This is a genomic window from Kitasatospora saccharophila, from assembly GCF_039529925.1.
GTDB classification, from domain to species: Bacteria; Actinomycetota; Actinomycetes; order Streptomycetales; family Streptomycetaceae; genus Kitasatospora; species Kitasatospora saccharophila.
The window spans coordinates 1-57,477 of the sequence record NZ_BAAANS010000022.1 but is presented as its reverse complement, the minus strand read 5'-3'; the positions used below and the strand labels follow the sequence as shown (position 1 = coordinate 57,477).

The window sequence follows — 57,477 nt, the reverse complement described above, 5'->3', positions numbered from 1 at the left end:
TGGTGGCCGCGCCCCCGTCGGGCACCCGGAGCAGGACGGGCTTGAGGTGCAGGCCGGGCTGGAAGGACCCGAACCCGACGGGGGAGGCGGGCACGACGGTCGGCACGGCAGACGGCGCCACCACCGTTCCGGCGAAGAAGGCGTAGGACCAGTCCGCCGGGCCCCGATCGGCACCCACCCCGCTGGCCACCGCCCGCAGCATCCAGCCCGGGCCGTCGCAGCCGAACACCGAGAAGGACGTCCAGGCCGGGCGGCCGGTGGTGAGGACCTCCCCGAGCACTTCGCAGCGCGGCTCCGCTCCGTACGGCCCGGCGCACTCGCGGGCCTCCCCGCCCATGTCGAGCACATTCGCCGCGAACCCCTGCCGGACCTCCGCCCAGGCGTCGCTCCGCTGGGCGTGCCACGCCTGGAGTCGCAGGGCCCGGGGGCTCCGGGCCACCGTGACCGACACCACCTGGTCGGAGTTCCGGGGGACGCCGACCCGGACCTCCTCGCCGGGCAGCAGCGGGACCAGCAGCCCGCCGAGGTCGGCGAGCTCCGTCCGCGGCCGACCGCCCTCCCGCACGTCCCACGGCCCGGCGTCGATCCCCCGGCGTCCGCCCTGAGCCCCGTCGAGCCCCAACTCGGCCTCCTCTAGCCGCCGTTCCGGTACGCGGCGACCACCGTGCTCAGCAGGCCCGGGAAGCGCTCCTCCAGGTCGACCGCGCGCAGCGTGGTCAGCCGGCGGTTGGCCTCCTCGCGCTGGCGGATCACGCCCGCCTCGCGCAGCACCTTGAAGTGGTGGCTGAGGGTGGACGGCGCGACGTCCACCGGGAAGGTGCCGCAGGCCCGTTCGGGCTCGTCGCTGAGCGTCCGGACGATGGTCATCCGGGTCGGGTCGGACAGCGCGTGCAGCACGTCCAGCAGGTCGATGTCGGCGGTGTCGGGGTGCTGCACCTCGCGGCGGCGGGCGGACCGGGGCACGGGACGCCTCCTTCCAGGGATGTTCGACAGATCTCGAAGATGCGTGGTATCAATTTCGACGTTCGTAGAACATCGTAGAGGCAGACGCCCCAGGGGGGAACCATGCGCGCACTCGTCATGACCGAAGCCGGCGGCTCCGAGCACAGCCACGTCCTCGACGTCGAGGCCCCCGAGCCCGGCCCCGGCCAGGTCAGCATCCGGGTCACCCACGCCGGGCTCAACTTCGTCGACGTGATGGCCCGCCGCGGCGACGGCGGCTACGGCGCCGCCTGGCCGCACCACCCCGGCAAGGAGGTCGCCGGCACCGTCCTCGCCCTCGGCGAGGGCGTCACCCACCTCGCCGTCGGCACCCCCGTGGTCGCCGCCACCCGGGCCGGCGGCCTCGCCGAGATCGCCGTCGCCGACGCCGTCCTCACCGTCCCCGTCCCCGCCGGCGTCCCGCTGGAGGCCGCCGCCACCGTCCCCCTCGGCCTCGCCACCGCCCTGCTGCTGCTCACCGACGCCGGACGCCTCGCCCCCGGCGAGAGCGTCCTCGTCCACTCCGCCGGCGGCGGCATCGGCACCGCCGTCGCCCGCCTGCTCCCCCACCTCGGCGGCGGCCGCCTGCTCGGCACCGTCGGACGCCCCGAGAAGGCCGCCGCCGCGCTGCGCCACGGCTACCACGCGGTGCACGCCCGCGGCACCGACCCCGCCGACCTCGCCGCCCGCCTGCGCGCGGCCAACGACGGACGCGACATCGACCTCGTCCTCGACCCGCTCGGCACCGCCGCCGTCGACCTCGACCTCGACCTGCTCGCCCCCGGCGGCCGCATCGTCCTCTTCGGCAACGCGGGCGGCGGCACCCCCGACCCCCTCCCGGCCTACCCCCGGCTGCTCGCCGCCAACGCCACCCTCACCGCCTTCAGCCACAACGGCCTGCTCACCCGCGCCCCCGCGAAGGTCGCCGACGCCATCCGCCGCACCCTCGACCTGCTCGCCACCGGCACCCTCGACACCCCGGTGACCGTCCTCCCCGGCCTCACCGCCGTCCCGGCCGCCCACGACCTGCTCGCCAGCGGCCGGGGCGAGGGCAAGTACGTCGTCGCCGTCTGAGTGGGACGAGAACGGCGGAGCGCGAAATCGGGGGCTCGGGGAACGGCGAGCCCGTGGCTGCTGCGGGTTCACTGCCGTTGCGCGCGTCTGCTTCTGGTTCTTGTCACTACACGCAGCAGCACAGACTCGCCGTTCCCCGAGCCCCCGAATGTGCGCCCTCCGCCGAAAGGCTCAGGTCGCCGCGATGACCGTCACCAGCGCGACCAGCCCCGCCACCGTCGGCGCGATGATCCACCAGCACCAGGTGGTGGTGAGCTCGCCGCCCGCCGAGGGCTTGTGCGCGTTGCGCTCGGCCTGCTCCTGGAGCGCGCCCACCACCGCGTCGGACCAGGCCCGGGTGGGGTCGAGCTCGTCCGGGCGCGGGGTGCGCGCGGCCTTGCCGGGGCGGGCGGGGCCGCGCAGCGCGGGATCGCCCTCGGCGACGGCGCGGGTCGCCCGGCGGGTGGCCTTCTTGCGCTGGCGGATCGACACCGGGATCGCCCAGACCTGGAACTTGCGTCCGTCGGCGAAGAGTTCGACCGAGTACCCGGCCTTGAGGCCCTCGACGGTGGACCAGGGCGCGACGACGGTCCGCAGCGGGTTGCGGACGATCAGCCGCCGGTCGTTGGCGCGCACCACGGGCCGCAGGGTGTAGGCGATCACCGGGAAGGCGAAGACCGGCGCGGCGGCGAGGGCGACCCACGGGGTGGCGCCGGTGCCGGTCACCACGGCGTCGATGATCAGCCAGGCGGCGACGGCGAGCATCATGACGCCCGCGATGACGCTGGGGACGGAGCGGTAGACGCGGTCGGCGTACACGGGCTCGTCGGCGGCGGAACCCTGGTGGGGTGTCCGGTCGGATTCGGTCATGCCGTCGATTCTGCCCCAGGGCCCGGGCCGTCCCCAATGGTGACCCGGGCACGGGACGGTCACGAACGGCGCCGCCGTCAGTCGGTGCGCCGTCGCAGCGTCGCGGCGCCGAGGGCGAGCGCGAGCAGCGCGCTCCCGGCCACCACGGCGAGGTCGGCGAGGACCCGTCCGCTCACCCCGCCCTCCGCGGTGATCCGCCCCATCGCGTCGACGGCGTACGAGAGCGGCAGCACGTCGGAGAGCAGCCGCAGCGCCGTCGCCATGTCCTCGCGCGGCACGAACAGCCCGCAGAGCAGGAGTTGGGGCAGCAGGACGGCGGGCAGGAACTGGACGGCCTGGAACTCGGTGGCGGCGAACGCGGAGACCAGCAGGCCCAGCGCCATGCCGAGCAGCCCGTCGGCGACCGCGACGGCGAACAGCGCCCAGGTCGGCCCGGCGACGTCGAGGCCGAGCACGCCGAGGGTGAGCGCGGAGGCCAGCGCGGCCTGGAGCAGGGCGACGGCGCCGAAGGCGAGCGCGTAGCCGAGCAGCAGGTCGAGCTTGCCGAGCGGCATGGTGAGCAGCCGCTCCAGGGTGCCGCCGGTGCGTTCGCGCAGCATCGCGACCGAGGTGACCAGGAACATCACCAGCAGCGGGAAGACGCCGAGCAGTTCGGGGCCGATCCGGTCGAAGGTGGCGGGCTGCGCGTCGTACATGTAGCGCAGCAGCACCAGCAGCAGGCAGGGCACGAACAGCAGCATCGCCACGGTGCGCGGGTCGTGCCGCAGTTGGGCCAGGACCCGGGCGGCGGTGGCGAGGGTGCGGCGGGTGGCGGCGTTCACCGGGCGGCCTCCGGTTCGGTGCGGACGAGGGTGAGGAAGGCGTTCTCCACGTCGGGCGCGCCGGTGGCGGCGAGCAGCGCGGCGGGGGTGTCGTGGGCGAGCAGCCGGCCCTCGCGCATCAGGACCAGCCGGTCGCAGCGGGTGGCCTCGTCCATGACGTGGCTGGAGACCAGCAGGGTGGTGCCGGCGCCGGCGAGTTCCCGGAACAGCTGCCAGAGCTCCTGCCGCAGCACGGGGTCGAGGCCGACGGTGGGTTCGTCCAGGACCAGCAGTTCGGGGTGTCCGAGCAGGGCGGCGGCGAGCGAGACGCGGGCCCGCTGGCCGCCGGAGAGCCGGGCGGCGGGGGTGCGCCGGTGGGCGTCCAGACCGACCAGGGAGGTCACCCGCGCGGGGTCGCCGGGCGGGGCACCGAGCACGGCGGCGAAGTAGTCGAGGTTCTCGCCGACCGTCAGGTCCCCGTACACGGACGGCGCCTGGGTGACGTAGCCGACCCGGTCCCGCAGGGCGGCGGCCCCGGCCGGGTGCCCCAGCACGGTGACGCGGCCGGCCGCGGTCCGCTGCACCCCGACGACGCTGCGCAGCAGGGTGGTCTTGCCGCACCCGCTGGGCCCGAGCAGCCCGGTGACGCTGCCCCGCTCCACGACGAGGTCGAGCCCGGGCAGCACGGTGGCACCGCCGCGCCGCACCACCAGCTCCTCGACCCGGATCGCGGGACCGCCGGAAGAATTCATCATGCGATGAGTTTCCGCCGCGCGCCGCTCCCCGTCAAGGACCGGGAACCGTCGGCAGCCAGGCACGCACCACCAGGGGCTCGGGGAACGGCGAGGCCGTGCTGTGCATGGGCCCCGCCAGGGGCCCGGGGAACGGCGGGTCGATGCTGCTGACGGCCGGAGCCCATCGGAGGTCCGTGCTGCTGCGTGTAGTAAACGGAACCCGAAGCAGACGCGCGCCACGGCAGTGAACCGCCCGCAGCCACGGCCTCGCCGTTCCCCGAGCCCCTGGTGGTGCTCTCGTGAGCCCCTGATGTCGCTTCTCCCCGCCCCCCGATAAGCCGTGCGGCCCGGACACCCCGGTTCGGTACGATTGGCGTCGGCCGGACGGCAGCCGAAACGCCCCGCACCGGCCCCTCTGAAACCCGCCCGCGGCCGCCTCTCGGCGTGCCCGCCGGAGAGCATGGGAGTCCCCCAGGATGACTCGGCAGTTGATCACCAGCGCGCTTCCCTACATCAACGGGATCAAGCACCTGGGCAACATGGTCGGGTCGATGCTCCCGGCGGACGTCTACTCCCGGTACCTGCGCCAGCGCGGCCACGAGGTGCTGTACATCTGCGCGACCGACGAGCACGGCACGCCCGCCGAGCTGGCCGCCCAGGAGGCGGGGCTGCCGGTGGCCGAGTTCTGCGCCCGGGCGCACGACCAGCAGAAGGCGATCTACGAGGGCTTCCAGCTCTCCTTCGACTACTTCGGCCGCTCGTCCTCGCCGCAGAACCGCGAGATCACCCAGGAGATCGCCCGCGAGCTGCACGCCAACGGCTTCATCGAGGAGCGGGCGATCCGCCAGGTCTACTCGATCGCCGACGGCCGCTTCCTGCCGGACCGCTACATCGTCGGCACCTGCCCGTACTGCGGCTACGACAAGGCCCGCGGCGACCAGTGCGAGAACTGCACCCGCGTCCTCGACCCCACCGACCTGCTGGAGCCGCGCTCGGCGATCAGCGGCAGCTCGGAGCTGGAGGTGCGCGAGACCAAGCACCTCTTCCTGCTCCAGTCGAAGCTGACCGACGAGGTCGAGTCCTGGATCGCCGCCAACGGCGACAGCTGGCCGGTGCTGGCCTCCTCGATCGCCCGCAAGTGGCTGACCGAGGGCCTGCAGGACCGCGCGATCACCCGTGACCTGGAGTGGGGCGTCCCGGTGCCGGCCGACACCTGGCCGGAGCTGGCCGCCGAGGGCAAGGTGTTCTACGTCTGGTTCGACGCCCCGATCGAGTACATCGGTGCCACCAAGGAGTGGGCGGACGCCACCGGCGGCGACTGGCGCTCCTGGTGGTACGAGGCGGACGACACCGTCCGGTACACCGAGTTCATGGCGAAGGACAACGTCCCGTTCCACACCGTGATGTTCCCGGCCACCATCCTCGGCTCGCGCAAGCCGTGGAAGAAGGTCGACTACGTCAAGGCGTTCAACTGGCTGACGTACTACGGCGGGAAGTTCTCCACCAGCCAGAAGCTGGGCATCTTCACCGACGTCGCGCTGGAGCTGCTGCCCGCCGACTACTGGCGCTACTACCTGATGGCGAACGCCCCGGAGTCCGACGACTCCAGCTTCACCTGGGACCTGTTCGCGGCCACCGTCAACAAGGACCTCGCCGACACCCTGGGCAACTTCGTCAACCGGGTGCTCTCCTTCAGCCGCAAGCGCTTCGGCGACGAGGTCCCGGCGGGCGCGCCGAACGGCGAGGCGGAGCAGCAGCTCGGCAGCCAGATCGCCGAACTGCTCGCCGAGTACGAGTCCCAGCTGGACGCGCTGAACTTCCGCAAGGCCGCGCAGGCGCTGCGCGCGCTGTGGTCGGCGGGCAACGCGTACCTGGACGTCACCGCGCCGTGGACCGAGATCAAGACCGACCCGGAGGCGGCCGCGCGCACCCTGCGCACCGCGATCAACCTGATCCACCTCTACGCGGTGGTCTCCGAGCCCTTCATCCCGGCCGCGGCCAAGGCGATCCGGGGGGCCTTCGCCCTCGACGGCGACACCCGCACCTGGGTGTCGGCCGAGGAGGCCCGCGCGCTCGCGCTCGTCCCGGCCGGCACCGGCTTCACCGTCCCGCCGGTGCTGTTCGCCAAGATCACCGACGAGGACCTGGCCGCCTGGACCGAGCGCTTCGGCGGCGGCCAGGTCTGACCCGGTCGCTCAGCCCGTCAGGTACCCCTGGACGGTGCGGCCCAGCATCGGGGCCAGCACCTCCGGGGGTGCCGAGGCGAGCGGCTCGACCGCGATCACGTAGCGGGCCATCGCCAGCCCGACGATCTGCGACATCACCAGTTCGACCCGCAACTCGGGCTGCTCGACGTCCAGTTGCTCGGCCGCCCGGGCGACCAGCTCGGTCACCATGAAGCCGCGCATCAGCGCCGCCACCTCCTCGCTGGCGGCGGCCGTCCGCACCAGCGCCAGCAGCCGGTCGCGGACCTCCGGCCGCTCCCACAGTTCCAGCACGAAGCCGGCCACCCGCTCGCCGACCGTCGCCGGGTCGCCCGCGAACACGGTCTCCACCACCGTCCGCGGGTCCAGCGGGAACTCCAGCGCCGCCATGAACAGCCGGTCCTTGGTGCCGAAGTAGTGGTGCAGCAGCGCCGCGTCCACCCCCGCGCCCCGGGCGATCGCCCGCATGCTGGCCTTCTGGTAGCCGTGCGCCGCGAACTCCGCCCGGGCCGCCGCCAGCACCGCCCCCCGGGTGTCCCCGCCCCCGGGCCGCCGCCCGCGCGCCTTCGTTCCGCCGCTCATCCCTCCATTGTCCCCGGACCGGGATCACGGAAGCCGCGGGAACGGCGGGGCCAGCGGGAACGATGGGGACGGCGAAGGCGGCGGGAACGGCGGGGACGGCGGCGGCGCATTTCGGTCAGGACTCGAAACCGCCCCGCCCTACCGGCTTCCTACGCGCGTAGATATGCTGCTCTGGTGACTATGTCCACTCTTGCAGCCAACGCCCCCGGCGCCGCGGGCGGCGGCCTCTCGGACGTCGCGGCGTCCGGGGCCACCTTGCGCCGTTTCCTGCACGGCCTGCCCGGGGTCGATCAGGTCGGTCTGGAGTCGCGGGCCGCGACCCTCGGCACGCGGTCGATCAAGACCACTGCCAAGGCCTTCGCCATCGACCTCGCCATCTCGATGATCGACCTGACCACGCTGGAGGGCGCGGACACGGTCGGCAAGGTCCGCTCGCTGTGCGCGAAGGGCCTGAACCCGGACCCGTCGGACCGCTCCGCCCCGCAGGTCGCGGCGATCTGCGTGTACCCGGACATGGTGGCCACGGCGAAGGAGGCGCTGCGCGGCAGCGGCGTCCAGGTCGCCTCGGTGGCCACCGCCTTCCCGTCCGGCCGGGCGGGCCTGCCGGTCAAGCTGGCGGACACCGCGGAGGCGGTCGCCGCGGGCGCGGACGAGATCGACATGGTGATCGACCGGGGCGCGTTCCTCTCCGGCCGCTACCTGGAGGTGTTCGAGACGATCGGGGCCGTCAAGGCGGCCTGCGCGCGTCCCGACGGCAGCTCGGCCCACCTCAAGGTGATCTTCGAGACCGGTGAGCTGCAGACGTACGACAACGTCCGCCGGGCGTCCTGGCTGGCGATGATCGCGGGGGCGGACTTCATCAAGACCTCCACCGGCAAGGTCGCGGTGAACGCGACCCCGCCGGTGACGCTGCTGATGCTGGAGGCGGTGCGGGACTTCCGCGCGGCGACCGGCACCCAGGTCGGCGTGAAGCCGGCCGGCGGCATCCGCACCACCAAGGACGCGATGAAGTACCTGGTGATGGTGAACGAGACGCTGGGCGACGACTGGCTCAGCCCGCACTGGTTCCGGTTCGGCGCCTCCAGCCTGCTGAACGACCTGCTGATGCAGCGCCAGAAGCTGAGCACCGGACGGTACTCCGGTCCCGACTACGTGACGGTGGACTGAGGACGATGGCCAAGAGCAAGAAGACCGAGACCGGGACCGAGCGGCCCGCCCGCGGGGGCGGCCTGTTCGCGTACGCCCCGGCGCCCGAGTCCCCCGCCGCCGCGGGCGAGATCGCCACCGGCTACGGCCACTTCATCGGCGGCGAGTTCGTCGACTCCTCCGGTTCGGAGGCGCTGAAGACCGTCAACCCGGCGACCGAGCAGGTGCTCGCCGAGTTCGCGCAGGGCACCGAGGAGGACGTGGACCGCGCGGTGCGGGCGGCCCGCCGGGCGTTCGCCGACTGGTCGGCGCTGCCGGGCAGCGAGCGCGCCAAGTACCTGTTCCGGATCGCCCGGATCGTCCAGGAGCGCAGCCGCGAGCTGGCCGTGCTGGAGTCGATCGACAACGGCAAGCCGATCCGCGAGACCCGCGACGTCGACCTGCCGCTGGTCGCCGCGCACTTCTTCTACTACGCGGGCTGGGCCGACAAGCTGGACTACGCGGGCTACGGGCCGAACCCGCGCCCGCTGGGCGTGGCCGCGCAGGTCATCCCGTGGAACTTCCCGCTGCTGATGCTGGCCTGGAAGATCGCCCCGGCGCTGGCCACCGGCAACACCGTGGTGCTGAAGCCCGCCGAGACCACCCCGCTGACCGCGCTGCGCTTCGCCGAGATCTGCCGCCAGGCGGGCCTGCCGAAGGGCGTGGTGAACATCGTCACCGGCGACGGCCGCACCGGTGCCGCGCTGACCTCGCACCCGGACGTCAACAAGGTCGCCTTCACCGGCTCCACCCCGGTCGGCCGGGCGATCGCCAAGCAGCTGGCCGGCACCCGCACCAAGCTCTCGCTGGAGCTCGGCGGCAAGGCCGCGAACATCGTGTTCGACGACGCGCCGCTGGACCAGGCGGTCGAGGGCATCGTCAACGGCATCTTCTTCAACCAGGGCCACGTGTGCTGCGCGGGCAGCCGCCTGCTGGTGCAGGAGTCGGTGCAGGACGAGCTGCTGGACGCGCTCAAGCGCCGGATGGGCACCCTGCGGGTCGGCGACCCGCTGGACAAGAACACCGACGTCGGCGCGATCAACTCGGCCGCCCAGCTGGCCCGGATCACCGAGCTGGCGGAGGCGGGCGAGCGGGAGGGCGCCGAGCGCTGGGCCCCGGACTGCGAACTCCCGGGCGCGGGCTACTGGTTCCGCCCGACCCTGTTCACCGGCGTCTCGCAGGCGCACCGGATCGCCCGCGAGGAGATCTTCGGCCCGGTGCTGTCCGTGCTGACCTTCCGCACCCCCGCCGAGGCGGTGGAGAAGGCCAACAACACCCCGTACGGCCTGTCCGCGGGCATCTGGACGGAGAAGGGCTCGCGCATCCTGTGGATGGCGAACCGGCTCCGGGCGGGCGTGGTGTGGGCGAACACCTTCAACAAGTTCGACCCGACCTCGCCGTTCGGCGGGTACAAGGAGTCCGGTTACGGCCGCGAGGGCGGTCGCCACGGTCTGGAGCCCTACCTGAATGTCGAGGCCCTCGATGTCTGAGTCGACCGCAGCAGCACGGATTGACGCCCCCGCACGAATTCAGGTCAGCAAGACCTACAAGTTGTACGTCGGCGGGAAGTTCCCGCGCTCGGAGAGCGGGCGGGTGTACGAGGTGACCGACACGAAGGACCAGTGGCTGGCGAACGCCCCGCTGGGCACCCGCAAGGACGCCCGGGACGCAGTGGTCGCGGCCCGCGCGGCGGTCAAGGGCTGGTCGGGCACCACCGCGTACAACCGCGGCCAGGTGCTGTACCGGGTGGCCGAGATGCTGGAGGGCCGCCGGGAGCAGTTCGCGGCCGAGGTCGCGGCGGCCGAGGGCGTGGGCGCGAAGAAGGCGGCGGCGCTGGTGGACGCGGCGGTCGACCGCTGGGTCTGGTACGCGGGCTGGACCGACAAGGTCGCGCAGGTCGCGGGCGGCGCCAACCCGGTGGCGGGGCCGTTCTTCAACCTGTCCACCCCGGAGCCGACCGGCGTGGTCGGCGTCCTGGCGCCGCAGGCGGGCCACGGCTTCTCGCTGCTGGGCCTGGTGTCGGTGGTCGCCCCGGCGATCGCCACCGGCAACACCGTGGTGGTGGCGGCGGCCGAGCGGGCCCCGCTGCCCGCGCTGTCGCTGGGCGAGGTGCTGGCCACCTCGGACCTGCCGGGCGGCGTGGTCAACCTGCTCTCCGGCCGCACCGCGGACCTCGCCCCGACGCTGGCCTCGCACCAGGACGTCAACGCGCTGGACCTGGCCGGGGCGATCGCCCCGGAAGGACCCGGCGCGGCGGCTGCCCTGGAAGCGGCCGCGGCCGATACATTGAAGCGAGTGGTCCGACCGGCCGCCGATCCGACCGTCCAGGACTGGACGGCCGCGCCCGGCACCGGGCGACTGCTCTCCTTCCTGGAGACGAAGACGGTCTGGCACCCGATGGGCATCTAGCCCCGCCCGACCGGCCGACTCCACACGGACCGGCCGTCCTCAGTGCCCTACCCCCCCCGGGGCCCGGACGGCCGTGACGGGCCCGCACTTCTCCCCCCCTGGTGCGGGCCCGTCCCCATGCCCGAACGCCGACCGGTGGGTCGGCGAAGGGGCCGACCGGCGGGTTCCGGGCGGCCCCTCCGATGCCTCAGACTGGTTTCCCGTGAGTGACACCCCGCTGAACCGCCGCCCGATATCCCGCGTCATCCTGCTGTCGGGCCCCTCGGGGTCGGGGAAGTCCTCGCTCGCCGAGCGCAGCGGGCTGCCGGTGCTGCAGCTGGACGACTTCTACAAGGACGGCGACGACCCGACGCTGCCGCCGCTGCCGGACGGGGGCGGCCCCGACTGGGACTCGCCGCTGTCCTGGCACGCGGACCAGGCGCTGGCGGCGATCCGGGCGCTGGTCTTCGAGGGGCGGGCCGAGGTGCCGGTGTACTCGATCCCGGACAACGGGCGCTCGGGCAGCCGGGTCCTGGAGCTGGACGGCGCGGCGGGCTTCGTCGCGGAGGGGATATTCGCCGCCGAGCTGGTGGTCCGCTGCCGGGCCGAGGGGCTGCTGGGCGACGCGCTGTGCCTGCGCAACAAGCCGGCCACCACCGCCTGGCGGCGCTTCCGGCGGGACGTCCGGGAGGGCCGCAAGTCGGTGCCGTACCTGGTGCGCCGGGGGCTGCGGCTGATGCGGGCCGAGCGCGGTATCGTCGCGCGGCAGGTCGAGCTGGGCTCGTACGCCTGCTCCGGGGTGGAGGCGGGCCGGCGGATCGCCGCGGTGGCCCGCCAGCTGCCCGCCGAACTGGTCTGAGGGGGGCGCGGGGCGATGGACGGACGCTGGTTGGTGGCGGGGCTGGGCAATCCGACCCGCCGGTACGCGGGGACCCGGCACAACGCGGGCTTCCTGGTCGCCGACCGGCTGGCCGAGCGGCACGGCGCCCGCTGGCGCGGCCTGACCACCCGCACCGCCTCGTTCGTGCTGGACGGCCGCACGGTGCTGCTGGCCGAGCCGCAGTGGTCGATCAACCTGTCGGGCCGCCCGGTGGCCGGGCTGCTGCGCCGGTACGGGATCCCGGTGGAGCGGCTGCTGGTGGTGCAGGACGACCTGGACTTCCCGTTCGGCACGGCCCGGTTGAAGCGCGGCGGCGGCCCGGGCGGCCACAACGGGGCCCGCTCGGTGCACGCGGCGCTGGGCACCGCGGACTACGCCCGGCTGCGGGTGGGCGTGGGGCGCCCGGCGAAGGGCGTGAAGGTCAGCGACTTCGTGGTGGAACGCTTCTCGGACGGGGAGCGGGAGCGGATGCCTGAGCTGCTGGAGCGCTGCGCGGACGCCGTGGAGGCGTTCGTGCTGCGCGGCCTGGGCCGCGCCCAGAGCGTGCTGCACGCCGCCGACGCGCGCTGAGCGCCCTCGGCCCGCACGGCGCGACGGGCGGGGCCCCGGTGCCGTTTCCCCCGCACCGGGGCCCCGCCCGTTCCGTTCGGGTGCGGGACTTCCCCCCGCGGCCGGCTCCCCCGAGCCGTCCGCCGTGTCCCGTGCCCTCCCCCCGCTGCCCGTCCCCCGACGGGAGTCCCGGTGTCGTCAGGCGACCAGCTCGCCGAAGGCGTGCACGGTGTCGCCGGAGCGGTTGAGCTGCTCGTCCTCGCGCATCCGGCGCAGCGCGCGCCAGATGGAGCTCTTCACGGTGCCGACGCTGATGCCGAGGATGTCGGCGATCTCCGGGTCGGTGCGGCCCTCGTAGTAGCGCAGCACGAGCATGGTGCGCTGGTTCTCGGGCAGCTTGGCGAGCGCCTGCCAGAGCACGGCGCGCAGTTCGGTGCCGCCCATCGCGTCGGTGTCGCCGGCGTGCTCGGGGAGCTCCTCGGTCGGGTACTCGTTGACCTTGCGGCGGCGCCAGGCGGAGATGTGCAGGTTGGTCATGGTGCGGCGGAGGTACCCGCCGACGGCGGCCTTGTCGGTGATCCGGCTCCAGGCGCGGTAGGTGGAGAAGAGCGCGCTCTGCAGCAGGTCCTCGGCCTCGTGGCGGTCGCCGGTGAGGTGGTAGGCGGTGGCGTACAGGGAGGCGCGGCGCTCGCGCACGTACGCGGTGAACTCGGCGATGTCGCGTGCCTCGTCCGTCGCGGCGGCCGGGTGCTCCCCCTGCGCGCCTCCCTGTCCGGCCTGCTCACCCCGGAAGGTCTGCGGCGCGAGCCGCAGCGTCCGGCCCACAGCCGAGTTCCCCAACCTGCTGTGGGTGGTGTCCCCGCTCCTGGTCCCCACGACCGGGCGGCGGGTTCCGGCGTTGTGTGCGCACCCCCGTACGAGCACGGCGCCGGCGTTCTCCTCCTCGTGCCGAGGCCGGTTGGTGCCCAGGACGGCGGAACGCGGCCCGGCGTTTCGGGTCGTCAGCGTTGCGGTCATCGGGCACCCCCATGGTGTCGGTACGAGCGGTTCCTCGCCGCGGCTCCGGGCTGGTGGCCCGGGGCGTTCTCGCGGCGATGAGGAAAATCCTGCCGTCCGCTCGTCATGGCGGTGTCCGCCGACTGTCACAGGGCTGTCACAGGAACGGCCGTCCGCGGACATTCGGGTGCTCCTCGGTTGCGGACGCCGGAGCGGTGCCCTCCGGTTCCCGGTGCCCCGGGAGTCACCCGGGTGGGTGCTTCCGGTGGCCGGGTGGGACACAATGACCCCCGTGTCTTTCCTGCTTCTGATCGAGGACGACGACGCCATCCGCACCGGCCTCGAACTCGCCCTCACCCGCCAGGGTCACCGGGTGGCCGCCGCCGCGTCCGGCGAGGACGGCCTGCGCCTGTTCAAGGAGCAGCGCCCGGACCTGATCGTGCTCGACGTCATGCTCCCGGGCATCGACGGCTTCGAGGTGTGCCGGCGCATCCGGCGCACCGACCAGCTGCCGATCATCCTGCTGACCGCCCGTTCCGACGACATCGACGTGGTGGTGGGCCTGGAGTCCGGCGCCGACGACTACGTGGTCAAGCCGGTGCAGCCGCGGGTGCTGGACGCCCGGATCCGGGCGGTGCTGCGCCGCGGCGAGCGGGAGAGCTCGGACTCGGCGGCGTACGGCGGCCTGGTGATCGACCGCTCGGCGATGACCGTCACCAAGGACGGCCAGGACCTCCAGCTGACCCCGACCGAGCTGCGGCTGCTGCTCGAACTCAGCCGCCGCCCCGGGCAGGCGCTCTCCCGCCAGCAGCTGCTGCGGCTGGTGTGGGAGCACGACTACCTGGGCGACTCCCGGCTGGTGGACGCCTGCGTGCAGCGGCTGCGGGCGAAGGTCGAGGACGTGCCGTCCGCGCCGACCCTGATCCGCACCGTCCGCGGCGTCGGCTACCGCCTCGACCCGCCCGCGTGACCCCTCCCCTCCGACTGGTGAGCCCTTCTTGACCGACCATCAGACCGTGCCGCGCCGGGCCCGCTCGGTGTCCTGGCGACGGCTCAGTTCGCTGCGGGTCCGGCTGATCGCGGTGTTCGCCGCGGTCGCGCTGGTCACCGCCGTCTCCGCGTCCGGGATCGCCTACTGGCTGAACCGCGACGCGGTGCTCAAGCGCGCCCAGAACTCGGCGCTGAACGACTTCCGGGACTCGCTGACCCGCAACGTCGGGCAGTTGCCGCTGGAGCCGACCTGCCAGGACCTCAAGACGCTGGCCTCCCAGGTGGCCAGTTCCGGGCTGGCGTACGACGTGGTGGTGGTCGACGACTCGGTGCCGGGCTGCACCGCGTCCTCCGACCCGGCGATGTTCACCACCCGCCAGATACCGGCGGCGCTGGTCACCGCGGTGAACAACCCGCGCGAGACCGGCCCGGGCAACCCGTACGAGTACCACCTGTACTGGCAGCGGGTGAACCTGGCCGGGCCGTACCTGGTCGGCGGGACGAAGGTGGTGCCGACCGGGCCGACCGCGTACGTGTTCAAGTCGCTGCAGAACGAGCGCGCCGACCTGAACACCCTGGGCGTCTCGCTGGCGGTCGCCACCCTGCTGGCCCTGGTCGGCTCGGCGCTGCTCGCGCAGGCCGCCTCGGCGACCGTGCTGCGGCCGGTGCGCCGGCTCGGGGACGCCGCCCGGCGGCTCGGCGAGGGCGAGCTGGACACCCGGCTGGACGTCGAGGGCAACGACGAACTCGCCGAGCTGGCACGGACGTTCAACCGCACCGCGGAGTCGCTCTCGGACCAGGTCGCGGAGCTGAGCGCGCGCGAGGCGCAGTCCCGCCGGTTCGTCGCCGACATGTCGCACGAGCTGCGCACCCCGCTGACCGCGATGACCGCCGTCACCGACATCCTGGAGGACGAGGCCGACGCGCTCGACCCGATGATCGAGCCGGCCGTGCGGATCGTGGTCTCCGAGACCCGCCGGCTGTCCAACCTGGTGGAGAACCTGATGGAGGTGACCCGGTTCGACGCGGGCACCGCCAAGCTGGTCGCCGACGAGGTCGACATGGCCGACCTGATCATGTCCTGCATCGACGGCCGGGCCTGGTACGACGCGGTCGAACTCGACGCCCCGCGCGGCATCCTGGCCGTGGTCGACCCGCGCCGCCTGGACGTGGTGTTCGCCAACCTGATCGGCAACGCGCTCAAGCACGGCGGCTCCCCGGTCAAGGTGAAGGTCCGCCAGGACGACGAGGCGCACACCGTGGTGGTCTCGGTCTCCGACGGCGGCCCGGGCATCCCGGAGGACGTGCTGCCGCACGTCTTCGACCGCTTCTACAAGGCCGACAAGGGCCGGGCCCGCTCCGAGGGCAGCGGCCTGGGCCTGTCCATCGCCGAGGCCAACGCCCGGATCCACGGCGGCGACATCACCGCCGCCAACAACCCGGACGGCGTCGGCGCGGTCTTCACCCTGACCCTGCCGCTCACCCAGCCGCCCGCGCCCGGCCCGGAGGAGGACCGATGACCACCCGACGACTCCGTCCCCGCCGGCTCCGCCCCCGCCGACTGGCCCTGCTGGCGGGCGGGCTGCTCGCCCCCGGCCTGCTGGCCGGCTGCGGCATCCGCCCCACCGAGGTGCCGGTGGACGCCGGCGCCCCGGCCAGCCGCACCGCCTGCCCGAGCGAGGTGCTGGCCCCCCGCGCCCCGGACAGCGCCTCCCCCTCCGCGGCCCCCTCGTCCGCCGCCCGCCCGGGCGCCTCCGCCCGCCCGGACGCCTCCCCGGCCCCCGCCTCCCCGACCCCCTCCGGGTCGCCGTTCGTCGCCTCCTCCCCCAGCCACTGCCCCTGAGGCGGCGGGGCGCGGCCGGGCCGCACCGCCGGGGTCCGGACCGCCGAACGGGGGACGCCGGGGAACCGGCCCGGACGGAACCTGCGTCTTTTGGAGCGTGCCCACCACCGCACCCAGCGACCACGCGACCGCCGACCGCCCGGCCCCCGACCCGACGGACGGGCGGGCGGTGCCGTACCGGGGCCGGACCGCGGCCCGGTTGCTGCTGGCCCTCCACCTGCTGCTGCTCGGCTGGCTGAGCCTGCGCCCGGTGCCCGCCGCCTGGACCAGCCCGCCCAACCTCACCCCGTTCGCCTCGGTGCACCAGGCGCTCTCCCTGGGCCCGCTCGCCGCCCTCCACCAACTCGGCTCCGGCATGCTGCCGCTGGCCCCGATCGGGGTGCTGCTGCCGCTCGCGGTCGGCTCGCCGGCCCGGTCCCGGCTGGCGTCCTTCCTGCGCACCACCGCCGCGGCCGCGCTGCTCGGCACCGCGCTGGAGATCATGGAGGGCTGGGCGCCCGGCCACGTCCTGGACGTGGACGACATCCTGCTCGGCACCCTGGGCACGGCCCTGGCCCACCTGCTGCTGGTCCCGCCGCTGCGCGCCCTGGACCGCCGCCGGGCCGCCGCCCGGGCCGGGGCCCCGGCCCCCGCCGCCTCCGCCCCCGCCCCCGGACACACCGAGGGCCGGAGCGAGACGCGTCCGCGCCCCGTCCCGGCCCCGGCCCTGTCGGTGCTCGGCTCCCCGGCCGCACCGCGCGGCTGAGCGGATCAGCCCGCGGAGAGCGCGGTGTCCATGTCGAAGACCTGGGCGGCCGCCGGAGCGGTCACCGTCACCGGCTTGCCGAAGTCGCCGAACCGGATCTCGCCCGTCGCGTCGCCCTTCATCGAGATCACGTAGGGCTCGCCCTCGTCGGCGACGGCGACCTGCAGCGGAGCGCCGCTGCCCTCGTCCTTCGCCGTGAAGAGGACCGTCTTGACGCCGTCGAGCTGCCCGGTGCCGTTCTTGGCGACGCTGCTGTCCGGCGCGCCGTTCTCCAGCAGGCCCGCCTTCCGCTGCGCGTCGATGCCCACCTCGCAGAACCAGCCGAAGCCGTCGCTGCCGTTGACGCCGGCACCGTCCCCGGTCAGCCACTTGCCGGCCATCGCCCCGGCCGCGGCGGTGTTGCCCTCGGGAACGATCGTCTTGAGGAAGCCGGCGTCCGGCTTGATCCACCTCTTGCCGCCGGTGCCCAGGATCTCCGCCTTCCCCGTGCCTTCGATGGTGAAGGTGCCGGAGCAGTTGCCGGAGGAGTCGGCGGCGACGGACCCGCTGACGTTGCCCTCGGCGTCCGCCATCTTGAAGGTCACCTTGGCGCTGGTGAGCTTCTCGCCCGCCGCCCGGGTCTTCTTGAGGATCTCCTCGGCCGACAGGGCCTCCAGGCCGCCGCCCTTCCCGGCCGCGGAGGCGGAGGCGGAGGGCGAGGTCGAGGCGGAGGCGGAGGTGGAGGCGGCCGAGGACGTGGCGGGGGCGGCACCGCCCTTCTTGTCGCCGTCGGAACCGCAGGCCGTCAGGCCGGTGACACCGAGGACGGACAGCACGGTGACGGCCAGCAGCCGGTTGGTACGCATCAGATTTTCCCTGTTCCTGTGACCATCAGATGCGCGAGTCTCCCAGCGCGCGGGACCACCCCTCCCGTCAGCTCCACTTCCTTTACTTCTGCTTTGCTCGGTGTTGCCTGCCGGCAATACCGGCGGCGACGGCGAGGCCGACCCCGGAGGGCAAACCGGGGGTCGCCCCGGAGCCGACCCTGACTCCGGCCTCCTCCTGCCCGGGGACCGCTCCGGGGTCCGGATCGGCATCACGGTGGACGCGACGCCGCAGGTCACGGCGGCAGGATGGAGGCATCACCCGGTCGGAGGGACCGCACCGGGCCCACTCCCCCGGAGGAGACGATGAGCAGCCTCGCCCGTCCCCGTCACAACCGCGTCATCGCCGGCGTCTGCGCCGGGATCGCCGAGCGCTTCGGGCTCGCCCCGCGGACGGTCCGGATCCTCTTCCTGGTGTCCTGCCTGCTGCCCGGCCCGCAGTGCCTGCTCTACCTGGCGCTGTGGCTGCTGCTCCCCCAGGAGGCGTGAGCCCGCCCCGCACCACCCCGGATCGCCCTGCCCGGGCGGTCGGGCCCGGCGCCCTGAACGCGGCGAAGGGGCCGTTCCCCCGCGGGAACGGCCCCTTCGTGCACTCCGGTGCGTCAGCCGCCCAGGCCCGGCAGGCTGGGCAGGCCGGGGGCGCCGCCGCCGGTCGGGGACAGGCTGGTCAGGGTGCCGACCACGCCGCCGACCGGGGTCTTGGCCAGGCCCTGGCCGCCGGGGACGGAGTCCAGCCCGCCGACCCGGTTGGCGGCCGCCGGGGCCTGCTCCTGGTCCACGCCGCCGGGGCCGGTCTGCTCGGCGACCGGCGGGGCCTGCTCCTCGACGGGGGCGGCCGCCGGGGCGCCGGCGTTCGGGTTGAGGGTGCCGGTCACCGTGCCGAGCTGGTCGCCGCCGGGGAGCTTGCTCACCGCGCCGGTGGCCGCACCGGTCACGCCGGGGTTGGTGAGCGCGCTGGTCGGCAGTCCGAGGCCGCCGGGGGCGACCGGCGCGGCGGAGGCGGAGCCCGCGGCGACGGCGGCGAAGGCGACGCCGAGCGCGGCGGTGCCGGCGGCCTTGAGAGTGGCCTGCTTCATGTGTGCGTCCTCAGTCCTGGTCGGGCCGGTGCACCGGCGGACGCCCGAGGGATCGGGGACGTCGCCGTCACACCGAGTCAGCAGTGACCGGCCCACCGTAGTGAGAGGATCCTGCGCCCGCCAAAGCCCGGCCACTCCGGAGAGTGATAAGTCGGACCATCTCCATGGACGCCGGCGCGGCCGTCCCCGTCAGTCCCGCGGCCCGAACAGCCACTCCGCCTTCAGCTCGGCGTAGCCGGGCTTGATCACGTCGCCGATCATCGCCAGCCGCTCGTCGAACGGCAGGAACGCCGACTTCATCGCGTTGACGGTGAACCACTCCAGGTCCGCCAGGGTGTACCCGAAGGCGTCCACCAGGTGCGCGAACTCGCGGCTCATCGAGGTGCCGCTCATCAGCCGGTTGTCGGTGTTGACGGTGACCCGGAACTTCAGCCGGGCCAGCAGCCCGAGCGGGTGCTCGGCGTACGAGGCCGCCGCGCCGGTCTGCAGGTTGGAGGTCGGGCACATCTCCAGCGGGATCCGCTTGTCCCGCACGTACGCGGCCAGCCGCCCCAGCTCGACCCGGCCGTCCGCACCGACCGTGATGTCGTCCACGATCCGCACCCCGTGGCCGAGCCGGTCCGCGCCGCAGCACTGCAGCGCCTCCCAGATCGACGGCAGGCCGAACGCCTCGCCCGCGTGGATGGTGAAGTGGTTGTTCTCGCCCTTGAGGTAGTCGAACGCGGCCTGGTGCCGGGTCGGCGGGTGGCCCGCCTCGGCCCCGGCGATGTCGAACCCGACCACGCCCCGGTCCCGGTGGCGGTTGGCCAGCTCGGCGATCTCCTGCGAGCGGGCCGCGTGCCGCATCGCGGTCAGCAGCGTGCCGACCCGGATCCGGTGCCCGCGCGCCCGCGCGTTCGCCTCGCCGAGCCGGAAGCCCTCGTTGACCGCCTCCACCACCTCGTCCAGGCTCAGCCCGCCCTCCAGGTGCTGCTCCGGCGCGTACCGCACCTCGGCGTACACCACCCCGTCGGCGGCCAGGTCCTCGGCGCAGTCCGCCGCGACCCGCAGCAGCGCGTCCCGGGTCTGCATCACCGCGCAGGTGTGCGCGAAGGTCTCCAGGTACCGCTCCAGCGAGCCCGAGTCGGCCGCCGCCCGGAACCACTCCCCGAGTTCCTTCGGGTCGGTGGTCGGCAAGCCCCGGTAGCCGCACTGCGCGGCCAGTTCGACGATCGTCTCCGGCCGCAGCCCACCGTCCAGGTGGTCGTGCAGCAGCACCTTCGGGGCGCGGGCGATCTGATCGGGCGTGGGGACGCGCGGGGCCGTGCCGCCCGCGAACGCGGTGATCTGCTTCTCCATTGCCGGAGCATAGACCCTACGCGCGTAGATTGCCTACCACCACGCCGTTCCGCCGCGCCCGCACACGCGGAGCGGCCCGCCGGGATCCCCGGCGGGCCGCTCCTCCTCGCGTCACGGTCAGCTGCGGCGGTCGGCCCCCACGGCCGCCGCGACCTCCTCCTCGTCCTCGCCGAGGGACACCAGGATGTCCTGCGCGTACTCCAGGACGGACGCCTCCCGGCGGGTGGCGAGCAGGTCGTAGAGGAGCGGGATACCGCCCGCCACGACCTCGCAGCACTCCTCCCCCAGGTCGGGTCGGCCCGCGGCGCTCTCGGTGGAGTCGGACTCGCCGTCGACGAGTTCCCCGATCAGCAGGAGCAGCGTGTCGAGCGTCTCCGGCGAGAGCTCCTCCTCCGCGAGCGCCGCCATCGACAGCTCCGCCAGCGGCACCGCGGCCTCGGACAGCAGGCCGCCGCGCACGACGTCGTTCAGCAGGCCGCCGCCCTTCGCCTGTTCCGGCGTCCGCGCGGCGACCAGCCGGGCGAAGTCGGCGGGGACGTGCCGGGCCCCCCGGGCGCAGGAGCAGTGGATCCGGGCCCAGTCCCGGGAGGCGGCGATCCGCTCCCAGGCCCGCTCCGGCCGGACCGGTTCCTGCGGGGCCCGGCGCGACACGGCGAGCAGTTCCCCGGAGGAGCTGTCCCAACGGGCCGCGACGCCGTCGCCGTCGAAGCCGACGAGGCTGCCGCCGTCGGGGGTGAAGGCGACCTTCGCGACCCAGCCGTTGAGGTCGGTCAGCGTGTGCAGCAGCGCGCCGGTGCGCGCGTCCCACAGCCAGACCTTCCGGTCCATGCCGCCTCCGGCCACCGTCCTCCCGTCGGGGCTGACCGCCACGGAGAAGACCACCTCGCGGGGCCCGGCCAACGGGACGGACCCGTCCCGGTCGAGCTGCCAGAGCCGGGCGCCGTTGCGGCTCCCGGCCACCAGGAACGACCCGGTGGGGTCGAAGGCCAGCGACTTGGCCCACGGGCCGGAGTCCTGCAGCGTCCGCAGCGGCGCGCCGCTGTCGGCGTCCCAGAGCCGCACCGCCCCCGGGCTGGTGCCGGCCGCGAACACGCGCCCGTCCGGGCCGGCCGCGAGCGCGCGCACGGACTCGTCGTGGGTGTCGGCGGGGTTGCCGACGTCCACCGTCCGGAGCGGCTGCCCGGTGCGGGCGTCCCACACGCGCACCGTGCGGTCCCCGCCGCCGGAGAACAGCAGACCGCCGTCGGCGGACCAGGCCAGGGACTCGACCTGGCGGCGGTGCCCCGGCAGGGTCCTCGGTTCCCCGGCACCGGGGCCCCCGAGGTGGATGCCGCCCTGGAGGTCGCCGACCGCCAGCAGGCCGCCGTCGGGGGAGAACTCGATGACCGCGGCACCGGCTCCGGCCAGGCGCAGGTCCGCCTCGGTCCGGCCGGAGGCCGCCCGGCGGACGGCGAGCCGGCCGGAGCCGTCCGCCTCCGCCAGGAGGTCCCCGGCGCGGCTGAGACCCTGCGCGAGGAGCCGGGGTGCGGGGCTCTGGTCAATCATGGGGTTTCCACCTGTCGCCATTGGTGCTATCCGTTCGCCAGCAGGTTGATGATGACGCCTCCCGGTCCGACGATCCTCCCGTACTCGGATCCCCAGTTGGTCCCCTCCGGGAACTGCTGGGGGTAGTACTCGGTGATGCACTTGTCGCAGATCCCGACGTTCTCCTCGACGGCGAAGGGGTTCCTGGTGAGGACCCGGTCGGACTGGGTGAACCGGACCTTGGTCCAGTCGCCGCCGAGCTTCTGCACCACGTTGCCCTCCGCGCAGAACGCCTCACAGCCCTTCATCGAACCGGAGGACGCCACGGCGATCTCCCCGGTCTCGATGTGCACGCCGGCGCTCCAGACCCGGCCGTTCTTCTTGCCGATCCGCTGGTTCTGGTCCGCCTGCATCTGCTCGCGCTTCTTCGCCTGGGCAGTTTCCAGCCGCTCGTTGATGGTCCAGTTGTCGGGAACGTCGTCGTACTTGATCCCGACGGCTTCCCTGGTCGGCGACGACTTGCCGCGGGGCTTCGGGCCGCTCGGGCCCTCGCCGGTCCCGTTGCCCGGGTCCGAGGCGTCGGTCTTGGTGGTGACGGGTTCGTCCGGCGTGTCCTTCCCGCCGGTGGTCTCGGCCGGTTCGCCCTCCCGGGAGTTCAGTTCGTCCCGGACCCGCGAACCCTGCTTCTCGCCGAGGGCCTTGTCCTCGGCCTGCCGGGTGGCGCTGGCCCCCTCGGACTCCGGCTTGGACCCGACCGTGTCGTGGGTGGCGGGGCCCTTCTCGCTGGCGGTCTTCTCCTGGGCGTTGCGGTACGCCTTGTAGAGGTCCTCACCGCCCTTGGCGCCCGCGGCGACGCCGGCGCCGGCCAGCGAGACCCCGACCGCCTCCATGCCGGCGCTGGCCCAGCACAGGGTGCCCGCGCTGCCGCCGCAGACCGCCACTCCGCCGGCCATCAGCATGCCGCCGCCCTCCGCGGCGATGCCGCCGAGCATCGTCTCGCCCACGGCCTTCCACGCCTCCGGGTCGGAGAGCATGTTCTTCGTGGTGCTCCACGCGTCGTGGATCCAGCTGCCGATGCTCAGACCGGACGGGTCGCTGCTGCTGACCGGGTCGTCGCCCGCGTAGGTGTAGCCGCCCATCTGGTTGGGGTCGCCGGCCTGGAGGATCGGGTCGACGGTGAGGAAACGGCCGAGGGCGGGGTCGTAGTTGCGGGCGCCGAGCAGGTCGAGGCCGGTGCCGGGGTCGGCGGGTTGGCCGAGGTAGCCCCGGTTGTCGGCCCAGCCGGTGGGCTGGGTGCCGCGCGGGTTGCCGTAGGGGTCGTAGGCGCGGCGGGTGGGTGCCAGGGTGGTGGCGTCGACCTGGAGCTGGGCGGTGCCCTGCTGGTTGGCGGCCTGGTAGGTGAGGGCGCCGCTGCTGGAGCGGACGATGGTGGTGCCGTCGGGGTTGCGGTAGTGGCGCAGGCCGCTGACGGTCTGGGTGGCCTTGTCCAGGGTGAGCTGTTCGGCCCCGCCGAACAGGTAGAGCGTGGTGCCGGTCGGGCCGCGCTGGATCAGCAGGCTGCCGCCGGCGTCGTAGAGGTAGCTGGTCCGCGGGGCGGTGGTGGCGCAGTCGGTGGGGTCGACCGCCCTGGTGCGGCCCTCCTCGTCGTAGCAGAGCTTCTGGGCGGCGGTGGTCGCGCCGGTGGTGGTGCGCGTGGTGGTGTTGCCCGCGGCGTCGTACTGCGGGGTGAGGACGGTGGTGCCGGTCGGGCCGGTGGTGGTGACGGTGGTCAGCCGGTTGGGCTGGTCGGCCTTGGTGGTGCCGTTGCCGGGGTAGCTGCTGGTCTGGGTGGTGTCCTTGGCGGTGTTGCCCGTCAGGTCGTGCTGGACCTGCTGGGTGCGGTCGCCGAGCAGGTCGTACTGCCAGCTCTGCCAGTAGGGGGCCGGACCGCCGACGGTGGCCGCGCTCGGCGCGGTGGAGTTGCAGGTGGCGAGCTGGCCCGCCGTCGGCACGGTGGTGCCGGCGGTGTCGGTCCAGGCGGTGGTCAGCCGGTTCAGGCCGTCGTAGCCGAAGCACTGGGTGTCGGCGACGGGGGTGGTGGCGCCGGTGGACTGGCGGTCGGAGACGGTGGTGAGCTTGCCCGCCTGGTCGTAGCCGTAGGTGGTGTCGGAGAGCGCGTTGGTGGCGGTCTCGACGCTGACCCGGCTGGTGGCCAGGCGTCCGGTGGTGTCGTCGTAGGTCTGCGCGGTGCGGAACTGCTTGCCCGCGTCGCCGTAGGTGGACTGCAGGACCTGGCCCAGCGGGCTGTAGTTGGCGACGTCCAGGTAGTGGGTGAACCGTCCGGAGCCCGAACTGACCAGCCCGCCCTGCAGGTTGTAGCCGTAGCCGACCGACTCGGACGGGAGTCCGCCGTCCGCGCCGAAGGTGGTGTGCGCGACCAGGCCGACGTTCGGGGTGTAGTCGGCGCCCAGGGTGTAGCTGCCGGCCAGCTTGCCCTCCGCCGCCGGGACGGTGACCTTGGTGCCGGTCCGCTGGTAGGCCGTGTTGTAGCCGGTGACCTCCTCGACGTAGGCGCTGCCGCCCGTGCCGGAACCGCCGACGTAGCGGGTGCTGGAGGCCGGGAAGCCCTTGGCCAGGGTGTCGTACGTCCAGCCGGCCAGCTGCTTGGTGGCGTCGGTGGTGGACGTCCCGGCGTACTCGCCGATCCTGCGGTCGAGCTGGTCGTAGGCGTACGACAGGGTCTGTCCCCGACCGTCGGTGGTCGAGGCGATCCGCCCGTACTGGTCGTAGGAGGTGGTGGAGGTGCCGCTGTCCGGGTCGCTCTGGGAGATCGCCCGGCCCTGGAGGTCGTACGTGTAGGACCAGGTGTTGCCGAGGGTGTCCTTGACCGTGGCGAGCCGCCCGGCCAGGCCGTAGCCGTAGCTGGTCGTCACGTCGCCGATGCCGGGGCCGCCGTGCGCGACGGTGGAGGTGGTGCGGCCGAGCGCGTCGGTGATGACGGTGCCGGGGACGCCGCCGGGCGGCGGGGTGGTGTCGGTGCGGTCCGCGCCCGGGTAGGCGGTGGTGGACTGCCAGAGCTGGTGCGCCTTGCCGTAGGCCGTGATGGCCGTGTTCCGGCCCAGGCCGTCGTAGGTGGTGACGGCCTCGCTCGGCAGGGTGTTCTCGTCCTCGACGAGCATCGTGGAGGACGGCGCGTTGAGCGGCTCCGCCCAGGTCGAGACCACGGTGCGGGGCCAGCCGTGGCTGTCGTACGTCTGGGAGCTGACCAGTCGGCCGCTGCTGTTGTCGGCGGGGGTCGTCTGCTTCTGCCGCTGCGACAGGAACCCGTCGTAGATGTCGACCGAGACGGCGTAGCTGCCGTTCTCGCGCAGCGTCCTGGTGGTGACGGCGGTCGGGTCGGGCTGGTCGCCGGTGCCGTGCACCTCGTAGCCGAAGGTGCGGTCCGGTGTGCTGGTGGCCTTGTCGCGTCCGGGTGTCCAGGCCTGGGTGACCCGGCCGAGCGCGTCGTAGGTGGAGTCGGAGACCCGGCCGTTGGCGTCCACGGCGTGGGTGACCAGGCCGCGGGCGGGGGCGAGGGTGCTGGAGGAGGTCCAGCCGACGGAGTTGGTGCGGGTCAGCTGGGTGGGGAGGGTGCCGGTCGTCGGCGAGAACGCCAGCGTGGTGGCGGCGCCGGTGGCGTCGACCGTCCGGGTCAGCCGGCCGTAGCCGTCGTACGAGGAGCCGCTGACGGTCCGGTAGACCGGCTTGCCCGCGCTGTCGTAGGAGGCCAGGGACTGGGTGGCCGTCAGGTAGCCGTTGGTGCCGAGCTGCCCGAAGGTGCCGGGGGAGGTGACGCTGCCGTCGCCGTCGTAGAAGAGCCGCTGGTCGCTGATCGTGGTGGTCGGCCCGGCCGCGGTGGTGCACGGTCCGGCGACGCCCAGGACCTCGCTGACGTAGCCGAGCATCATCGGGTTGCCGGACGGCGGGGTGGCGTAGCTGGTGGTGGTGCACGACTCCTGGGAGGGGTCGGCGAGGTCGCCCTTGTCGTCGGTCCGCTCCGGCCGGCCGAGGCCGTCGTACGTGGTGGAGGTCTGGACGGTCCGCCAACTGCCGTCGGACAGCAGGGTCAGCGTCCGTCCGCCGCTGGACTTCACCCGGTAGCCGGTCAGGTCCGGCAGGGTGGAGAGCGGCGGCGCCGGGGACTTGGAGGTCCAGGCGGTGCGCGGGCGGGAGACCGTGGAGGTGAACTCGGGAACGCTGGACAGCGACTTGGCGACGACCTTGCCGCCGGCCCGGTCGTAGGTGTCGCTCTCCTGCGGGGTGCCGGCCAGCAGGCTGCCGTCGGTGCTGGACTCGCCGAGCGAGTTGCTCAGGCTGACGCTCCGCCTGCTGCCGTCGGCCTTGTAGTCGCCGTCCATGCCCTGGAAGTAGGACGTGGTGCTCTGGGTGACCGGGTCGGGTGCGGCGCCGGTGGTGACGGTGACGGTGCGGTAGCCGCGGAAGTCGTTCCAGGTGCGGTACTGGTCGTCGGTGCGGTCGGAGTCGTCGCGGTGCCAGGCCGCGCCGCCGCCGTAGGCGTACGTGGTGATCCGGGACGGGGACCCGGCCTTGGTGCGGTCGTTGTCGGAGACCTGCTCGACCAGGGTCTTGTGGAACCAGTCCAGGGACGGGTCCTTGACGCCGGCGGCCGCCCAGTAGACCGGGAAGCAGGCCATGGTGTTGCGGTCGGCCGAGGCCGGCATGGTGCCCGCGGTCCGGGAGCACTCGGGGTCGCGGTACTTGACCGCGATCTGCTCACCGGTCTCGGTCTGGATCTGGGAGATCCGGGGGCGGTAGAGCGGCGGGGCGGCGGGGCCGCCGTCGACCCGGTTGTCCATCTCCACGCCGGTGAAGACCACCGGGTCCAGCGCCACGGTGCCGCTGCCGCCCGCCGAGGTGTCCAGGCCGGTGTGCCGGATCTGGGAGAGCCACATGACGGCCTGCAGCTGGCCGGCGTCGGCCGGGTCGACGGTCTTGCCGGTGACCGGGTCCATCACACCGCCGGCGTCCGAGAACAGGTGCGTCAGCTCGTAGGAGTCGACGTCCTGCCAGCCGCCGGCGGTCTTCACCTTGGTGGTGACCGACTTCAGCCGGACGGTGGACCAGAAGGTCGGCGCGCCGATCCGGCACACGTTCGCGCCGGCGCCGGAAGTCGCCATCCCCTGCGTGCAGTTCAGGTTGTACGGGACGTCGGGCCAGTTGGTGGCGGTGCTCGCCGACAGGTTGGCGTACTGGCAGACGGCGTCGGAGGTGGTGCAGCGCTGCGCGGGCGTGAAGACCACCTTCGCGGCCGGGTCGTGGCCGGCCCGGGCGTCGGCGAGCTGGTAGCCGTAGGAGAGCTGGGTCAGGTAGCCGCCGCGGGTGTAGGCGGTCATCGTGCCGCCGTTGCCCGCCGCCGCGACCTGGCCGAGGCCCCGGTTGTAGGAGTTGGCCTCGGCCGCCCAGTCGTAGCGCTGGACGTTCCCGGCCGGGTCGACGACGAAGTCGAGGTTCCAGCGCCAGGCCGGCTGCGCGGAGCACTGCGAGTCCTTGCCGGAGGCGGCGCTGTAGCAGGGGTCGCCCGCCTTCGGGTGGTAGACCGGCACCGCCCAGGCGCTGTTGGTCGGCGCGTCGGACGTGGTCCCCGGGGTGTGGTTGACCCCGAAGTAGTACTGGGTGCCGTCGGTGGTGGTGACCTTGAAGTACTCGCCGTTCCACATGCCGTTCGACGCGCCCGAGAGCTTCTCGATCCTGGTGCCGTCGTCGTTCTGCAGGTGGTAGGCGCCGCTGCTGTCGCGGATCAGCTCGCCGGAGCGCGAACCGAGCGACAGCGTCGCGTTGTCGCCGTCCCAGCACTCGTCGCCGGAGTCGGTGATCCCGTCGGAGTCGCAGGGCCGGTAGGAGCGCTCGACGAAGCCCGGCGAGTAGTCCCAGCCGTCGCCGATCCAGGACGCCTGCGAGTTGCGGGCCGAGGTCTTCCCGTCCACCGACTGCGAGTTGTACGACAGCGCCACCGAGGGGGCCGAACCGCCCAGCGAGGCCGGCAGGGCGATCGGGTAGCTGTAGGTGAAGGCGCCCGAGGCCGACTGCGTCCAACTACCGGACGCGGAGAGCGAGGTGGCGGTGTAGCTGCCCTGCGAGCCGCCGGTGTCGGAGACCGCGGCGACCGCCGTGCCGGAGCCGGTGACGGCGTCCAGCTTCAGCGCCCCGGAAGAGGTGTCCCGGGCAGGGAGCTGGACGGTCGCGGTGAGCTGGTGGGTGACCGGGTCGTTGACCGTCTCCAGCGGCTGCTGGGTCCGGCAGGACGCGTACTGCGGCGTGGTCAGCGCGCAGGCCGGCATCTGCACCAGGTGCAGCCGGGAGGCCCAACCACCGCCGTACGCCTGGGCGATGGAGCCGTAGTCGACGGCGACCGAGACCGCGCCTCCGGAGGCGGACCCGTCCGCGGACTCCAGGCCGACCAGCAGCCCGTCCACGTTCGCGGCCTGGGCCCCGGCCCGGTCGGCGGTCTCCACCTTCACCGAGGCCGGCGCCTTGGCCGTCCGGGCCGACGCCCCCTCCGGGGCGGCCGTCACCCGCACCGGGCCGACGTTCGCGGCCCGGCCGACGTCCAGCACGCCCTCGGACCCGGCCGGCCAACTCGGTGCGGCCGCCTGGTGCGTCCGCAACTCCCGGGAGCCCTTGGCGGTGGCGGCGGCCGCCACCCGCGCCAGGCCGGACGCGTTGCCGCTGGAGACCTGCGGCAGGGCGGGGAGCGGATCCGCCTTCCAGAGCTTTCCGGTGTACGCGTACCCACCGATCACGGTTCCGGCACTCGCCGCCGGGGCCGTCAGGGATACCGCGGTCACCACCGCGACGAATACCGTCGCCAATCTCCGGCGGTGCGAATCGGCCCTTTTCCGCCGTCTTGACCCTGCTTGCACGAAGAGACCCCCTGAGATCACTTGCAGGGGGAGACCGGCTGCCCGCCCGCACCCCCCACCAGGGAACTCCCCTGGCGGGCGGCACCGTATTGAGGCCCGGAGCGCTCCGCAACGGCCTTCCGGCGCGACCGAATTCCGGCCGATCACCCACGGCCACCGCCCCGCCGGTGAAATGGATCGTCAAGGAACCATTCGGACGGCCTCACTGACCGTCAGTCACTCCCGGCAGGTGTCAACGGAAGATCCTTTGCCGAGATTTGACGCGGTGGCAGCAACCGGCCGACCGGCCCGCGCCCGCCGCGCGGCGTCCTCAGTCGTGCGCGAGGATGCTCCCCCGCCGCGAGAGCACGAAGTCCCGGAAGGCCGCCGCCGGCGGCGTGAGCGGGCGGTTCGCGTGCCAGGCCAGGCCGATCGCCCGGCGGGTGCGCGGCGCGGTGACCTCCAGTTCGACGACGCCGGGGCGGGGGACGAGCGCGGGCGGCAGGAGGGCGACGCCGAGGCCCGCGGCGACCAGGCCGCGCAGCGTCTCGACCTCCTCGCCCTCGAAGGCGATCCGCGGGGTGAACCCGGCCTCCGCGCAGAAGCCCTCCATGATGTGGCGCAGCCCGTACCCCTCCTCGACGGCCACCCAGGTGTCGTCGGCGACCTCGGCGAGCCGGATCCGGCGGCGCGCCGCGAGGCGGTGCTCGGCGGGGACGGCCAGGAAGAGGCGCTGCTCGTCCAGCGGGCGGGCGACCAGGTCGGGGGCGTCGGGGAGCGGGGAGACCAGGCAGAGGTCGAGCTCCCCGGCCCGCAGGCGCTCCAGCATGGCGGCGCCGTAGTCCTGGACGAGCTGGAAGCGCACCCGGGGGTGGCCGGTGCGGAAGCCGCGCAGCAGGGCGGGCACCGCGTCGCTCCCCATGGTGTGCAGGAACCCGAAGGCGACCCGGCCGCCCGCCGGGTCGGCCTCGGCCCGGGCCGCCTCCACGCCGCGTTCGACCTCGGCGAGGGCCCGTTCGACGGCGTCCAGCAGGATCCGGCCGGCCCGGGTGAGCCGGACGGCGCGACCCTGGCGGGCGAGCAGGTCGACGCCGAGTTCGGCTTCGAGCCGGGCGACGGCGCGCGACAGGGTGGGTTGCGGCCTGCCGAGCAGCTGGGCGGCCTGGGTGACGTGCTCCAGCCGGGCGACGGCCGCGAACTCGGCCAACTGCGGTGCGAGGACCGTCACATCGGTGTCCGGGCCGAGTTCGACCAGGCGGACCGGCGCGGAGCTGCTCTCATGCGTCACGGCATCGATGATCCCCCATTGATGCATTGGACGCATCAGGCCGCCCGGTCCTAGCGTCATCGTCATGCAGCCCGCCAGTACCGAGGCGTCCGCGCCCGCCCCCGTCAGCACTCCCTCCGACCTGCGCCTGCGCCCCGGCAGCCGGGACTTCCGCCGCGCCAACCTGGCCCTGTTCGCGGCCGGCGTGGCCACCTTCGTCCTGCTGTACTCCACCCAGGGCCTGCTGCCGCTGCTCTCCGCCGACCTCGACCTGACGCCCGGCCAGGCCAGCTGGACGGCCTCCGCCGCCACCCTGGGCCTCGCCCTCGCCCTGCTCCCGGCCAGCGCGCTGTCCGACCGCTACGGGCGCACCGCGGTGATGACGGCCTCCACGCTGGCCGCCGCGCTGATCGCCGTCGCCCTGCCGTTCGCCCCGGACCTCACCACCCTGGTGGTGCTGCGCGCCGTGCAGGGCGCGGCGCTGGCGGGGCTGCCCGCGACCGCGATGGCCTACCTGGCCGAGGAGGTGCACCCGTCGGCGCTGGCCTCCGCGATGGGGCTGTACGTCGCCGGCAACTCGATCGGCGGGATGGGCGGCCGACTGGTCTCGGGCTGGGCCGGCGCCGCGTGGGGCTGGCGCTGGGGCCTGGCGGTCTCGGCGGGCCTGGCGCTGCTCGCGGCGCTGGCCTTCCGCACCCTCGTCCCGCGCGCCCGGCACTTCCGCCGCGCGCCGGTCGACGCGAGGGCGCTGGCCGCGACCGTCGCGGGGCACCTGCGCAACCCCCTGCTGCTGCGGCTGTACGCGCTGGGGATGCTGTTCATGGCCGTGTTCGGCGCGGTCTACAACACGGTCGGCTACCGGCTGACCGCCGCGCCCTTCCACCTGCCGCAGTCGGTGGCCGCGTCGATCTTCGTGGTCTACCTGGTCGGCACCGCGTCCTCCGCCTCGGCGGGCCGGCTGACGGCCCGCTGCGGCCGCCGCGGCACCCTCTACCTGGCGATCGCCACCACCACCGCGGGCCTGCTGCTCTCCCTCGCGGGCTCCCTGTTCTGCGCGGTCCTCGGCCTGGTCCTGATCACCGCCGGCTTCTTCGCCGGCCACGCCACCGCCTCCTCCGCCGTCGGCCGCACCGCCACCACCGGCCGCGCCCAGGCGTCCGCCCTCTACCTGATCGCCTACTACCTGGGCAACAGCCTCGGCGGCACCCTGGGCGCCGACGCCTACCACTCCACCGGCTGGTCGGGCACCGCCGCCGTCGCCCTGGTCGCCATGGCCTGCGCGGCCGGCGTCACCCTCTACGCCACCCGCCGCGCCGTCACGGCCCGCCGCACGGAGGGCGTCACTACACTTCAGGCATGAGCATCGACCCTGCCGTGTTCGCCAAGCTCCGAGAGATCGCCGACCAGTTGCCGCAGACTCCGGGGATAGGGAAGATCGAGATCGCGGACGACACCGTCGTGATGATGATGTCGCCGGTGAAGCGGCACGAACTCGCGGTGATCCGCATCGCTCAGCAACTCAACGGGCAGCTTCCGCAGACCCACCCCGGCTACATCGCCCACGGTGGCGCCGACTTGGTCGACCCCGCCCACGGGCGCCTCCGCAACCCCGACCTCATGGTCTTCCCGGAGGCGGCGCTGGACGACGAGGCTCCGGCGTTCCTGCCCCACGAGATTCTGCTCGTCGTCGAGATCGTTTCAAAGTCCAACTCCGAGACCGACTATCACGCCAAGGTCGCCGACTACGCCGCCATGGGCATCCCGCTCTACCTCCTGGTCGACCCCCGCCTGGGCACTGGGATCGTCCACGACGAGCCGGGCTACACCCGCCGCACCGACTTCGCCTTCGGCGACGTGATCACCGTCGGCCCCTGGAAGCTCGACACCGGCGTCCTGCGCACGTACACCTGACGCGCGCAGGACGGCGGCGGGGTCAGCCGATCCGGTCCAGCACGATCGGCGCCGGGGTGAACGCGGTACCCGCCGGGGCGACGGTGACGGCGCCGTCCAGGGCCTCCAGGGCGTAGCCGAAGCGCTCGGGGGTGTCGGTGTGCAGGGTGAGCAGGGGCTGGCCGGCGGTGACGTGGTCGCCGGGCTTGGCGTGGAGTTCGACGCCGGCGCCGGCCTGGACGGGGTCCTCCTTGCGGGCGCGGCCGGCGCCGAGGCGCCAGGCGGCGACGCCGACGGCGTAGGCGTCGAGGGCGGTGAGGACGCCGGTGGCGGGGGCGGGGACGACGTGCTGTTCGCGGGCGACGGGGAGCGGGGCGTCGGGGTCGCCGCCCTGGGCGGTGATCATGCGGCGCCAGTGGTCCATCGCGGAGCCGTCGCGCAGGGCGTCGGCCGGGTCCTTGCCGTGGACGCCGGCGGCGGCGAGCATCTCGCGGGCGAGGGCGAGGGTGAGTTCGACGACGTCGGCGGGGCCGCCGCCGGCCAGCACCTCGACGGACTCGCGGACTTCGAGGGCGTTGCCCGCGGTCAGCCCGAGCGGGGTGGACATGTCGGTGAGCAGGGCGACCGTGGCGACCCCGGCGGAGCGGCCCAACCCGACCATGGTGCGGGCGAGTTCGCGGGCGTCGTCGAGGTTCTTCATGAAGGCGCCGGAGCCGACCTTGACGTCCAGGACGAGGGCGCCGGTGCCTTCGGCGATCTTCTTGGACATGATCGAGGAGGCGATCAGCGGGATCGCCTCGACGGTGCCGGTGACGTCCCGGAGCGCGTAGAGCTTCTTGTCGGCGGGGGCGAGCCCGTCGCCGGCGGCGCAGATGACGGCGCCGCAGCCGCGCAGCACGTCGAGCATCTCCTCGTTGGAGAGCAGGGCCCGCCAGCCGGGGATCGACTCCAGCTTGTCGAGGGTGCCGCCGGTGTGGCCGAGGCCGCGGCCGGAGAGCTGCGGGACGGCGGCGCCGCAGGCGGCGACCAGCGGGGCGAGCGGGAGGGTGATCTTGTCGCCGACGCCGCCGGTGGAGTGCTTGTCGGCGGTGGGGACGCCGAGCGCGGAGAAGTCCATCCGTTCGCCGGAGCGGATCATCGCGTCGGTCCAGCGGCTGATCTCCCGGGCGGTCATGCCGTTGAGCAGGACGGCCATCGCGAGGGCGGACATCTGCTCGTCGGCGACCTCGCCGCGGGTGTAGGCGTCGATGACCCAGTCGATCTGGGGGTCGGTCAGTTCGCCCCGGTCGCGCTTGGCCCGGATGACGGAGATGGCGTCCATGCAGGTGCTCCAGAAGATCCAGAAGAGGGGAAATGCGAAGAGTGTCGCGGGATGTCCTCCCGCGACACTCTACGCGCGTAACCGCCTGAGCGGCTACAACTTGTCCGGCCCGAACGCGTCCGGCAGCACCTCGCTCATCGGCCGCACCCCGGAGGGCAGTTCGACCAGCAGCCCGGGCCCGCCGTGCTCGTACAGCAGCTGGCGGCAGCGCCCGCACGGCATCAGCAGCTCGCCGCCGCCGTCCACGCAGGTGAAGGCGACCAGCCGGCCGCCGCCGGAGGCGTGCAGCGCGGAGACCAGCCCGCACTCGGCGCACAGGCCGAGCCCGTACGAGGCGTTCTCCACGTTGCAGCCGACCACCGTGCGGCCGTCCTCGACCAGGGCCGCGGCCCCGACCGGGTACTTGCTGTAGGGGGCGTAGGCGTGCCGCATCGCGGCCCGGGCGGCCTCCCGCAGCGCCTCCCAGTCGACCTCCGGAGCCGGAACGGCCGCCGTCACTTGGCCTGCCCCTTGCGGTAGACCTGGCCGTCGGCCTTGGGCATCCGCAGCCGCTGCGAGGCCAGCGCGAGCACCACCAGGGTGATCACGTAGGGGGTGGCGACGATCAGCGGGCGCTGCACCTCGTCGGTGCAGGCGTACCAGGTGGCGACGCCGCCCGCGACGACGGCGCTGATCACCCCGGCGGTGAGCTTGCGGCGGTAGAACTGCCAGAGCGCGAGCAGCGCCATCGCGACGGCGACCACCAGCAGCAGCACGTGCACCGAGTCGGCGTCGCGCAGCTGGAGGCTGTCGGTGAAGCCGAACAGGCCCGCGCCGGCGGCCAGGCCGCCCGGCATCCAGTTGCCGAAGATCATCGCGGCCAGGCCGATGAAGCCGCGGCCCTGGGTCTGGCCGTCCCGGTAGAAGTGCGCGGCGACCAGCGAGAGGTACGCGCCGCCGAGGCCCGCGAAGGCGCCGGAGGAGATCACCGCGAGGTACTTGTACTTGTAGACGTTGACGCCCAGCGACTCGGCGGCGGTCGGGTTCTCGCCGCAGGAGCGCAGCCGCAGGCCGAACACGGTCCGCCAGAGCAGGAAGTAGCTGGCGACCAGGAACGCGGCGGCGACCAGGGTGACCACCGACAGGTCGGTGACCAGGCCGCGGACGATGCCGGCCACGTCGGAGACCAGGAACCAGTGGTGCTTCTCGACGGTCCCCAGCCAGCTCGACAGGCCGGGGAAGGTGAAGGTCGGCAGCGAGTCGGCGGGCGGCGACTGGTTGGCGCCGGCGCCGTCGTTCACGTAGTCCTTGTAGTAGATCCGGTTGACGTACGCGCAGATGCCGGGGATCAGCAGGTTGATGCCGACGCCGGAGACGATGTGGTCGACGCCGAAGGTGACGGTGACCAGCGCGTGCAGCAGGCCGCCGAGCGCGCCGCCGGCCATGCCGGCCAGCAGGCCGACCCAGGGGTTGACCAGGAAGCCGCCCCAGGCGCCGCAGAAGGTGCCGGCCACCATCATGCCTTCGAGGCCGATGTTGACCACGCCCGCGCGCTCCGACCACAGGCCGCCGAGGCCGGCCATCGCGATCGGCACGGCGGAGGCCAGCGCGGCGCTGATCTGCCCGGAGGAGGTCAGGCCGTGGTTGCCGGTGGCGGCGCCGACCGCGGCGAACAGCACCAGGGCGAGCGCGATCAGCAGCAGCACCACCGGCCAGGTGAGCTTGGTCCGCTTCGCGGACGCGACCGGCGTCTTGGGCTTGCCGGCGACTGCGGTGCTCATGCCGCGACCTCCTTCTGGGCGGCCGCGGCAGCCTGCGCGGCGAGCTCGGCGCCGACCTTCTGCTGCTGGCGCTTGAGGCCGTAGCGGCGCACCAGTTCGTAGGCCACGACGACACAGATGACGATGGTGCCCTGGATCACCGGGATGATCTCGGACGGGTAGTCGCCCCGGGTGGGCAGCTGGGCGCCGGAGGCGTCCAGGAAGGCGAACAGCAGCGCGGAGAACGCGATGCCGATCGGGGTGTTGCGGCCGAGCAGCGCCACCGAGATGCCGATGAAGCCGAGGCCGGTCTGCACGTTCTGCCCGAAGTACGGGGTGTTCTGCATGAGTTCGGGCAGGCCGACCAGGCCGGCCAGCGCGCCGGAGACCACGATCGAGGTGATCACCATGCGCTTGACGTTGACGCCGGAGGCGCTGGCGGCGCTCTCCGAGCGGCCGGTGGCGCGCAGGTCGAAGCCGAACCGGGTGCGGTTCAGGGTGAACTGGAAGACCACGCCGACCAGCACCGCGATCACGATGAAGCCCCACAGGGTGCCGCCCTGGGTCTCGACCGAGAAGAAGTGGCTGGACTCGGAGATCTTGCCGGTCTGGATCGAGTTGGTGGTGCCGCTGGTCTTCGGCGCGAAGATGCCGGGCACCAGCAGCACGCCGATCACCGCGGTCGCGATGGCGTTCAGCATGATGGTCGAGATGACCTCGCTGACGCCCCGGTAGACCTTCAGCAGGCCGGCGATCGACGCCCACAGGCCGCCGACGCACATCGCGACGATCAGCAGCAGCGGGATCTGCAGGAAGGCCGGCAGGTCGACCTGGCTGCCGACGAACGCGGCGAACATCATGGCCAGCTTGTACTGGCCCTCGATGCCGATGTTGAACAGGTTCATCCGGAACCCGAACGCGGCGGCGGCCGCGGCCAGGTAGTACACGGTGGCCTTGTTCAGCACGGCGACCTGTCCGTCGGACGCGGTGCCGTAGTTCCACATGATCGAGAACGCGTCGAACGGGTCGCGGCCGGACACCGCCAGCAGGCCGCCGGCGATGATCAGCGACAGCAGCACCGCCAGCACGGGGGCGGCCAGGGCGAGCCCGATCCGCTCCAGGTCGACGCGCTCGCGCAGTGACCGCTTGGCCGCGGGTGCGGCCGGGGGGTTGGGACTGGTCATGTGGTTACTCCCCCGCCTGCTCGTCGTCGGCGGTGTCGGTGGACGGGGTGTCGGCCGGGGCGTCGGCGGCCTCGGTGCCCTCGGCGGCGACGGCCTGCGCCTCGGCGACGGCCTCCGGGTCGGACTCGATGTGGCCGGTGGCGGCGCCGGTCATGGCGCTGCCCAGGTCCTCGGCGGTGACGGTGGCCGGGTCGGCGTCGGCGACCAGGCGGCCGCGGTAGATCACCCGGATGGTGTCGGACAGGCCGATCAGCTCGTCCAGGTCGGCGGAGATCAGCAGCACCGCCAGGCCCTCGCGCTGGGCGGAGCGGATCTGCTCCCAGATCTGGGCCTGCGCGCCGACGTCCACGCCGCGGGTGGGGTGGGCGGCGATCAGCAGCTTCGGGGAGTGGCTCATCTCCCGGCCGATGATCAGCTTCTGCTGGTTGCCGCCGGACAGCGAGGCCGCGGTGACCTCGATGCCGGGGGTGCGGACGTCGTACTCCTCGACGATCCGCTGGGTGTCGGCCCGGGCGCCGGCCGGGTCGAGCAGCACGCCCTTGGAGTTGGGCCGCTCGGTGACGTGGCCGAGGATCCGGTTCTCCCACAGCGGGGCTTCCAGCAGCAGGCCGTGCCGGTGCCGGTCCTCGGGGATGTAGCCGATGCCGGCCTCGCGGCGGGCCCGGGTCAGGGTGCGGGTGAGGTCGGCGCCGTCCAGCGTGACGGTGCCGGCGTCCAGCGGCAGCATGCCCATGATCGCCTCGACCAGTTCGGCCTGGCCGTTGCCCTCGACGCCGGCGATGCCGAGGATCTCGCCCTTGCGGATCCGCAGCGACACGTCGTCCAGGACGACCCGTTCGACGCCCTCGGCGTCCGGCTTGGCGATCCGCAGGCCCTCGACGCTCAGCATCTCGCTGTCGGTGACGGTGGACTCGCGGCTCTCCGGGGAGGGCAGTTCGGCGCCGACCATCAGCTCGGCGAGCTGCCGGGCGGTGACCCGGCGCGGGTCGGCGTCGCCGACCGTGGTGCCGCGGCGGATCACGCTGATCGCGTCGGCCACCGAGAGCACCTCGTGCAGCTTGTGCGAGATGAAGATGACGGTGACGCCCTCGGCCTTGAGCTCGCGCAGGTTGTCGAACAGCGCGTCGACCTCCTGCGGGACGAGGACCGCGGTCGGCTCGTCCAGGATGAGGATCCGGGCGCCGCGGTACAGCACCTTGAGGATCTCCACCCGCTGCCGGTCGGCCACGCCGAGGTCCTCGACCAGCGCGTCCGGCTTCACGCCCAGGCCGTACTGGTCGGACAGTTCGCGGATCCGGGCCTTGGCCCTGGCGCCGATGCCGTGCAGGTGCTCGCCGCCCAGGACGATGTTCTCCCAGACGGTGAAGTTGTCGGCCAGCATGAAGTGCTGGTGCACCATGCCGATGCCGCGCGCGATGGCGTCCGCGGGGGTGGAGAACTCCACCTGCTCGCCGTCGATGGCGATGGTGCCCTCGTCCGGCTTCTGCATCCCGTAGAGGATCTTCATCAGGGTGGACTTGCCCGCGCCGTTCTCGCCCATCAGGGCGTGCACGGTGCCCCGCCGCACGGTGATGTCGATGTCGTGGTTGGCCACCACGCCGGGGAAGCGCTTGGTGATGCCGCGCAGTTCGACGGCAGGCGTCGCCGTCCCCGCGCGGGGGGTGCCGTCCGTGGGGACGGAGTCGGAGGGGGTGATGGCGATCTCCTGCTGGTCGTCGGGCGCTTCGTCGCGCTGAGGGCTCAGGGGGAAACCCGGGAGGGGCCGTGCCGCGCGGACGCGGTGCGGAACCGACGGGGGCCCGGACGGGGCGCGCGCTGGGCGCGTCCGTCCGGGCCCCTGCGGTGCGATCCGGTCGAACCGCCGCGCACCGCCCGGCGGGCGGGCGGCGCGGCGGGCCTGGTCGTCCTTACGGAGCGGTCGGGACCTTGGTGGCGCCGCTGGTGATCTGCTGGGTGGCGGCGTCGATCTTGGCCTTGACGTCGTCGATGAAGCCACCGGTGGTGGCCAGCGACACGCCGCCTTCCTTCAGGTCGAAGTTCTTGACGCCGGTCAGCGCGTTGCCGTCCTTGATCGACTTGATGTAGGTGAACACGGCGGTGTCCACGTTCTTCACCATCGAGGTGAGGATGTGGTCCTTGTACTTGTCCAGGGCGGGCTGCTTGGCCTGGTCGGAGTCGACGCCGATGGCCCACTTGCCGGCGCCCGCGACGGCCTCGATCGCACCGGTGCCGGAGGAGCCGGCCGCCGAGTAGATGACGTCCGCACCCTTGTCGAGCTGGCCCTGGGCGGCCTGCTTGCCCTTGCCCGGGTCGGAGAAGCCGGTGAAGTCCGGCGGGGTGGTCAGGTAGGTGACCTCGACCTGGACGTTCGGGTCGACGGACTTGGCGCCCGCGGTGTAGCCGGCCTCGAACTTCTTGATCAGCTCGGACTGCACGCCGCCGATGAAGCCGATGTGCTTGTCCTTGGACTTGTTGGCGGCGGCCACGCCCGCCAGGTAGGAGCCCTGCTCCTCGGAGAAGGTCAGCGAGGTGACGTTCGCGGGCTGGTCGGCGGCGGAGGAGTCGATGATCGCGAACTTGACGTTCGGATTCTCCTTGGCGACCTTGTCCACCGCGTCCTGGTAGACGAAGCCGACCGCGATGATCGGGTTGTAGCCGCTGCTGACCAGGGACTTGAGGCGCTGCTCCTTGTCGCCCTCGGACTCGCCGGCCTTGGCCTCCGCCTCGTTGATGGTGGCGCCCAGCTCGGTCTTGGCCTGCTCCAGGCCGCGCGCGGCGGAGTCGTTGAAGGACTGGTCGCCGCGGCCGCCGATGTCGTAGGCCATGCCGACCTTGAACGACGAGCTGCCGGCGCCGGCCGAGGTGGAGTTGTTGTCGGTGCTCTTTGCGCCGCAGGCGGCGAGCGAGGCGATGCCCAGGGAACCCGAGAGCACGGCCGCGGCGAGCTTGAGTGAACGGCGCAAGGGAGTTTCTCCTTCTCACACACCCGGTTGGCGTGGTCGAGCGCCACCGTAACGCGCGTAGAACACGGTTGTGTTACGGCCTGCGGAGGCATCCGGGTTGTTATCAAAATGTGGTCGTACGCCCCGGCAAATCCGGACATAGCCACACACATGATCGATCCGATGTTCACTACCGGCTGGTATCGGGCCACCACGGTACGCCTCCCCCGGATCGCCGAGAAGATGCCGCGCCGGGTCCCGTGCGCGGCCCGGGGGCCCGGGGAGGCCGCGGTCAGCTCAGGCCGACCCAGAACATCTGCACCGTGGTGTTCCGGTTCTGCGCGGGGTCGAAGGAGGCCGGCAGCGCGGTGGCGGAGCCGTTCAGGTGGGCGACCCGGTAGGTGGCCGGGGTGAGCCCGGCGTTCAGGAAGGCCCCCGGGTCGGGGAAGGTCGAACCCCGGGCGAAGGACGGCGGGGTGGCCGCGTTGGCCAGCAGCGCCACCCAGTGGAAGCCGGGGCCCAGGGTGACCGGCCCGGACAGCGGCATCCGGCACAGCTTGTTCGCCGCCCCCGCCCAGGCCGTCGCCTGCTCGCCCGCGGTGCGGGCCAGCAGCCTGCCGGTGCGGTCGTACACGCCGGCCAGGTTGCCCGTGGTGAACCCGGCGCCGGAGCCGGCCAGCAGCACCGAGACCGCCGAGACGGTCACCGGCTGGTGCGTCTCCACCCGCACCAGGTAGACGTTGCCCGAGGTCAGCCGGGTGCTCAGGTCGCTCGCGACGGCCGGGTCGAAGGACCAGGTGCCGTAGCCCGAGTCGGCGGGCTGCGGGGCGTTGCCGACCGGGGTGACGGCCGGCGAGGGGACGTTGTAGGAGACGCCGTCCTTGGTGGTGCGGTTGTGCATGGTGGTGCCGGTGTCCACCACCGCGCCCGCGTCGTCGCGCACGCTGGCCACCGTGCCGGTCAGCACGCAGCCGGTGAGCAGCACCCGCAGCGCGCGGTCGGCGTACACGCCGTAGTCGGGGGCGAGCAGGCCGCCGGGCACGTCGTCCCCGGAGACGTGGGTGGCGCAGCCGGTCAGTGCGACCGGGAGGGCGGCGCCGCCGGCCGGGGCGGTGATCCGGAAGCCCGCGTAGCCGCCGGGGACGGCGTTGTCGTTGCGGCCGTCGCGGCTGGCCTGGCAGCCGGTCAGGGTGACGACGTGCGGCGCGGGCGAGCGGGTGGGGTCGTTCTGGGCGCTCTCGACCAGCCAGCCGTTGCGGCGGTTGCGGTCGGTCTGGCACTCGGTGAAGCCGACCGTCCCGCACTTGCCGGTCAGGTGGAAGCCGTTGCCGTCGTTCCAGGTGGCCCGGACGCCGGTGAAGCCGGTGGCGCCGAGGCCGTCGAAGGACCAGGCGTCGCCGCCGTTGGCGGCGGCCTCGCAGGAGTCGAGCATCGAGTCGGCGAAGGAGAACGGCGCCCCGCCGGTGTTCTCCGAGCGCCAGCCGCCGAGCCTGTTGGCCTCCACGCTCAGGTGGGAGACCTCCCAGCCGCCGGGGAAGCCGTCGGCGGTGCTGTCGGTGTGCACGCCGTAGCCCTGGAAGTTGAAGACGCCGACGTTCTGCAGCCGGACGGCCTTGACCGGGCCCTTGGCGACCAGGCCGTCGACGTTCCCCCCGGCGGTGTCGGTCGCGCGGCCGGAGGCCAGCACCAGGTCGCGCAGCCGGGCGCCGTTGCCGGTCAGTTCGACCAGCGCGGAGCCGGTGAAGTTCCCCCAGAGCGGCTTGATGAACACCGGCGGCACCGGGTTGCCCTGGGCGTTCTCCGGCAGGTAGCCGAACCAGCGGCTGCCGGTGGTGCCCGCCAGCGTGACGTGGGCGGGCACCGACAGGGTCCGGGTGACGACGTACTGGCCGGCCGGGAAGTACACCACCCCGCCGGGCGGGCAGGCCGCCAGGGAGTCGGTGATCGCCTGCCAGTCGTCGGTGGCGGCGTCGCCCTTCGCGCCGTGCGCCTTGACACTGATCCAGTCGACCGGCGGCACCGCCGGGTCGTCGGCGGCCGCCGCCGCGGGGGGGGGGGGGGGGGCGGGGGGGGGGGGGGCGCCGGCCGCTCCGGCCGCTCCGGCGGCGAACAGGAGCCTGCGGCGGGTGCTGTGCATGGTTCGGGCCCTCCCCTGGGTGATCGTTGCGCCGATGATTCGACCACGCAGCGACCTTCCGGGGAAGGGCCCTTCGCTTTCGTCCCGGTTCGGGTCCGGGCCCGAACCGGCTCAGGGCCGGCCCGGGTCCGACCCGGGTCCGGTTCAGGTCCGGGCGTGCTCCAGGGCGAGCGAGGCGAACAGCTCCACCCCGATCTCGATGGCCCGCTCGTCGGCGTCGAAGTCGCCCTGGTGCAGGTCCCGCGGGCCCTTCTCGTGCGGGCCGCGCACGCCGAGCCGGGCCAGCGCGCCGGGGGCGTGCTCCAGGTACCAGGAGAAGTCCTCGCCGCCCAGGCTCTGCTCGGTCGGCTCGACCACCGGCCCGGTCGACTCGGCGACCGGGCCGCGCCCCCCGGCGAACCGCGCGTTCATCGCGGTCTCCAGCTGGTCGATCGAGGTGGCCTCGTTGACCACCGGCGGGACGCCCCGGTGGTAGTCGAGGGTCCACTTGGCGCGGTAGGTCTCGGCGAGGTGGGCGACCAGGTCCTCCAGCACCTCGGGCGCGTCCCGCCAGCCGGCCAGCTCCAGGCAGCGGACGGTGCCCTCCAGCTCGGCGTGCTGCGGGATCACGTTCGGCGCGGAGCCGGCCGCGATCCGGCCCCAGACCAGCGAGACCCCCCAGCGCGGGTCCATCCGGCGGGAGAGCGCGGCGGGCAGCTCGGCGGCCAGCTTGGCGACCGCGCCGACCAGGTCGGTGGTCAGGTGCGGACGGGCGGTGTGGCCGCCGGGGCCGTCCACCGAGATCCGGACCTTGTCGCAGGCCGAGGTGATCGCCCCGGCCTTCAGCCCGATCCGGCCGACCGGCACCTTGGGGTCGCAGTGCACGGCGAAGATCCGGCCGACCCCCTCCATCCCACCGGCCGCGATCACGTCCAGCGCGCCGCCGGGCATCATCTCCTCGGCGGGCTGGAAGATCAGCCGCACCGGGCGGGCCAGCTCCCCGGCCTCCATCGCCTGGGCCAGCACCAGGCCGGTGCCGAGCACCACCGCGGTGTGCACGTCGTGCCCGCAGGCGTGCGCCCGGCCGGGCAGCGTGGAGCGGTACGGCACGTCCTGTTTGGCGTCGTCGATCGGCAGCGCGTCGATGTCGGCGCGGAACGCCAGCAACGGGGTGCCGGGCGCGGTGCCCGGCGGCACGAGGTCCACCAGCAGCCCGGTGCCGCCGGGCAGCACCCGCGGCTCCAGCCCGGCGGCGACCAGCCGCTCGCGCAGCAGCCGGGTGGTGCGGAACTCCTGGCGGCCGAGCTCGGGGTGCCGGTGGAGGTCACGGCGCAGCTCGATCAACTCGGCCCGGTACGACGCCACCCGGGCGCGCAGGTCGGCGGGGGGACGGGCAGCGGTGACGGTGGCGGCGGCTGCCGGCTTGGGATCGTTCACCTTGACAAGAGTAGGCCGGTGGTGGGGTTTTGGCCCAGCTTCCGGAGAACTCCTCACCGGATGGGTGCATAGCGGCCGCCTGGATGGGTATGTCATTCCGTTTCGGCCCGCCCTTCCGGTCCCGGTCTCCGGCGTGTGCAACGACCTGCACCGGCGATCGGACACGGCGGCTGCTCCGTGCGGGTCCCCGGAGCGCGGCGGCCAAACGTTTCCCCCCGATCGAGTCATGCCGGAGTAAAGCTTTCGGGCCTGCTCTTGAGCGGCGTACATCAGTCCGAATAGACAGCTTCCGCACAGTCAACTCCGGTGCCGCAGTGGGGGGTCTTCCGCTCGCGGCACACGCCGTCACGCCCTCACGAGGGGCAGTTGACGCTCCATCGAACCGAGAAGGGGGGACCGACGTGCCCGTCGCGCGCAACCAGCTCGCCAGGCTCGCCGCACAAGCAGCCCCGGCCACCGTCGCCGCCGCACTCATCCTCACCACCCTCGGCGCGGCCGTTCCGGCCTCCGCCGCCACCCCGGTCGGCGACAGCGCCCGGGCCCTGCCCGGCACCCACCCCCAGTGGGCCACCCCGCAGGCCGACGCCGGCGCCGCCGACGCGTCCGCCCCGGCCACCGCCCGGATCTACCTGGCCGGCCGCGACGCCAGCGGCCTGGCCGCGCTCGCCAAGGCGGTCTCCGACCCGGACTCGCCCTCGTACGGCCGCTACCTGAGCCCCGACCAGGTGCGGGCGGAGTTCGGCGCCACCCCCGAGCAGGTCAAGGCCGTCACCGACTGGGTGACCGGCGCGGGCCTGACCGTCTCCGCCTCCACCGCCCACTACGTGCAGGTGGCCGGCTCCACCGCCGCGATGGCCAGGGCGTTCGGCACCGGCTTCCACGACTACCGCACCGCGGACGGCACCCACCGCGCGCCGACCTCCGACGCCGTGGTCCCCGCCGCGGTGGCCGGTTCGGTGCTCGCCGTCTCCGGCCTGGCCGACGCGATCCACAAGAACAGCTCGGACGCCACCTCGGTGCGCCAGGCCGAGCAGCGCGCGAGCGCCGCCTCCCGGCTGGCCGCCCCCGACAAGAAGGCCCCGGCCACCCTGCCGGAGGTGCCGACCTGCTCCGAGGACGGCTACGGCTCCAAGACCGCCAAGGGCGCCCCGGCCGGCTACGAGAAGAACGAGCCGTTCGCCCCCTGCTCGTACGTCCCGTCCCAGCTCCGCAAGGCGTACGGCGTCAGCGACGCCAAGGTCACCGGCAAGGGCGCCCGGGTCGCGATCATCGACGCCTACGGCCTGTCCACCATGGAGCAGGACGCGAACCACTACTCGGCCCTGCACGGCGACCGGCCGTTCGCGCCGGGCCAGTACACCGAGTACGTCACCCCGGACGAGTGGACCCACCAGGACGAGTGCGGCGGCCCCGAGGGCTGGGCCGGCGAGGAGGCGCTCGACGTCGAGATGGTGCACGGCCTGGCGCCCGACGCCCAGGTCGTCTACGTCGGCGGCAACTCCTGCTACGACGAGGACCTGTACGACGCGATGGCCAAGGTCGTCGACGAGCACCTGGCCGACGTGGTCTCCAACTCCTGGGGCGAGATCATGCACGGCACCAGCGGTGACATCGACCCGGCCGTGGTCGCCGCCGACAACCAGATATTCCAGCTCGGCGCGGTGACCGGCATCGGCTTCACCTTCTCCTCCGGCGACTGCGGCGACAGCTCCCCCGGCGCGGCCGCCACCGGCGCCAACTGCCAGACCGAGACCGACCAGGCCCAGGCCGACTGGCCGTCCGCCTCGCCGTGGGTCACCTCGGTCGGCGGCACCGCCCTGCAGCTGGGTGACAAGGGCGGCAAGTACGGCGACGAGGTCTCGATGGGCGACCTGCGCTCGGTGCTCTCCGCCGACCAGAAGTCCTGGAGCCCGTTCCCCGGCAACTTCTACTTCGGCGGTGGCGGCGGCGTCTCCAAGGACTTCGCCCAGCCCTGGTACCAGCAGGGCGTCGTCCCCGACCGGGTCGCCAAGACCGCGGCCGACGGCACCAAGTCCGCGACCCCGCTGCGCGCCACCCCCGACATCGCGATGAGCGGCGACCTGGTCGCCGCCACCCTGGTCGGCTACACCGACGGCGGCACCTACAGCGAGGGCGGCTACGGCGGCACCTCGGTCTCCGCCCCGGAGACCGCCGCGATGTTCGCCAACGCCATCCAGACCCGCGGCGGCCGCGCCCTCGGCTTCGCCAACCCGGCCCTCTACGACCGGGCCGGCACCAACGCCTTCCACGACGTCGACGACGCCGCCAACCACAGCAAGCGCGGCAACGTGGTCGACCTCGGCGTGGTGAACGACTCGCTCCGGGTCCGCCTCTACAAGATCGGCGCGGACTACGGCCTGTCGGCCGGCCAGGGCTACGACACGGCCACCGGCCTGGGCTCCCCGGGCAAGGACTTCTTCAAGTCCTTCGCCCTGAAGAAGTAACCGGAACAACACCAGAGGGGCCGCCGGGGGAAACCCCGGCGGCCCCTCCCCCGTTGTCCGGCGCCCCGCGGCGCGTCGCGCTCAGAAGCGGTCGACCGGCACGTACGTCCCCCACACCCCGCGCAGCGCGTCGCAGACCTCGCCGACCGTGGCCCGGGCCGCCAGCGCCTCCTTCATCGGGTACAGCACGTTGTCGGTGCCCTCGGCCGCCTTGCGCAGCTGCGACAGCGCCCGCCGCACCGCCGAGGAGTCCCGGTCGGCGCGCAGCCGGGCCAGGCGCGCGGCCTGCTGGGCCTCGATCGCCGGGTCGACCCGCAGCGGCTCGTAGGGCTCCTCCTCGGCGAGCTGGAAGCGGTTGACGCCGACCACGGTCCGCTCGCCGGAGTCCTGCTCCTGCTGGATGCGGTACGCGGTGCGCTCGATCTCGCCCTTCTGGTAGCCCTGTTCGATCGCGGCGACGGCGCCGCCCATGTCCTCCACCTTGGCCATCAACTCCAGTGCGACGGACTCCAGTTCGTCCGTCATCGCCTCGACCACGTAGGAGCCCGCGAACGGGTCGACGGTGGCGGTGACGTCGGTCTCGAAGGCGAGCACCTGCTGGGTGCGCAGCGCGAGCCGGGCGGACTTCTCGGTCGGCAGGGCGATCGCCTCGTCGAAGGAGTTGGTGTGCAGCGACTGCGTCCCGCCGAGGACGGCGGCGAGCGCCTGCACCGAGACCCGCACCAGGTTGACCTCGGGCTGCTGGGCGGTGAGCTGGACGCCCGCGGTCTGGGTGTGGAAGCGGAGCATCTGCGACTTGGGGTTCTTCGCGCCGAACTCCTCCTTCATCACCCGGGCCCAGATCCGGCGCGCGGCACGGAACTTGGCGACCTCCTCCAGCAGCGTGGTGCGGGAGACGAAGAAGAACGAGAGCCGGGGCGCGAAGTCGTCGACGTCCATCCCGGCGGCGACCGCGGTGCGGACGTACTCGATGCCGTTGGCGAGCGTGAAGGCGATCTCCTGCGCGGGGTTCGCCCCGGCCTCGGCCATGTGGTAGCCGGAGATGGAGATGGTGTTCCACTTGGGGATCTCGGCCCGGCAGTACTGGAACACGTCGGCGATCAGCCGCAGGCTGGGCTTGGGCGGGAAGATGTACGTGCCGCGGGCGATGTACTCCTTGAGCACGTCGTTCTGGATGGTGCCGGTGAGCCGGTTCGACGGCACGCCCTGGGCCTCGCCGACCAGCTGGTAGAGCAGCAGCAGCAGCGAGCCGGGCGCGTTGATGGTCATCGAGGTGGAGACCTCGCCGAGCGGGATGCCGCCGAACAGCACGCTCATGTCCTCGACGCTGTCGATCGCCACGCCGACCTTGCCGACCTCGCCGTGCGAGATCGCCGCGTCCGAGTCGTAGCCCATCTGGGTCGGCAGGTCGAAGGCCACCGACAGGCCCATGGTGCCGTTGGCGATCAACTGCTTGTAGCGGGCGTTGGACTCGGCGGCGGTGCCGAAGCCCGCGTACTGGCGCATCGTCCACGGCTTGCCGGTGTACATGGTCGGGTACACGCCGCGGGTGAACGGGTACTGCCCGGGCTCGCCGAGCCGGGCCGCGGCGTCGGCGCCGGCCCGGGTCTCGGGGCCGTACACCGGCGCGATCGGCAGGCCCGACTCGGTGCGACGGGGCTCGGCTGCCATGGGTGTCCTCCGCGGGGAAGAGGGTGAGGGTTAGCGCCGATTAACAGGTCGGCTGGATACGCAATGTAGTCGCGCCCGGTCGGGAGCAGACAGATGCCACGGCTGGGACCTTGCTCACAACACCCGGGGGCCGCCCCTTGGGATGATCGGTGCACCTGTCGAACACCAGAGGAGTGCACGAACATGACCGAACAGAAGGTGGCCGTGGTCACCGGCGCCAGCAGCGGCATCGGGGCGGCCACCGCCCGCCGACTGGCCGCGGACGGCTTCGAGGTGGTGCTGACCGCCCGCCGCACCGAGCGGATCGAGGCGCTGGCGAAGGAGCTCGGCGGCCGCTCGTACACCCTGGACGTCACCGACCGGGCCGCGGTGGACGCCTTCGCCGCCGAGGTCGGCCGGGTCGACGTCCTGGTCAACAACGCGGGCGGCGCGCTGGGCGCGGAGAGCGTCGAGCAGGGCGACCCGGCGGACTGGCGCGCCATGTACGAGGTCAACGTGATCGGCGTGCTGCACCTCACCCAGGCGCTGCTGCCCGCGCTGCGCGCCACCGGTGACGGCACCGTGCTGATCATGTCCTCGACGGCGGCGCTGGCCGCGTACGAGGGCGGCGGCGGGTACGTAGCGGCCAAGCACGCCGTCCACTCGGTGGCCCAGACGCTCCGGCTCGAACTGGTGGCCGAGCAGATCCGGGTGATCGAGATCGCCCCCGGCATGGTGAAGTCCGAGGGCTTCGCGCTGACCCGCTTCCGCGGCGACCAGGACAAGGCCGACGCGGTCTACGCGGGCGTCGCCGAGCCGCTCACCTCGGAGGACATCGCCGACACCGTCTCCTGGGCGGTCACCCGGCCGCCGCACGTGAACGTCGACCTGCTGGTGGTGCGGCCCCGCGCCCAGGCCGCCAACCACAAGGTGCACCGGGTCAGTTGACCGGCTCCGCGTGAACGGGAAGCGCGGCGGGTCACAACTTGATAGCTCGATCGAGTGAAATCGGCCCGCCGCCTCCCCAACTGATGAGCCCTCAACTACCGTGGAGGCGCTGCCCCGCCGAGCTGTGTCAGCCCGTGCGGCGGCATTGCCGCACCCCGGCCTTTCCCGGCCCCCTCACCCCCGTCTCTGGAGCATTCCGCCTTCCCGCCCTCACGAGGAGGATCCGCTGACCAGCGACATCCCGCCGCAGCGTCTCGACGTGCGGACGGAGCCGTCCCTGCTGGGACTCCACCGGTTCAACGAAGCCGACTCCGGCGCGGTGGAGGAAGCACTGCTCGCCTGCTGCGGCAGCCACCGGTGGGCCCTGCGCCTCACCGCCCACCGCCCCTACCCCGACATAGAGTCCCTGCTCGCCGCCGCCAGCGAGGCCAGTTACGACCTGCGCCCGGCGGACCTCGCGGAGGCCCTCGCCGACGAGAGCTGGATGCCCCAGCCCCTGCTCGGCATGCGCGCCCCCGGCAGCCAGGCCGCGCACACCGCGCTGCGCGCCGCCCACGCCGCCTACGAGGCCCGCTTCGGCCACGTCTTCGTGGTCTGCCTCGACGGCGTCGACCCCGAGGAGATGCTGGACGCCGTCCTCACCTCCATCCGCACCCGCCTCGCCAACGACCCCGACGAGGAACGCCTCATCTCCGCCGAGGAGTTGCGCCGCATCGCGCTCAGCCGCCTCGAACACCTGGTCGCCGTCAAGAGCTGAGGCGTTCAGGGGCCCGTGCGCAGCACGGACCCGCCGTTCCCGGGCCCCTGTCGGTGCTCTCCCTGGTTCGCGAGCTTGGCGAGTTGCGCCTTCACCACGCCCGCGTCCGGTTCCGGGGCCGGGCGGCCCGTCGCGTCGAGGGTGGTGAAGACCGCGAGGACGTCGCCGGTGCGGGTGACCAGGGCGCGCTGGGCGATGGTGGTGCCGTCGGTTTCATTCGTGAGGGTGAAGGCGGTGGCGGCGTCCGCTCCTTCGGGGGTGGGCGTGTCGAGCCGGGTGAGCAGGTGGCGGCCGGCGCTGGAGGTGAACGCCCGGCAGTGGCCGAGGACCCGGTCGAGTCCGGCGTGGACGGCGGCGGCCCGGCCGGGCCGGAAGGCCAGGATCGCGGTGTAGAGGGAGGCCGGGTCGTCGCCCTCGCGGGCGATGTCGAGGTCGGTCTCGGCGAGCGGTCCGGCCGCGCCCTTGGAGGGGGTGAGCGCGTCCAGGACGGGCTGGCAGGCGGGGGTGTCGGCGGTCTCCGGGGGGCTGGAGATGTCGTTCTGGCCGGGCTGCATGAGCGTGACGTGCCAGCCGGGGGCGAGTTCGGCCTCGGTGACGCCGAGCGCGCGCACCGCGGCCGCGTCGTACTCGGGCTCCGGGCCGGCGGGCGAGGGGGCGGCCCGGTCCGCGGACGGGGCGGGCGGGGCGGTCGCGCAGCCGGCGGCGAGGGCGAGGGCGGCGAGGGCGAGCAGGTGTCGCACGGCGGGTCTCTCTGCTGGGCGGCGGTGACGGGGTGCGCACCTTAGCGCGGTCGGGTGATGACGCAGCGTGACGGTTCCCGTCCCGATTAGGCCGTGCGTGCCTGATTGATCACACCAGGGGCCCCCGACGGCGGTTGTCGACGGTGCGTCGATAGGATGCTCGCGGCCGGTGGACCGTATCCGGCCGGGCTGACCGACACCGAAGCCGGCCGAGCCCCCGAACCGCTTCCGGAGGGTTTTCCGTGCCGGCTGGAACGCTGTACCGCGGCCGGGAAGGCATGTGGAGTTGGGTGGCTCACCGAGTCACCGGCGTCCTGATCTTCTTCTTCCTGTTCGCACATGTCCTTGACACCGCCCTGGTGCGGGTGTCGCCCGAGGCGTACGACTCGGTGATCGCCACGTACAAGATCCCGCTGGTGAACCTGATGGAGTACGGCCTGGTGGCCGCCATCCTGTTCCACGCGCTGAACGGCCTGCGGGTCGTGGCGGTGGACTTCTGGGCCAAGGGCCCGAAGTACCAGAAGCAGATGCTGTGGACCGTCGTCGGCGTCTGGGTCGTCCTGATGGCCGGCTCCTTCTACCCCGTCCTTGAGCACACCCTTCGCACCTGGTTCGGGGGCTGATCCGCGTGTCCACTGACACCAACGACCTGGTGGTCCCCTCGGTCCACGCCCACACCGGCAAGGGCCTGGGCACCGGCAACCCCGCCGACGCCTTCGTGGTGGAGCCCGCCCGGGCCCGCACCAGGAAGACCCCGCGCCGCACCCGCACCAACTTCGAGATGCTCGCCTGGCTGTTCATGCGCCTGTCGGGTGTCGTCCTGGTGGTGCTGGTCCTGGGCCACCTGCTGATCAACCTGATGCTGGACGGCGGTGTCTCCCGGGTCAGCTTCGCCTTCGTGGCGGGCCGCTGGGCGTCCCCGTTCTGGCAGGTCTGGGACCTGCTGATGCTGTGGCTGGCAATGCTGCACGGCTCCAACGGCATGCGCACCGTCATCAACGACTACGCGGAGAAGGACGCCACTCGTCTGTGGCTCAAGGGTCTCCTGGGCGTCGCGACCGTCTTCACGGTCGTCCTCGGCACCCTGGTGATCTTCACCTTCGACCCGAACATCTGACGAGCCACCAGAGGCGACTGACCCCCATGCAGATTCACCAGTACGACACCGTCATCGTCGGCGCCGGCGGCGCCGGCATGCGCGCGGCCATCGAGTCGACGCAGCGCAGCCGCACCGCGGTGCTGACCAAGCTCTACCCGACCCGGTCCCACACCGGCGCGGCGCAGGGCGGCATGTGCGCCGCCCTCGCCAACGTCGAGGAGGACAACTGGGAGTGGCACACCTTCGACACGGTCAAGGGCGGTGACTACCTGGTCGACCAGGACGCCGCCGAGATCATGTGCAAGGAGGCCATCGACGCGGTCCTCGACCTGGAGAAGATGGGTCTCCCCTTCTCCCGCACCGACCAGGGCCGGATCGACCAGCGCCGCTTCGGCGGGCACTCCCGCAACCACGGCGAGGCCCCGGTCCGCCGGTCCTGCTACGCCGCGGACCGCACCGGCCACATGATCCTGCAGACGCTGTTCCAGAACTGCGTCAAGCACGGCGTCGAGTTCTTCAACGAGTTCTACGTCCTCGACCTGCTGATCAACGAGGGCAAGACCGCGGGCGTGGTGGCCTACGAGCTGGCCACCGGCGAGATCCACGTCTTCCAGGCCAAGGCCGTGGTGTTCGCCTCCGGCGGCACCGGCAAGATGTTCAAGGTCACCTCGAACGCGCACACCCTGACCGGTGACGGCCAGGCCGTGGCGCTGCGCCGGGGCCTGCCGCTGGAGGACATGGAGTTCTTCCAGTTCCACCCGACGGGCATCTGGCGGATGGGCATCCTGCTCACCGAGGGCGCCCGCGGCGAGGGCGGCATCCTGCGCAACAAGGACGGCGAGCGCTTCATGGAGCGCTACGCCCCCGTCATGAAGGACCTCGCGTCCCGTGACGTGTGCTCCCGCGCGATCTACTCGGAGATCCGGGCCGGCCGCGGCTGCGGCCCCGACGGCGACCACGTCTACCTGGACCTGACCCACCTGCCGCCGGAGCAGCTGGACGCCAAGCTGCCGGACATCACCGAGTTCGCGCGCACCTACCTCGGCATCGAGCCCTACACGGACCCGATCCCGATCCAGCCCACCGCGCACTACGCGATGGGCGGCATCCCGACCAACGTCGAGGGTGAGGTCCTGCGCAACAACACCGACGTCGTCCCGGGCCTGTACGCCGCGGGCGAGGTCGCGTGCGTGTCGGTGCACGGCGCCAACCGGCTGGGCACCAACTCGCTGCTGGACATCAACGTGTTCGGCCGCCGGGCGGGCATCGCCGCCGCGGAGTACTCGGACAAGCACGACTTCGTGCCGCTGCCGGAGAACCCGGGCGCGCTGGTCGAGGCGCTGGTGGAGGGCCTGCGGAACGCCACCGGCACCGAGTCGGTCGCGAAGATCCGCCAGGAGCTGCAGGAGTCGATGGACGCCAACGTGTCCGTCTACCGCACCGGCAAGACCCTGCAGCAGGCGGTCGAGGACGTGGCGGCGCTCAAGGAGCGCTTCAAGAACGTCTCGATCGCGGACAAGGGCTCGCGCTACAACACCGACCTGCTGGAGGCCGTCGAGCTGGGCAACCTGCTCGACCTGGCCGAGGTCCTGGTCGTCTCGGCGCTGGCCCGCGAGGAGTCCCGCGGCGGTCACTACCGCGAGGACTTCCCGACCCGCGACGACGTGAAGTTCATGCAGCACACCATGGCGTACCGCGAGGTGGCCGAGGACGGTTCCACCTCGATCCGCCTCGACTACAAGCCGGTCGTGCAGACCCGCTACCAGCCGATGGAGCGTAAGTACTGATGTCCACTCCGACCGTCGAGACGCACTCGGCCGCGCTGGACGCGGTCGAGGCGGGCAGCAGCGAGCTGATCAGCGTCACCTTCCGGATCCGCCGGTTCAACCCGGAGGAGCACCCGGACCCGGTGTGGGTGGACTACCAGCTCCTGATGGACCCGAAGGAGCGCGTCCTGGACGCGCTCAACAAGATCAAGTGGGAGCAGGACGGCACGCTCACGTACCGCCGCTCCTGCGCGCACGGCATCTGCGGTTCGGACGCCATGCGGATCAACGGGCGCAACCGGCTGGCGTGCAAGACCCTGATCAAGGACGTCAACCCGGAGAAGCCGATCACGATCGAGGCCATCAAGGGCCTCGCGGTCCTCAAGGACCTGATCGTGGACATGGACCCGTTCTTCCAGGCGTACAAGGACGTCATGCCGTTCCTGATCACCAACGGGAACGAGCCGACCCGCGAGCGCCTGCAGACGCAGGCCGACCGCGAGCGCTTCGACGACACCACCAAGTGCATCCTGTGCGCCGCGTGCACCTCCTCGTGCCCGGTGTTCTGGAACGACGGCCAGTACTTCGGCCCGGCGGCGATCGTCAACGCGCACCGCTTCATCTTCGACTCGCGCGACGAGGGCGGCGAGCAGCGCCTGGAGATCCTCAACGACCGCGAGGGCGTGTGGCGCTGCCGCACCACCTTCAACTGCTCGGAGGCCTGCCCGCGCGGCATCGAGGTCACCAAGGCGATCCAGGAGGTGAAGCGCGCGCTCGTCACGCGTCGCTTCTAGTCCGACCCGTTCGAGGGGCCCGTCCGGAACTCCGGGCGGGCCCCTCGGCTTTCGGGCGCTGCGGCGTTCAGTCGGCGCGGCGTTCAGTCGGCGCGGCGGACGCGGACGGTGGCCAGGGTGAGCAGCAGCGGGCCGAGGAACAGGGCGGCGGCCATGCTGCGGTAGTCCTGGTCGGCGGCGGAGGCGGTGAGTGCCAGCTGGGTGCCGAGGACGGCCGCGCCCGCCACCGGGACGAGGGCGCGCAGCCGGTGCCGCCAGGCGTGCAGCACGGCGGCGGCCAGGCCCAGGTAGGCCCACAGGGCGCCGCGCCACAGCAGCCAGTCGAGCTGCGGGGCGCGCAGCAGGGTGCGGCTCCAGGTCGCGGCGGCGTGCAGCGGGTGCCACAGGCCGCGGGAGCCGGCCGCCGGGCCGGGGACCGCGGTGGCGGCGTGCGGGCCGTCACCGCCCGCCCACACGCCCCAGGCGATCCGGCTCCGGCAGAGTCGGGCGTCCAGCACCCGGTCCGGGTGGTCTCGGAGCAACTGCCGCCAGGCGGCGGCGAGTTCGGCTTCGGCGCGGCGGGCGGCGGAGGCGTTCCAGCCGTCGGTGAGGGCGGCGGTGGCGGAGCAGTCGGCGCCCGCCGCGGCCCACTCCCGCGGCGGGGCGACGGCGGTCAGCGCGGGGCTCTGCCCGGTGGCGGCCCGGTGCTGGGCCAGTGCCAGGTCGGCGGCCCGCAGGGTGTGCAGGTCGCCGGCGGGGGTGGCGGGGTGGCCGAGCAGGCCGAACGCGATCGGCACCGCCAGCGCGAGCACGGTCAGCAGTGCGAGGCGCACCCGGGCGCCGGGCAGGAAGAGCAGCAGCACGGCGGCGGCGATCAGCGCGGTGGCGGCGCCCCGGGTGCCGGTCAGTGCGCAGGCGCAGACGGCGGCGGTCAGGACGGCGAGATCCAGCCGTTGGGCCGGGCCGCCCTGCTCCAGGGTGCCCTCGGCCCGCCGGACGAGCAGTCGCAGTCCGGCTCCGGTCAGCAGCAGCGCGGCGACGGTGCGGACCGCCTCCGGGGTGGCCGAGACCACCAGGCTCGCGGTCGGCGGCAGCGCGGCCAGCGCGAGCGCGACCGGGCCGCTGTAGCGTCCGCGCACCCCGAACCGGGCCAGCGCGGCCACCAGGTAGCCGAGGGCGAAGGCCGCGGCGGCCGTCTGCAGCAGGGTCGCGGGCCCGGCGTGGACGGCCCGCACGGCCGCCGCGTACAGCGGCGCCGACCCGTCCGGCGCGGCCCCGGTGAACGCCGGGTACACCGCCGCCCACCAAAGCAGCAGCGGCGCCCAGCAGGCGGCCGCCACCGCGAACGGCAGCCGCAGTCGCGACTTGGCCCGCCGGTGCCGGCGTTCCCGTTCCTGCCGCCGCGCCCACTCCGGGCGGGCCTCCCCGAGGGTGGTACTGGTGCTCACGCCGAAGCCCTCCCAGCAGTTCGTGCGGGGCAGGCTAGCAGCAGTATTCGGCCACTTGAAGGGGGCATGCATATGCACCCGTCAGTGGCCCGCCGCCACCGGCGGCGGTCCCCCGCTCGGGGCCCGGACCCCGGAGGAGGCGAGCGCGCGCCCGAGCGGCGCGGCAGCCGGCCCGGTTCCGGATGCCTCCCCCGGGCGGTGGTGGTGCCGGTGGTGGGGCCCGGGGCGGTTCGAGCACCCCGGGCCCCGTCCGCGCCGCGGTCAGGCGAGCGCGCCGCGGTCCTTCGGGGCGGTGGTGCCGTGGTAGGCGAGCAGGTGCCGGTCGGCGGTCACGGCGTACAGGTCGGGCTGCCCGTCGCCGTCGAGGTCGCCGGAGCTGCCCAGGACCGGGTAGTCGGCGGCCGGGAAGGTGCCCAGGACGGTGCCGGCGGCCGGGTCGGCGAGGCCGGAGAAGTCGTAGTGGCCGTCGGCGAGCTTCGGGACGGCGTGGGCGCGCAGGACGCCGGTGGCCTGTTCGCGGGACCACAGGGCGAGGTCGCCGCGGGCGTCGGGGCCGGGGGCGATCAGGTCGTAGCCGTCCCAGGCGCCGCCGGTGGTGAGGCGGGTGGCGGCGCCGAACCGGGAGGGGTCGTTCTGCAGCCACAGGTCGCCCTGTTCGACGTCCAGCAGGGTGATGCCGGTCGGCCTGGCCGGGTCGGTCGGCCCGAGGGCGACCAGTTGCCGCACGTCGGCGAAGCTGTCGGCGGTGCCGGGCGGGCAGTCCACCGCGGTGAGGGCGGTGTCGACGCAGTCGGTGGTGCGGTCGACCAGTGCCGGCGAGCGGCGGCCCAGCGGCAGCGCGCCCTGGTTGACGTACTGGTAGAGGGAGTCGCCGCCGGGGGCGTGGACGTAGATGGTGTCGGCGGGCGCGCCGCCGCCGCTCCAGCCCCGGTGGAGCACCTGGAGGTCGGTCCAACTGCCGTTGGCGGGGGCCCGGTAGGCCGGCACCACGGTGCTCGGGGTGGTCCCCCCGGTGTCGCCGCCGATCACCAGCAGGTTGCCCTGGGAGTCGGGCAGCAGGATGTCGGGGACGCCGTCGTTGTCGACGTCGCCGAGGGTCTTCGGCGGGTTGGGGTCCTGCGGCGCGTAGAAGCTGTAGAGCAGCGGCTGGGTGGCGTTGCCCGCGTGGTCGAGCGCTTGCACCAGCAGGACGTGGCTGCCCCAGCGGGCCGGCTTGAGGGTCACGCTCGCGGTGCCGTCCGCGTCCGGCAGGACCACGCCCTCACCGGGGGCGCAGCCGCCGGTGCTCGGGGTGTCGTCCAGCACGTAGCGGAAGCAGGCCAGGCCGGAGCCGGTGTCGGCGGCGGAGAAGGTGAAGGTGCCGGGCTGACCGGCGTACCGGCCGCCGCCGTGCTCGGGGAAGTCCTGCGAGTGCGCGGTGAGGGCGGTGGGCGGGGTGTTGTCGACGCCGAAGCGGCAGGTGGCGGTGGGCTCGCCGGAGCCCGGCCGGTACTGCGGCCAGACCTGCCAGGTGTAGCCGGCGCCTTCGGGCAGACCGGCGGCGGAGACCTGCACCCCGCCGAAGGGGTCGGCGTCGGCGGTGCCGTCGATGACCTTCGCGCCGCTCGCGTCCCAGACCTTGAAGCGGGCGGCGGGCGCGGTGGTGCGCGCGTACAGCGCGGGCCCGGGGAAGCTGACGCCGACCCAGCCCGGCGTGCCGGTGGCGTTGCAGCCGTCGGTGTAGCCGGTGTCCAGGTAGGTGCCGGGCACGACGGTCGGGGCGGTGACGGCGGGACCGGGCGCGGCCTGCGCGGCGGGCGCCGCGAACAGTCCGGCGGCGAGGGCGGCCGTGGCGCAGCCGACGAGCAGGCGCGGCGGAACGGAACGGGACAAGTCGGATTCTCCCCGAAGGTGTCGTACGGGCGTGCGAGCTTGCTCGCCCGGCCGCGCATCCTCGCCCTGGACGGGGCTGGTGCGCAAGCGGATTGACGGTAGCTCCGGGGGCGGACAGCGCTACTCGGCGGCGGCGCCCCCGGCGGGCGCCGCCGCGGCGCGCAGGGCGCGCAGGCCGCGGACGCCGATCCAGCCGATGGCGAGGCCGAGCAGCAGGGAGGTGACGGCGAGCAGCAGGTGCACCCAGAAGAAGGCGGTCGGCTGGGAGTGGTCGCCGTTCACGAAGGCCTGGCCGCCGGAGTCCTTCCACAGGTTCTTGACGAAGGTGGTCCAGATGAAGACCGACCAGACGCCGAAGGCGGTGAGGAACCAGGAGACCGGACGGCTGAGCTTCATGGCGGGGTCCTTCGCGGCAGACGGGGTGCCCGTCCAGTATGCGGGGCCCGCCGATCGGAGCAGTGGGCGGTACTCGTTCGGGGCCGTGCCCGGTGGCGCGCCCGGGCGGGGGCCGGGGGACGGGTTATTTTCCCGGAATGCTGATAATCCGCCGGATTCTCCAGGGGCCGTCCGCTGCCGTCCTGCTGCTGGCGTCCGCCCTGCCGTCGGCGGCGGCCGTCGCGGAGGACGCGCCGCCGCCCGAGGTGGTGGGCGGGCAGCGGCTGGGTGCGGCGGGGGTGCAGGTGGACCCGGGGGCCCCGGCGCTGCCGAAGGACCTGACCGGCAAGTCCTGGGTGGTCGCGGACGCGGGCAGCGGGCAGGTGCTGGCGGCGTTCAACGCGCACGCGAAGCTGCCGCCCGCCTCGACCCTGAAGATGCTGTTCGCGGACACCGTGCTGCCCCGCTTCAAGGCGTCCGACGTGCACCGGGTGACCTGGGCGGAGCTGCAGGGGATGGGGGCGGGCAGCAGCCTGGTGGGCATCAAGGAGGACCTGGACTACAAGGTCGAGGACCTGTGGCGCGGGGTGTTCCTGTCCTCCGGCAACGACGCGGTGCACGTGCTGGCGAACATGAACGGCGGCGTCGCCAAGACGGTCGCGGACATGCAGGCCCGGGCGGACCAGTTGCAGGCCCGGGACACCCACGTGGTCAGTCCGGACGGCTACGACATGGACGGCCAGGTCACCTCGGCGTACGACCTGACCCTGTTCGCCCGGGCGGGCCTGCGCGACCCGGACTTCCGGGCGTACTGCTCGACCCGCTGGGCGCAGTTCCCGGGCGCGGTGGACAAGAAGACCGGGCAGCGCGGCAGTTTCGGGATCGCCAACACCGACCGGCTGCTGGGCAAGTACCCGGGCCTGATCGGGGTGAAGAACGGCTACACCACCAACGCGGGCGCCACCTACACCGGCGCGGCCGAGCGCGACGGGCGGACGCTGCTGGTGACGGTGATGCACCCGGAGAGCAGCCCGAAGGTGTACGACGAGGCGGCGGCGCTGCTGGACTGGGGGTTCGCCGCGGCGGGGAAGGCCGCCCCGGTGGGGGTGCTGGCCGAGGACGGCGGGGCCCGGCCGGCGGAGTCGGCGGCGCCCGCGGCCCGGCCGGTGGCCGACCGGCCGTCCGCCGCCCCGGGCCCGGCGGACGGGC

48 protein-coding genes (1 of these 48 only partly in view) are annotated in these 57,477 nt (G+C 73.3%); 22 read left to right on the top strand and 26 right to left on the bottom strand.

Annotation, left to right across the window (positions count from 1 at the left end; all coding sequences use genetic code 11):
- Positions 1–622, bottom strand: partial view of a DUF3710 domain-containing protein gene (locus ABD345_RS17595; protein WP_344553153.1) — the 5' portion only. The gene continues 38 nt to the left of window position 1, outside the view; the window shows 622 of its 660 coding nt (coding positions 1–622); its start codon is at positions 620–622; its stop codon lies off the left edge, out of view.
- Positions 623–633: 11 nt separating this feature from the next.
- Positions 634–963, bottom strand: coding sequence for an ArsR/SmtB family transcription factor (locus tag ABD345_RS17590; protein ID WP_344553152.1), 330 nt, complete (start codon positions 961–963; stop codon positions 634–636).
- A gap of 102 nt (positions 964–1,065) precedes the next feature.
- Between ABD345_RS17590 and ABD345_RS17585 the strand changes: the two genes are divergently transcribed.
- Positions 1,066–2,055, top strand: a complete 990-nt coding sequence (locus ABD345_RS17585; RefSeq protein ID WP_344553151.1) for a quinone oxidoreductase family protein — start codon at positions 1,066–1,068, stop codon at positions 2,053–2,055.
- Positions 2,056–2,226: 171 nt separating this feature from the next.
- On the opposite strand, the gene ABD345_RS17580 is transcribed toward ABD345_RS17585, so the two are convergent.
- From ABD345_RS17580 to ABD345_RS17570, 3 genes are all read right to left on the bottom strand, one after another.
- The gene (locus ABD345_RS17580; protein WP_344553150.1) at positions 2,227–2,904 is read right to left on the bottom strand and encodes a PH domain-containing protein; all 678 of its coding nucleotides are present in this window, start codon (positions 2,902–2,904) and stop codon (positions 2,227–2,229) included.
- A gap of 77 nt (positions 2,905–2,981) precedes the next feature.
- On the bottom strand, positions 2,982–3,725 hold the full coding sequence (locus ABD345_RS17575) for an ABC transporter permease (RefSeq protein ID WP_344553149.1): 744 nt from the start codon (positions 3,723–3,725) through the stop codon (positions 2,982–2,984).
- Positions 3,722–4,459, bottom strand: coding sequence for an ABC transporter ATP-binding protein (locus ABD345_RS17570; RefSeq protein WP_344553148.1), 738 nt, complete (start codon positions 4,457–4,459; stop codon positions 3,722–3,724). Before ABD345_RS17570 ends, ABD345_RS17575 begins: the two co-directional genes overlap by 4 nt.
- Positions 4,460–4,914: 455 nt before the next feature.
- On the opposite strand from ABD345_RS17570, the gene metG reads away from it, so the two are divergent.
- Complete coding sequence (gene metG, locus ABD345_RS17565) at positions 4,915–6,624, top strand: methionine--tRNA ligase (RefSeq protein ID WP_344553146.1); 1,710 nt, start codon at positions 4,915–4,917, stop codon at positions 6,622–6,624.
- 9 nt (positions 6,625–6,633) lie between these two features.
- Here the strand turns inward: metG and ABD345_RS17560 are convergent, their stop codons facing one another.
- Positions 6,634–7,224, bottom strand: a complete 591-nt coding sequence (locus tag ABD345_RS17560; RefSeq protein ID WP_344553145.1) for a TetR/AcrR family transcriptional regulator — start codon at positions 7,222–7,224, stop codon at positions 6,634–6,636.
- A gap of 180 nt (positions 7,225–7,404) precedes the next feature.
- Here ABD345_RS17560 and deoC point away from each other — a divergent pair, with 180 nt between their 5' ends.
- The 5 genes from deoC (at position 7,405) to pth (ending at position 12,247) form a co-directional block, all read left to right on the top strand.
- A complete protein-coding gene (gene deoC / locus ABD345_RS17555) occupies positions 7,405–8,391 on the top strand; it encodes a deoxyribose-phosphate aldolase (RefSeq protein WP_344553144.1) in 987 nt (328 codons plus the stop codon).
- Between the two features lie 5 nt (positions 8,392–8,396).
- Complete coding sequence (locus tag ABD345_RS17550) at positions 8,397–9,899, top strand: aldehyde dehydrogenase family protein (protein ID WP_344553142.1); 1,503 nt, start codon at positions 8,397–8,399, stop codon at positions 9,897–9,899.
- Positions 9,892–10,818 carry an aldehyde dehydrogenase family protein gene (locus tag ABD345_RS17545; RefSeq protein ID WP_344553141.1) on the top strand — a complete coding sequence of 309 codons (927 nt, stop codon included), beginning with the start codon at positions 9,892–9,894 and terminating at the stop codon, positions 10,816–10,818. The genes ABD345_RS17550 and ABD345_RS17545 overlap by 8 nt, the downstream gene beginning before the upstream one ends.
- Before the next feature lie 202 nt (positions 10,819–11,020).
- The gene (locus tag ABD345_RS17540; protein WP_344553138.1) at positions 11,021–11,656 is read left to right on the top strand and encodes an ATP-binding protein; all 636 of its coding nucleotides are present in this window, start codon (positions 11,021–11,023) and stop codon (positions 11,654–11,656) included.
- A gap of 15 nt (positions 11,657–11,671) precedes the next feature.
- Positions 11,672–12,247 carry an aminoacyl-tRNA hydrolase gene (gene pth, locus ABD345_RS17535; RefSeq protein ID WP_344553136.1) on the top strand — a complete coding sequence of 192 codons (576 nt, stop codon included), beginning with the start codon at positions 11,672–11,674 and terminating at the stop codon, positions 12,245–12,247.
- Positions 12,248–12,424: 177 nt separating this feature from the next.
- Here pth and ABD345_RS17530 read toward each other — a convergent pair whose 3' ends face one another.
- Entirely contained in the window at positions 12,425–13,231 is an 807-nt protein-coding gene (locus ABD345_RS17530) for a SigE family RNA polymerase sigma factor (RefSeq protein WP_380276344.1), read from the bottom strand.
- 283 nt (positions 13,232–13,514) lie between these two features.
- Here ABD345_RS17530 and ABD345_RS17525 point away from each other — a divergent pair, with 283 nt between their 5' ends.
- The 4 genes from ABD345_RS17525 to ABD345_RS17510 all read left to right on the top strand — a co-directional run bounded on the left by ABD345_RS17525 (position 13,515) and on the right by ABD345_RS17510 (position 16,800).
- Positions 13,515–14,192: a response regulator transcription factor gene (locus ABD345_RS17525; protein ID WP_198544925.1), complete on the top strand. Its 678-nt coding sequence runs from the start codon at positions 13,515–13,517 to the stop codon at positions 14,190–14,192.
- 28 nt (positions 14,193–14,220) lie between these two features.
- Complete coding sequence (locus ABD345_RS17520; protein WP_344553134.1) at positions 14,221–15,732, top strand: ATP-binding protein; 1,512 nt, start codon at positions 14,221–14,223, stop codon at positions 15,730–15,732.
- Positions 15,729–16,055, top strand: a complete 327-nt coding sequence (locus ABD345_RS17515; protein ID WP_344553133.1) for a hypothetical protein — start codon at positions 15,729–15,731, stop codon at positions 16,053–16,055. The genes ABD345_RS17520 and ABD345_RS17515 overlap by 4 nt, the downstream gene beginning before the upstream one ends.
- A gap of 97 nt (positions 16,056–16,152) precedes the next feature.
- On the top strand, positions 16,153–16,800 hold the full coding sequence (locus ABD345_RS17510) for a VanZ family protein (RefSeq protein WP_344553132.1): 648 nt from the start codon (positions 16,153–16,155) through the stop codon (positions 16,798–16,800).
- Between the two features lie 5 nt (positions 16,801–16,805).
- On the opposite strand, the gene ABD345_RS17505 is transcribed toward ABD345_RS17510, so the two are convergent.
- On the bottom strand, positions 16,806–17,645 hold the full coding sequence (locus ABD345_RS17505; protein WP_344553131.1) for a hypothetical protein: 840 nt from the start codon (positions 17,643–17,645) through the stop codon (positions 16,806–16,808).
- A 324-nt stretch (positions 17,646–17,969) separates the two neighbouring features.
- Here ABD345_RS17505 and ABD345_RS17500 point away from each other — a divergent pair, with 324 nt between their 5' ends.
- Entirely contained in the window at positions 17,970–18,152 is a 183-nt protein-coding gene (locus ABD345_RS17500; RefSeq protein ID WP_344553129.1) for a PspC domain-containing protein, read from the top strand.
- A gap of 113 nt (positions 18,153–18,265) precedes the next feature.
- On the opposite strand, the gene ABD345_RS17495 is transcribed toward ABD345_RS17500, so the two are convergent.
- From ABD345_RS17495 to ABD345_RS17475, 5 genes are all read right to left on the bottom strand, one after another.
- Positions 18,266–18,739, bottom strand: coding sequence for a hypothetical protein (locus ABD345_RS17495; RefSeq protein ID WP_344553127.1), 474 nt, complete (start codon positions 18,737–18,739; stop codon positions 18,266–18,268).
- A gap of 189 nt (positions 18,740–18,928) precedes the next feature.
- Positions 18,929–20,077 carry an adenosine deaminase gene (locus ABD345_RS17490; RefSeq protein ID WP_344553125.1) on the bottom strand — a complete coding sequence of 383 codons (1,149 nt, stop codon included), beginning with the start codon at positions 20,075–20,077 and terminating at the stop codon, positions 18,929–18,931.
- Between the two features lie 117 nt (positions 20,078–20,194).
- Positions 20,195–21,622, bottom strand: coding sequence for a WD40 repeat domain-containing protein (locus ABD345_RS17485; RefSeq protein WP_344553124.1), 1,428 nt, complete (start codon positions 21,620–21,622; stop codon positions 20,195–20,197).
- Between the two features lie 26 nt (positions 21,623–21,648).
- The gene (locus ABD345_RS17480; protein ID WP_344553123.1) at positions 21,649–28,425 is read right to left on the bottom strand and encodes an RHS repeat-associated core domain-containing protein; all 6,777 of its coding nucleotides are present in this window, start codon (positions 28,423–28,425) and stop codon (positions 21,649–21,651) included.
- Between the two features lie 385 nt (positions 28,426–28,810).
- Positions 28,811–29,767 carry a LysR family transcriptional regulator gene (locus ABD345_RS17475; protein WP_344553121.1) on the bottom strand — a complete coding sequence of 319 codons (957 nt, stop codon included), beginning with the start codon at positions 29,765–29,767 and terminating at the stop codon, positions 28,811–28,813.
- Positions 29,768–29,831: 64 nt separating this feature from the next.
- Between ABD345_RS17475 and ABD345_RS17470 the strand changes: the two genes are divergently transcribed.
- Both ABD345_RS17470 and ABD345_RS17465 read left to right on the top strand, forming a co-directional pair.
- Complete coding sequence (locus tag ABD345_RS17470) at positions 29,832–31,106, top strand: MFS transporter (RefSeq protein ID WP_344553119.1); 1,275 nt, start codon at positions 29,832–29,834, stop codon at positions 31,104–31,106.
- Positions 31,103–31,657, top strand: a complete 555-nt coding sequence (locus ABD345_RS17465; protein WP_344553117.1) for a Uma2 family endonuclease — start codon at positions 31,103–31,105, stop codon at positions 31,655–31,657. Before ABD345_RS17470 ends, ABD345_RS17465 begins: the two co-directional genes overlap by 4 nt.
- A 22-nt stretch (positions 31,658–31,679) precedes the next feature.
- Here ABD345_RS17465 and ABD345_RS17460 read toward each other — a convergent pair whose 3' ends face one another.
- The 8 genes from ABD345_RS17460 to ABD345_RS17425 all read right to left on the bottom strand — a co-directional run bounded on the left by ABD345_RS17460 (position 31,680) and on the right by ABD345_RS17425 (position 42,375).
- Positions 31,680–32,957, bottom strand: a complete 1,278-nt coding sequence (locus ABD345_RS17460; protein ID WP_344553115.1) for a thymidine phosphorylase — start codon at positions 32,955–32,957, stop codon at positions 31,680–31,682.
- A gap of 93 nt (positions 32,958–33,050) precedes the next feature.
- Positions 33,051–33,455 carry a cytidine deaminase gene (locus tag ABD345_RS17455; RefSeq protein WP_344553114.1) on the bottom strand — a complete coding sequence of 135 codons (405 nt, stop codon included), beginning with the start codon at positions 33,453–33,455 and terminating at the stop codon, positions 33,051–33,053.
- Positions 33,452–34,717, bottom strand: coding sequence for an ABC transporter permease (locus tag ABD345_RS17450; protein ID WP_344553113.1), 1,266 nt, complete (start codon positions 34,715–34,717; stop codon positions 33,452–33,454). The genes ABD345_RS17455 and ABD345_RS17450 overlap by 4 nt, the downstream gene beginning before the upstream one ends.
- On the bottom strand, positions 34,714–35,880 hold the full coding sequence (locus ABD345_RS17445; RefSeq protein WP_344553112.1) for an ABC transporter permease: 1,167 nt from the start codon (positions 35,878–35,880) through the stop codon (positions 34,714–34,716). Before ABD345_RS17445 ends, ABD345_RS17450 begins: the two co-directional genes overlap by 4 nt.
- A gap of 4 nt (positions 35,881–35,884) precedes the next feature.
- Entirely contained in the window at positions 35,885–37,477 is a 1,593-nt protein-coding gene (locus ABD345_RS17440; protein ID WP_344553111.1) for an ABC transporter ATP-binding protein, read from the bottom strand.
- Positions 37,478–37,787: 310 nt separating this feature from the next.
- A complete protein-coding gene (locus ABD345_RS17435) occupies positions 37,788–38,843 on the bottom strand; it encodes a BMP family lipoprotein (RefSeq protein ID WP_344553110.1) in 1,056 nt (351 codons plus the stop codon).
- A gap of 271 nt (positions 38,844–39,114) precedes the next feature.
- Complete coding sequence (locus ABD345_RS17430; protein WP_344553109.1) at positions 39,115–40,842, bottom strand: glycosyl hydrolase family 28-related protein; 1,728 nt, start codon at positions 40,840–40,842, stop codon at positions 39,115–39,117.
- A 261-nt stretch (positions 40,843–41,103) separates the two neighbouring features.
- Positions 41,104–42,375 carry an amidohydrolase gene (locus tag ABD345_RS17425; RefSeq protein WP_425556839.1) on the bottom strand — a complete coding sequence of 424 codons (1,272 nt, stop codon included), beginning with the start codon at positions 42,373–42,375 and terminating at the stop codon, positions 41,104–41,106.
- Positions 42,376–42,776: 401 nt separating this feature from the next.
- Here ABD345_RS17425 and ABD345_RS17420 point away from each other — a divergent pair, with 401 nt between their 5' ends.
- On the top strand, positions 42,777–44,840 hold the full coding sequence (locus ABD345_RS17420; RefSeq protein ID WP_344553108.1) for a S53 family peptidase: 2,064 nt from the start codon (positions 42,777–42,779) through the stop codon (positions 44,838–44,840).
- Positions 44,841–44,921: 81 nt separating this feature from the next.
- Here the strand turns inward: ABD345_RS17420 and ABD345_RS17415 are convergent, their stop codons facing one another.
- Positions 44,922–46,511 (bottom strand): acyl-CoA mutase large subunit family protein, encoded by a 1,590-nt coding sequence (locus tag ABD345_RS17415; RefSeq protein ID WP_344553107.1) that lies wholly within the window; start codon positions 46,509–46,511, stop codon positions 44,922–44,924.
- Between the two features lie 183 nt (positions 46,512–46,694).
- On the opposite strand from ABD345_RS17415, the gene ABD345_RS17410 reads away from it, so the two are divergent.
- Together ABD345_RS17410 and ABD345_RS17405 are read left to right on the top strand one after the other, a co-directional pair.
- On the top strand, positions 46,695–47,438 hold the full coding sequence (locus ABD345_RS17410; RefSeq protein WP_344553106.1) for an SDR family oxidoreductase: 744 nt from the start codon (positions 46,695–46,697) through the stop codon (positions 47,436–47,438).
- A gap of 259 nt (positions 47,439–47,697) precedes the next feature.
- Entirely contained in the window at positions 47,698–48,195 is a 498-nt protein-coding gene (locus ABD345_RS17405) for a 2-oxo-4-hydroxy-4-carboxy-5-ureidoimidazoline decarboxylase (RefSeq protein WP_344553104.1), read from the top strand.
- 5 nt (positions 48,196–48,200) lie between these two features.
- On the opposite strand, the gene ABD345_RS17400 is transcribed toward ABD345_RS17405, so the two are convergent.
- Positions 48,201–48,935 carry a hypothetical protein gene (locus tag ABD345_RS17400; protein ID WP_344553103.1) on the bottom strand — a complete coding sequence of 245 codons (735 nt, stop codon included), beginning with the start codon at positions 48,933–48,935 and terminating at the stop codon, positions 48,201–48,203.
- A 242-nt stretch (positions 48,936–49,177) separates the two neighbouring features.
- On the opposite strand from ABD345_RS17400, the gene sdhC reads away from it, so the two are divergent.
- From sdhC to ABD345_RS17380, 4 genes are read left to right on the top strand one after another with little or no spacing between them, the layout of a single operon-like run.
- Positions 49,178–49,558, top strand: a complete 381-nt coding sequence (gene sdhC / locus ABD345_RS17395; protein WP_033253218.1) for a succinate dehydrogenase, cytochrome b556 subunit — start codon at positions 49,178–49,180, stop codon at positions 49,556–49,558.
- A 5-nt stretch (positions 49,559–49,563) separates the two neighbouring features.
- Positions 49,564–50,052 (top strand): succinate dehydrogenase, hydrophobic membrane anchor protein, encoded by a 489-nt coding sequence (sdhD, locus tag ABD345_RS17390; RefSeq protein WP_380273523.1) that lies wholly within the window; start codon positions 49,564–49,566, stop codon positions 50,050–50,052.
- Between the two features lie 26 nt (positions 50,053–50,078).
- Positions 50,079–51,821, top strand: a complete 1,743-nt coding sequence (gene sdhA, locus ABD345_RS17385; protein WP_344553102.1) for a succinate dehydrogenase flavoprotein subunit — start codon at positions 50,079–50,081, stop codon at positions 51,819–51,821.
- On the top strand, positions 51,821–52,594 hold the full coding sequence (locus ABD345_RS17380) for a succinate dehydrogenase iron-sulfur subunit (protein WP_344553101.1): 774 nt from the start codon (positions 51,821–51,823) through the stop codon (positions 52,592–52,594). The genes sdhA and ABD345_RS17380 overlap by 1 nt, the downstream gene beginning before the upstream one ends.
- An 83-nt stretch (positions 52,595–52,677) precedes the next feature.
- On the opposite strand, the gene ABD345_RS17375 is transcribed toward ABD345_RS17380, so the two are convergent.
- From ABD345_RS17375 to ABD345_RS17365, 3 genes are all read right to left on the bottom strand, one after another.
- Positions 52,678–54,021: a hypothetical protein gene (locus ABD345_RS17375; RefSeq protein WP_344553100.1), complete on the bottom strand. Its 1,344-nt coding sequence runs from the start codon at positions 54,019–54,021 to the stop codon at positions 52,678–52,680.
- Between the two features lie 261 nt (positions 54,022–54,282).
- Positions 54,283–55,893 (bottom strand): hypothetical protein, encoded by a 1,611-nt coding sequence (locus ABD345_RS17370; RefSeq protein WP_344553099.1) that lies wholly within the window; start codon positions 55,891–55,893, stop codon positions 54,283–54,285.
- A 120-nt stretch (positions 55,894–56,013) separates the two neighbouring features.
- A complete protein-coding gene (locus ABD345_RS17365; protein ID WP_344553098.1) occupies positions 56,014–56,289 on the bottom strand; it encodes an SCO4848 family membrane protein in 276 nt (91 codons plus the stop codon).
- 137 nt (positions 56,290–56,426) lie between these two features.
- On the opposite strand from ABD345_RS17365, the gene ABD345_RS17360 reads away from it, so the two are divergent.
- On the top strand, positions 56,427–57,477 hold a 1,051-nt coding region (locus ABD345_RS17360; RefSeq protein WP_344553096.1), incomplete at its 3' end, for a D-alanyl-D-alanine carboxypeptidase family protein.

Excerpts from the sequence above, each read along its gene's own strand:
- ABD345_RS17585 (WP_344553151.1), top strand. The coding sequence starts at position 1,066 with ATGCGCGCACTCGTCATGACCGAAGCCGGCGGCTCCGAGCACAGCCAC.
- ABD345_RS17580 (WP_344553150.1), bottom strand. The coding sequence starts at position 2,904 with ATGACCGAATCCGACCGGACACCCCACCAGGGTTCCGCCGCCGACGAG.
- ABD345_RS17570 (WP_344553148.1), bottom strand. The coding sequence starts at position 4,459 with ATGATGAATTCTTCCGGCGGTCCCGCGATCCGGGTCGAGGAGCTGGTG.
- metG (WP_344553146.1), top strand. The coding sequence starts at position 4,915 with ATGACTCGGCAGTTGATCACCAGCGCGCTTCCCTACATCAACGGGATC.
- ABD345_RS17560 (WP_344553145.1), bottom strand. The coding sequence starts at position 7,224 with ATGAGCGGCGGAACGAAGGCGCGCGGGCGGCGGCCCGGGGGCGGGGAC.
- deoC (WP_344553144.1), top strand. The coding sequence starts at position 7,405 with ATGTCCACTCTTGCAGCCAACGCCCCCGGCGCCGCGGGCGGCGGCCTC.
- ABD345_RS17550 (WP_344553142.1), top strand. The coding sequence starts at position 8,397 with ATGGCCAAGAGCAAGAAGACCGAGACCGGGACCGAGCGGCCCGCCCGC.
- ABD345_RS17545 (WP_344553141.1), top strand. The coding sequence starts at position 9,892 with ATGTCTGAGTCGACCGCAGCAGCACGGATTGACGCCCCCGCACGAATT.
- pth (WP_344553136.1), top strand. The coding sequence starts at position 11,672 with ATGGACGGACGCTGGTTGGTGGCGGGGCTGGGCAATCCGACCCGCCGG.
- ABD345_RS17515 (WP_344553133.1), top strand. The coding sequence starts at position 15,729 with ATGACCACCCGACGACTCCGTCCCCGCCGGCTCCGCCCCCGCCGACTG.
- ABD345_RS17505 (WP_344553131.1), bottom strand. The coding sequence starts at position 17,645 with ATGCGTACCAACCGGCTGCTGGCCGTCACCGTGCTGTCCGTCCTCGGT.
- ABD345_RS17500 (WP_344553129.1), top strand. The coding sequence starts at position 17,970 with ATGAGCAGCCTCGCCCGTCCCCGTCACAACCGCGTCATCGCCGGCGTC.
- ABD345_RS17495 (WP_344553127.1), bottom strand. The coding sequence starts at position 18,739 with ATGAAGCAGGCCACTCTCAAGGCCGCCGGCACCGCCGCGCTCGGCGTC.
- ABD345_RS17490 (WP_344553125.1), bottom strand. The coding sequence starts at position 20,077 with ATGGAGAAGCAGATCACCGCGTTCGCGGGCGGCACGGCCCCGCGCGTC.
- ABD345_RS17485 (WP_344553124.1), bottom strand. The coding sequence starts at position 21,622 with ATGATTGACCAGAGCCCCGCACCCCGGCTCCTCGCGCAGGGTCTCAGC.
- ABD345_RS17470 (WP_344553119.1), top strand. The coding sequence starts at position 29,832 with ATGCAGCCCGCCAGTACCGAGGCGTCCGCGCCCGCCCCCGTCAGCACT.
- ABD345_RS17465 (WP_344553117.1), top strand. The coding sequence starts at position 31,103 with ATGAGCATCGACCCTGCCGTGTTCGCCAAGCTCCGAGAGATCGCCGAC.
- ABD345_RS17460 (WP_344553115.1), bottom strand. The coding sequence starts at position 32,957 with ATGGACGCCATCTCCGTCATCCGGGCCAAGCGCGACCGGGGCGAACTG.
- ABD345_RS17450 (WP_344553113.1), bottom strand. The coding sequence starts at position 34,717 with ATGAGCACCGCAGTCGCCGGCAAGCCCAAGACGCCGGTCGCGTCCGCG.
- ABD345_RS17445 (WP_344553112.1), bottom strand. The coding sequence starts at position 35,880 with ATGACCAGTCCCAACCCCCCGGCCGCACCCGCGGCCAAGCGGTCACTG.
- ABD345_RS17415 (WP_344553107.1), bottom strand. The coding sequence starts at position 46,511 with ATGGCAGCCGAGCCCCGTCGCACCGAGTCGGGCCTGCCGATCGCGCCG.
- ABD345_RS17410 (WP_344553106.1), top strand. The coding sequence starts at position 46,695 with ATGACCGAACAGAAGGTGGCCGTGGTCACCGGCGCCAGCAGCGGCATC.
- sdhA (WP_344553102.1), top strand. The coding sequence starts at position 50,079 with ATGCAGATTCACCAGTACGACACCGTCATCGTCGGCGCCGGCGGCGCC.
- ABD345_RS17380 (WP_344553101.1), top strand. The coding sequence starts at position 51,821 with ATGTCCACTCCGACCGTCGAGACGCACTCGGCCGCGCTGGACGCGGTC.
- ABD345_RS17365 (WP_344553098.1), bottom strand. The coding sequence starts at position 56,289 with ATGAAGCTCAGCCGTCCGGTCTCCTGGTTCCTCACCGCCTTCGGCGTC.